This is a genomic window from Mesorhizobium sp. M0701 (assembly GCF_040320365.1).
Lineage (GTDB): Bacteria > Pseudomonadota > Alphaproteobacteria > Rhizobiales > Rhizobiaceae > Mesorhizobium.
In genome coordinates this window covers 1-55585 of the sequence record NZ_JAMYPO010000043.1, presented here as the reverse complement: position 1 = coordinate 55585, position 55585 = coordinate 1, and the positions used below count along the sequence as shown (strand labels likewise).

Sequence of the window (55585 nt, the reverse complement as noted above, 5' to 3'; positions counted from 1 at the left end):
GCTGCCGGGTGATCCGGCTCAACAACATCAACGTCGCTACGTTTAACGACACGGACAAAGCCTATGTGGATGCGCGCCGATTTCCCGAACTGCGTCGGCACGAAGCCCAAGCTGGGGACATACTGACGGCCGCCTTGGGCGACCCACTCGGTCGGTCCTGCCTCGTGCCTGAGGATCTCGGCTCCGCGATCGTGAAGGCCGATTGTTTCCGCTCAAGGCTTCACCCCCGCGTCGACGCCGGCCTCATCATGTTCTGGCTCAACAGCCCGCCGCTCGCGCGATATTTCTCGGAGCACGGCAAGGGCGTGGGGCGGATCCGGATCAACCTCGCTGTCCTGCGCACCGCGCCCCTACCCCTCCCGCCCGAAGATATGCAGGCGGCGCTGGTTGAAAGAATCCGGACGGTCATGGCCCGGTCAGAGAAAGCCAAGTCGGAGGCGCAACTCGCGCTCAGGGCGGCGGGCGCGCTCAAGGTGAGCGGCTTGAAGGCCGGCGTGACCGGTCAGCTGACGGCGCGATGGCGAGAGACAGCCACCGACGTCGAGAGCGTCAACGCCCTTCTGGAGCGGATCCCAGCGCCGACCCAAGCACCGGGTGGGCGCAAGCCGACGGATACGCGGATGGCAGGTCAGGCGGCGATCGCAGTCAACGATCCAGGAACGCCTCTACCGCCACGTTGGCGGTGGACGCCGCTCCTGCGATTGGCACGCCAGGAAACCGGGCACACGCCAAGCCGGCGACATCCGGAATACTGGGATGGGGACGTCCCTTGGCTCGGCATTCGCGACGCCCGCAAACATCACGGTGCGGTCATCGACAGAACCGCCCAGACCATTACCGCCGCCGGTCTGGAGGGCTCATCCGCACGCATACTTCCGGCCCGGACGGTTTGTTTGTCGCGCACAGCGTCCGTCGGCTACGTCACCTTGCTCGGCCGCCCCATGGCGACCAGCCAGGACTTCGTGACCTGGACCTGCTCCCCGGCGCTGATGCCGGAGTATCTGCTGTATGCGCTGATGGCCGAAGGAAAGGGCATCCGCCGCTTCGGCAGAGGTTCGACCCATACAACGATTTATTTCCCCGAGCTGCGCGCCCTTCATATCGCCTTACCGCCGCTCGAGGAGCAGCAGGCCATTACAGGCCGCATCAAGCGGTTGCTCTATCGCGCCGACATGCTGGCGTCCGAGGCCTCGCGCGCCATGGGCGTGGCGGACGACCTCGTCGTGCGTACGATCACTCAAGCCATGTCGGGTGCCCTCGGCGCCGCGAGTTCAGTTTCAGGCGCCTCCGCCCGGTCGCTTCTCGACGACATCGCCGTAGAACGACGCACGCTCGAAGTGGAGCGCAAGCGCCGTAAACCCAACAGGTCGCCGAAGTCGGCCTCTCCTACAACCCCGCCAAACCCGGATCGTTTCATGACACCAGATCAGATCACCGCGGCGGTGCGCGAGGCCGGCGGCTCGATGCGCGCCGACACTCTATGGAAGTTGAGCGGTCTTCCCATCGACATCTTTTACCGGCGCATCCGGGACGAACTGGCGGCGGGCCGCCTGACCGAGTCGAGTGACAAGGAGAGCCTGCTTGCGCATTGACCATCTGGCAGTTCGAAACTTCAAGAACCTTCGCGACGTCCATCTTGACTTCGACGCGTCCCGTCTGGAAACCGTCATTATCGGGCAGAACGGAACCGGCAAGTCTAACGTGCTGGAAGCCTTAGCGACGATCTTCCGGGATCTCGACGATCCGCGCCGGGAAACGGATTTCGCATACGACATTACGTACCAATGCAAGGGCCGCAAGGTCCGGATCGACCATCGGCATTCAGATGCGGCGACGACTACCGCGACGATCGATGGCAAGGCGACACCCATGGGCGTGATCCGCGCACGAGACAGCGATTTCCTGCCGAACCACGTTTTTGGCTATTACTCAGGCGAGTCAGACCGGATGCGCGCCATCTTCGACCCGCCGCAGCGCCGGTTCTACGACGCGGCCATCGAAGTCGGTGCCGATGAGAAGCTGGACCCGAGAACGTCTTCGCTGCGGCGGCTCTTTTACGTCCGGGAACGCTATGGCGCCTTGGCCCTCCTGACTTATTTCGCCTTCGCTGACAACGAGGCGCAGGCGTTCCTCAAGCGACATTTGGGCGTCGGTCGGTTCGATTCCGCTCTGCTCACGCTCCGCCGGACCGAGTGGGGCAAGCGCAAGCCGGTCGGCGAGGCGCTGGCCAAGTCGGACAGCCGGTTCTGGTACGCTCGCGGCATTGTTCGCAAGCTGCTGGATGGTCTCTGGACCCATTCGCTCACGCCCATCCGGCACAAGGAAAGCGTCTCGGAGGACTATCGCCGAACAGGCGCGTCCGAGGAGCAGATCTACATCTATCTCAGGGACGAGCAGGCGCTCAGGTCACTCGCCGCGCCGTTTCGCGACGAACAGACCTTCTTCGCCTATCTGGAAACCCTCGACCTGTCAGACCTCGTGCGAACGATCCGGATCTGGGTCACGCGGGAAGGCGCTTCGGAGGCCATCCCGTTTCACGAGATCAGCGACGGCGAGAAGCAGTTGCTCAGTGTCTTGGGGATGATGCGTTTCGCTGCCCATGACGAGTCGCTGTTCCTGCTCGACGAGCCGGACACCCATCTGAACCCGGCGTGGAAGTGGAACTATCTGAGTTTCATCAAGGAAGTCGCGGGCCGCAACGAGAACTGCCACGTCATAATGACTAGCCACGACCCTCTGACGATCGCCGGCCTAGAGAAGTCCCAGGTGCAGGTGCTCTTTAGGGGCCGGGACACCGAGGTGAAGGCGGCGCAGCCCGCTGTCGATCCGAAAGGGCTCGGTGTATCCGGCGTGCTCCGCCAGATCTTCGGCATGGCGACGACGCTGGATGCTGAAACGCAAAAGCTGGTCGACGACCGCAATGCACTGCTTGTCCTGCCGACACGCACGGAGCTCGAAGACGCCGACCTGTTCGCGCTGAACAACAAGCTGGACTCCCTCGGACTGGCCTACCAGAGCAGCAACCCCGCTTTCGAAGACTTCCTGCGCTCCTTGCATCGGGCTGACCAAGAAGAGCGCGGTCCTTACACGCCTGAAGAGGTCGAAGCGCAGAACCGCTTCATGCAGGAGATCGTTGAGGGTCTTCGGTGAAATACATCAACTATCCAGTGGGCGCGATCGAGGCCGTCTGGCGGGCCAGGGCCGAGACCGCCGCCAGCATCGCGGCTCAGATGTCCGTGGAAGCGGCCAAAGTCTACGTCGCCAGCCGAAGCGAGATCTGGAGCGACCTGAAGCCCGCCCTGGAAGCCCTGTCTTCGGGAAAATGCTGGTACTCGGAAGCCAAGGACCGGGTGTCCTTCTGGCACGTTGACCATTACCGTCCCAAGAGCCTCTATCCTTGGCTCGCCTTCGACTGGAGAAACATGCGCTTGTGCGGCGGCATGCCCAATATCGCCAAGTCCAACGATTTTCCGCTAAACGATGATACCAACCGAGCCACCGGCGCCAGCCCCTCGACAGCTCTGGAGGTTCCCCTACTGCTGGATCCCACGCAGTGGGGCGATCCGGACCTCATGACCTTCAACGGGGCTGGCGAGCCGACTTGCGCCGATCCCCGAGACCAGGTGGCGGCGCTGAGAGTCAAGCTGTCGGTCAAACTCCTCAATCTTGATACGGAGAAACTCTGCGAAGGCCGCCGCGACACATGGCGCAGTTGCGAACGCCGGTTGAAGGATCTGCGCGGCATCGTCGAAGCCCAGCGTCATCAGAACAACACCGACGCGGGCGACCGGCTGAAGGACCTCTGCAGAGATCTGGACGACCTCTACGATGAGGAGTCCGAGTTCACGGCTACGGCCTGGGCCTGCGCTAAGGAACTCAATGCGGAAATGATCGTGCGTCTTGCGAAGGAAGTAGCGCGGTCCTTGGAGTGACGGTTTGTGGCGACTCGCGCTGCAGCTATCACCGAAACCGAACAATCTCTCGGCGATACATCCTCGCCGCTTCGACGCCGTCCAGCGCCGTCGCGCGCACCTTGCCTTTGAAAAATCTTAACGACGCCACTCGCTTTAAGACCGTGCGGACAAGGGTCCGGGCGAGATCAATTGTTCAAGCGAATGTCTGCTGTTGGGCTCCTCGCTGCCAGCTGCGAACGTCTGGAACTGCTGAAGGGTTTCGGGTGCCGTCAGGCGTACGAAAGTCTCTGATGCAGGAACCCGCGGGCCGCAGGCGATTGCCTATGGGGATTTGTGCCTCGGGGTGCGCCAGCGGCTGTCGCGAACTTCTGCATAAGATGCGCCGGGCATGTCGTGGAAGCGGCTTCCGGGCCAGGTCGCAGAGGCTGTTGCGTTGATTCCGACGGGATTGGTGTGCGTGACGACCAGCGCCACGGCAACGTGCACATAAGATCCTGTTGACCGGCGCCGGCGTGGCGCGGTCGTACGAGCAACTTGGTCATGCCGGGTCATGGGGCGTTCTCCCGGTTCGGCGCTCTTGAGGCAGGCGGTGCACGAGGCTGGCCCCACCGTTCGAACCTCTCGATGACGACCATGCGTCCGCCGCAGCAAGGGCAAGGCCGGCGGACGTCAGCCGGTTCTTCCGAAGTGTCGTCTTGGGGCGGCAGATCGACGTTCAGCAGTTCGCGCGCGAGTGCGAGGCTGGCCTTGCGGGCGGAGCTGGCGAGCAGCCCATAGTGACGGATGCGGTGGAACCCACGCGGCAGGACATGGAGCAGGAAGCGGCGGATGAACTCGTCGGCGGCAAGCGTCATGGCGCGCTGGCGCTCGACACCATCGCGGCGATAGTCCTTGTAGCGGAAGGTGACTCCAGCCTCGTCGAAGGCGATCAGGCGGCGGTTCGAGATCGCGACCCGGTGCGTGTAGCGCGACAGGTAGGCGAGCACCGCTTCCGGCCCGGCGAAGGGCGCCTTGGCGTAGACCACCCAGCGCTTGTTCCGGACCGGCGACAGGTGCCGCAGGAAGGCCTGCCGCTCGACGAGACGAGCAAGGGTGCCGAAGAAGGCGAGCCGATCGGCGTCGTGCAGCGCGATCAGCCGGGTGAGGAACAGGCGGCGGAACAACTTGCCCAGTACTCTGACCGGGAGCAGGAAGGCCGGGCGCGACGATATCCAGCGGCTCCCGTCCGGCGCGATGCCGCCGCCCGGCACGATCATGTGGACATGCGGATGGTGGGTCATCGCCGATCCCCATGTGTGGAGCACGGCGGTGATGCCGATGCGCGCGCCGAGATGCCTGGGATCGGCCGCGATCGTCAGCATGGTCTCCGATGCCGCCTTGAACAGCAGGTCATAGACCAGCGCCTTGTTGTGGAACGCGATCTCGGCGACCTCGGCCGGCAGCGTGAACACGACGTGGAAGTATCCGACTGGCAGCAGGTCGGCTTCGCGCTCGGCGAGCCATGTACGCGCGGCCGCGCCCTGGCACCTGGGACAGTGCCGGTTGCGGCAGCTGTTATAGGCGATCCGCCATTGGCCGCAGTCCGCACAGGCTTCGACATGACCACCCAATGCAGCGGTGCGACACTGTTCGATCGCCGACATGACCTTGAGCTGCTGCAGGCTCAGATGCCCGGCGTGGGAGACCCGGTATCCGGGGCCGGCAGCACGGAAGATATCGGCGACCTCCAGGTCGGCGCGCACCAGTTCAGCCGGACGGCGTCTTGCCTTCCATCAGCGCCATCAGCCGGTCCAGCGGCCCTGCGACCGCGTGGATCGTGCGGGTCGAGACCTTGGTGTAGAGCGCGGTGGTATCGAGCTTGCTGTGCCCGAGCAGCACCTGGATGACGCGGATGTCGACATCCTGCTCAAGCAGGTGGGTGGCGAAGCTGTGACGCAGCGTGTGCGGGCTGACGCGCTTGCGGATGCCGGCGACTTCGGCTGCTTCCTGGACCGCGCGATGCAGTTGCCGCGATGAGATCGGCGCGATGCAACTGCGCCCCGGGAACAGCCAGCCATGCGGGAGCATCACCCCGCGCCGCTTGCCTTCGCGCCACCACAGTCGCAGCAGTTCCAGCAGTTGCGGCGAGAGCATGGCGTTGCGGTCCCTGCGTCCCTTGCCCTGTTCGACGCGGATCAGCATGCGTGTCGAGTCGATGTCGTCGACCTTGAGATGCGCGACCTCGGACACGCGCAGACCGGCGCCATAGGCGACACCGAGCGCGGCCTTGTACTTGATGCCTGGCGCCGCTTCGAGCAGCCGCGCCGCTTCCTCGACGCTCAGCACCTCGGGCAGCTTGCGCGGATACCGGGTGACCACCAGCGCGCGCGCCAAATCGCGCCGCTTCAGCGTCACGGTGAACAGGAACCGCAGCGCCGAGACCGCGCCGTTAATCGTCGCAGGACCGACGCCGTTCTCATGCTGATACAGCTGGAAGCGCCGGATGTCCTCGGGCGCTGCGGTGTCGGGCGCGCGGCCAAGGAACGCGGCGAAGCGCCGGACATGAAGAACGTAATCCTGCTGCGTATGCGGTCCCAGGCCCCGCATCAGCATGTCTTGCTGCATGCGCTGGCGAAGTGGCGTGATCGGAGCGTCGGTCGACAAGGTAGCCATGGCAAGTTCCTTTCGTTGAAGGGAACTCCATGGTCGGATCGCAGGCTTTACCTGCTCAAGGCCTATGAATACGCGTCATCTCAGAACCAGGCGACCCTCCCGCGAAGCGGGTTCGTGCATCAGGCGCTAAGCGGTCGCGGCACGAGGAACGAGGAACGAGGGTCGTAAACGGTGGCTGGATAGCGACGAAGGTCCTCTTTGAGAGGAAAATCGGCGCCGGAAAGGCGGCATCGGGTCACGACTTTCCCTTGGCCTCTCTTCAGGGATGGTCTGCAAGGGGTCGGATCTTGCCGGTCATCGCGGGTACCAAGCATCATGTGTGGATGCCCCGTAATGCAAGGGGGTTTTCGAACATCGAGGGCATGTGATCGGTGCGGTCATGTGTCGGGCCTCGCTGTTGCGGCGTATTCGGCGCAACTCTTCGCAAAAATCCGATATCGCGAAATGCTTGCAGAGAGGCTTGTCGACTACGAGCTTTTAGAGGTGCAGACTGGCGAGGCCGGCGACAAGTTAGTTCATGAGGTCCTTTTCCACGGCTCGCTCGGTAGCAATTAGTCCCGATTCAATATTCGGTTCGGCTGAGGATGGCGCGGAAGGCGGCCGCGGAGAGATGGCGGCATAGTCGCTTAACTCGGGAGGTCGCCAGCCAGCTTTTTCTTATTATTTGGTTGCGAAGAGTCAAACGATCTGTGTCGTTGTCCAACCTTCTGTGTCGTCCGACAAGATTTCTCGATCAAGTGCCGATTGCGATCGCAGTGTCGGACTTGCGAAGCGACGAGCGTGTCGTCTATGCTAATCCCGAGTTCGAGAAGCTGTCTGGAGTAACGGCGGCAAAGCTTACTCGGGAGAATTGGGCGGTCCTTTCCGGCGGCGCTATCAGTCAGCCGGCCGACAAGGCGCTGGTCCAGGCCCTCGTGGAGCAGACGGATTTCGTCGGCACGTTCCGCTTGGATCGCGGCGAAGACAAGCCGGCTATTGTCGACGTCTATTCAAATCTCATCCAGGAGGACAACGGTAAGGTCTGCTTTCGCTTGGTTGCGCTGGTCGACGTTTCGGCCCACGGCGAGACTGACAGCCGCAAGATCGAGGAGCGCATCCGCGAAAAAGACGTTCAGTTGCGCGAACTCCAGCACCGGGTCAAGAACAATTTGCAGATGATCACCGCCCTGATCCGAATCGAAACTCGCAATGCGGTAGAGCCGGACCAAAAGCGTTTCGAGCGCCTAGCAGGACGTGTCGATGCCTTGGCGATGCTCTACCAAGAACTTTCCGGTGACGAACCAAAGGACGAGGTTGATCTCGGCGTCTATCTCAGTCAAATCGCATCGGGAGTCATGACCGCGCATGCTACAGAGGGCATCCGGCTTGACATGAGCGTGGACACCTACCCAGTTTCGATCAATGTCGCCATGCCCGCCGGACTGGTAGTGAACGAACTGCTGACCAATGCACTAAAGCATACTTTTCAAGGACGCGAGGGAGGCACGATCACCCTGCACAGCATCGTTGAGGGTGAAGGCTGCCGTGTGGTCGTCGCTGATGACGGTATCGGCCTGCCAGAAGGCGAGACATGGCCCAAGCACGGTAAGCTCGGCGCGTTGATTGCGCGCTCGCTGATCGAAAACGCCAACGCGCAATTCGACGTGAACTCCAGCCCGAATGAGGGCACGAGAGTAACTATCCTGTTCAGGCGGGCCACAGCAGCCGCCGCCTGTTAGCTGCGTGCTTATGGAGGCGGGACGTTATTTTTCGCTCAGTAGGTTGCCAGGAGCTTGCCCCAGGTCTCCCGAGTGAGCTCTTGCCATGGAGGGGAGTCCGTTCGCTGCCTGAAAGGGATCGGCTTCGGTCGGCGGATATCTGGGGCAATGGCAGCCGTTAGTTCCGGCCGATTGAACTGGATGTACGGCTGCTAAGGGGATGATGCCGACCTGGCCGCCTTTTCGAGAACCGGGGAATTCAAGCCCGTGTTGCAGTGACTTTGGGGCGGCTGGACGCCAAAAAAAGAAAGCCAGCTCAGAAGCTCGGCCAAGTTGTGAAGGTCAAAATCGCCATCAGGCATTGAAAAAGGCACCCTCTCATTATATATCTCCGATGCGTCGGAAGATTTATTTAGGAGCGACCATGGCAGCTGTAGCCGAAATGCTGAAGGCAACCGAGGCCGCCGTGGTCTCGCGTGTAAGCCTGCGAGATGTCAATCGCGCAATCGATGAACGCATCCTGCCCGATGCCTTCGTATCGGTTGACAACGGCCGGCACGTCCTGGCTGGAGCCTGCTCCTTCATCAGCTTCTACTTCGAGACCGCAAAGCGTCTAACCTCGGAAGAACGACTGTTTGCGATCAGGACGGTTGAGCCCAAGCTAACACGCTCGCGCTCGCTCGCTTGGGCGGCACTGCTGCGCGAGGACTGGACCGTGCGAGACGACTTTCTAACCATCGATCTGATGCCGTTCCTGAAGAGCACGAGTGAACGTCTGTCCGATCTCGAGGCGGCTCGCGAGATGGTCACGTCGTCGGATGACGTGCTCAGCGGCACGCCCGTTATCCGTAACACTCGCGTCCCCGTGTATGATGTCGCGGCATCCGTCACTGTCGGTCATTCGGTTGAGCGCATTCTTGGGGCCTACCCGAGCCTTGACACGGAGAAGGTACGGCTCGCGGCGATTTATGCAGAGGCGAACCCCCTGCGAGGGCGTCCTCGTACTGGAGACCTTCCAAAAGGCTCCGTCATCACTTCCGATCGCCGTGTTCCGCGTCTTAGGAAGGCGGGATGAAGTTCCTGATCGATGAATGTCTCACCCCCGAGCTTGCAAAAATTGCGCATGGGAAGGGGCATTGCGAGACCAGCCACGTTGTCTGGCTGGGGCTCGCCGGGCTCAAGGACTGGGAGCTCAAGCCGATCATTCTTGAAGGCGACTGGACCTTCGTAACCAAGAACTCGGTGGATTTTAGGGGGCCAAAGGATAATCCGGGCACCAAGGGACAGTATGCAGATGTTGCCATCCACGCAGGGCTTGTTTGCCTAAACGGCCCGCCAGGCATGGATCTCGACATGCAGATCGAACTTTTCGAAATGGCGCTGATCGAGCTGGACGACGATGATCTTGTGAACCAGGTTCTTGAAGTGATCCTCGAAGACGAGGAAACGTTGCGCGTTGTCCGTTATGCGCTACCGAAGGAATGATCGAAGCCAACGAGGCAGCAAGCCCGGGGCGCAGGACCGATTTCATCAATGATCCTGCCGTCGTCGCGAAGCGCGAACAGGCACCTGGCGAGACTGGCCGCGGCAGAGTGAGACTGTCGCGAACAGACGATAAAACAAACATCACTTGGGCACGCCGCAGAAAGGTGGCAAGCAGCCCTCTGGTCGCAACAAATGGAAGGCACGACTGGACGACATCGTCGCTATGCCAAAGGTCTTCGCATCTGGTCCGATCAGAAATCCTATCTCGACGCGACGGTCGCCTATGAAGAGACAAAAATGTAGCGCAATCGGTTCACGATCGATTGAAACCATGACCGTTCCTGTGCGGTGCTCAGACTGCCGCTGAGTGCCTGGCCTTTGCACTTTCAAAATATTTATCGAACTTCACCGCAATGCTCCTCACGAAGGGGCGATTTGCCGCCGGTACGACGAAACTGTCGCCTTGCAGTTCAAGCAGTTGAGCAGGATCCTTAAGGGCGATGGAGCTTGCCTGAAGCAGGAGCCTTTGGCCGGCTTGCCCGAAGCTCTCCACCAGATCGACAGCCGAGAAGGCGAAATCGCACATCAGCCGTTCAATGATCCATCCCCGGACGCGATCGTCGTCGGAGAGCACGATCCCGCGCACAGCCGCCAACCTGCCGTCTGCAACCACGCGGCCGTATTCGCCGGTCGAAGGCATGTTCTGCACGTAGCCCTGGCGAAAACGGCTGATCGACGAAGGGCCAAGTCCGATCAATGTCTCGCAGCGATCGTCCGTGTAGCCCTGAAAATTGCGGTGCAAAGCGCCCGCGCGGGCCGCTACCGCCAACGCGTCGCCCGGCTTTGCGAAATGGTCGAGCCCGATTGATTCATAGCCCTCGTCCACAATCGCTCGCGCGGCAAGTCGCGATTGAGCGAACCGCTCCGTGGGACCGGGGAGCCATGCCTCGTCGATCATCGTCTGATGTTTCTTGAACCAGGGCACGTGAGCGTAGCCGAACAGCGCCATCCTGTCCGGTTCCAGGGTGAGCGCCTGCGCCACGGTGGAACACAGAGTCTCCCTGGTTTGATGCGGCAGGCCGTAGAGCAGATCAAGGTTCACGGAATCCACTCCGCGGGAACGAACTTGGTCGACGACTGCCTTGGTCTGCAAAAAGCTTTGCTCGCGGTTGATCGCCTTTTGCACTTTCGGATCGAAATCCTGCACCCCGAGGCTCGCCCGCGTCATGCCGATTTCGGCAAGCGCATCAAGGCGGGCTTCGTCCGTATTGTTCGGATCGATCTCGACGCTGACCTTCGCATCGCCGAGAAAAACGAAGCTGTCCCGCAGCACCGTGCCCAGTGTCAGCATGTCCTCGGGCCTCAGCATCGTCGGCGAACCGCCCCCGAAATGAACTGCGCGAACTCGGCCCTTGCCGCTGACAAGGCCGCCAACCGTCGCGATCTCCGCATACAGCGAGCGCAGATAAGCGGCTACCGGCTCATAGTGGCGCGTCTGTCTGGTATGGCACGCGCAGAACCAGCAGAGCCTGTCGCAATAGGGAATATGCAGGTAAAGCGATATCTCGTCACCGCCTTCGAGCGCCTCCAACCAGCCTCGGTAGACGACAGCATCGACCCCCGTATGGAAATGCGTGGCGGTCGGATAACTGGTATAGCGCGGGACGTTCTCGCCAAGTCTGGCAGTTAGCTCCGGTCGCATGTCGTGGTCCACCGTCTTTGCGTCGCCGGAACTCTGGACGCCTTGATGAGGCAAAGCCCTGATTTCGGTCAACCTTCAGCACGGACAAACTGCCGCAAGGATTTTTCTACCGTAGATTGCTATCCTGCCGGCACTGGGGACCGGTAGAGCGATCGAATGACATTACGGCAGGACATTCACACTTCCGGCATTCCCGTTCTTTGCCTGTCTTGCGAGGCACGGCACCGCGGCGTCTGCGGTGCGCTCGAACCAGACCGTTTGGCTCGGCTCGCCAAGACGTCGTCGCGGCACAAAATCGAGCCGGGGGTCGAACTGATCGGCGACGCCGAGGCGGTCGACAGCTATTCAAATGTGCTTTCAGGCGTGGTGAAGCTGACGAAGAGCCTTTCGGACGGCCGCCAGCAGATCGTCGGCCTCCAGTTCGCGCCGGATTTTCTGGGACGGCCCTTCAAGATGAAAAGCGCGATCAATGCGGAAGCGGCAACAGCTGTCTCGCTATGCTCGTTTCCGAGAGCGGCCATCGAACGGATGATGAAGGAATCACCGGAATTTATGCATCGCCTGCTCAAGCAGGCGCTGAACGAACTCGACGAGGCACGCGAATGGATGGTGACTCTGGGGCGCAAGACCGCACCGGAGAAGGTGGCGAGCTTTCTCCTCATGATCGCCCGGAACATCGGTTCCAGTGTTGACCCGGCGGCTAGGTCGGCGTGCTTCGAGCTGCCGATGACGCGTGCCGACATCTCTGATTTCCTTGGAATTACAAACGAGACCGTGAGCCGTCAGCTGACCAGCCTGAGAATGGACGGCGTGATTCGGATCGAGAACAACCGCCGTGTCACCGTGGACAGCATGAGCCGGCTGGAACGGCGCTGCGGCGGCCGAGGCGCAACCGCCCTTTGAATGACACCGAAGCTGCATGGCCTACGTCACTTACTTCGTTCGGGGCAGGGCATGCTCGCGTTGGGCTTAGAAGAAGTCGCATAGCGATAGCCCGCTCTCCATCCGATCGCATGAGCCAGGTGCGTTTCGGCCAACTCGTCGGCGAAGCATCCATCTCGAGGTGCTCGACGTGCAACCGGCTGTTCCAGGCAGGATCGCACTCGGCCGAAGTCAATACGCCTCATACGCAGGGGAAAATCGCCGTCTCCCCGAACCATGAATGTCACGAAGGCAGCGCAACGCTGGCGCTGGCTGTCCCAAGGCATTGAAACGATCGACGTTCAAGGCGTCGGCCTACTTTCCAGCGTCACAGAAGGCGCGCTTCCCCACACGCCCCCGATCGCCTCCATACCCGACCCGACCGGGGACGCCGGGCCTGTCCATAAGCGTGGCGGCCGACGCTGCGCGTCCACATTCGATCGCCGCAGTCTGATCGCACCGAACTCGATGCTGCTCGAAGCAAAATCGTGCGGCTCTGACATGGATCAGGGCGAGCAGGCCACGGCTGCGCAATAAGGCACTGCGGTTTGGCGCCCGCCGGAATTGGAAATCGGGGCTTGCGATGAAATTCGGCACAGAGATCGTCCTTCTAAGCCTGTTTGCGTTTGCGGCCCTGCTGGCTGCCGGCTTCGGCGTAGATGAACCTTTTCGGCGGCATATGTGGGTTTTGTTCTTCGCCGTGGCTGGCTTCACTGCGATTCTATTGCGCAACACGGAGTTCAAGCCGGCAGTTCCGATCGACCCCGCCGCTTACATGGATGGGCCGATCCGCTACGGCGCCATCGCCACCGTATTCTGGGGCGTCGTCGGCATGCTGGTCGGCGTGGTCATCGCCCTGCAGCTCGCCTACCCGGATCTCAACATCCAGCCCTGGTTCAATTTCGGCCGACTGCGGCCGCTGCACACATCCGGTGTTGTGTTTGCTTTCGGCGGCAACGCGCTGATCTGCACGTCTCTCTATGTGGTGCAGCGCACCTGCCGCGCGCGTCTGTTCGGCGGCGATCTCGCCTGGTTCGTGTTCTGGGGCTATCAGTTGTTCATCGTCATGGCGGCAACCGGCTACCTGCTCGGTATCACCGAGAGCCGCGAATACGCCGAGCCCGAATGGTATGTGGACCTGTGGCTGACCATTGTCTGGGTCGCCTATCTCATCCTGTTCCTCGGCACGATTCTAAAGCGCAAGGAACCGCACATCTATGTCGCCAACTGGTTCTACCTTGCCTTCATCGTGACCATTGCGATGCTGCATGTGATCAACAACCTGTCGATGCCGGTCTCCTTCCTGGGCTCCAAGAGCTATTCAGCCTTCTCCGGCGTACAGGACGCCCTGACGCAATGGTGGTACGGCCACAATGCCGTCGGCTTCTTCCTCACCGCCGGCTTCCTCGGGATGATGTATTATTTCGTGCCCAAGCAGGCCAACCGACCGGTCTATTCCTACCGGCTGTCGATCATCCACTTCTGGGCTTTGATCTTTCTCTACATCTGGGCCGGTCCGCACCACCTCCACTACACCGCCCTGCCGGACTGGGCCCAGACGCTCGGCATGGTGTTCTCGATCATGCTGTGGATGCCGTCATGGGGCGGCATGATAAACGGCGTGATGACGCTCTCGGGCGCCTGGGACAAGCTGCGCACCGACCCGATCATCCGTATGATGGTCATGGCCATCGCCTTCTACGGAATGTCGACTTTCGAAGGCCCGATGATGTCAATCAAGGCCGTCAACTCGCTCTCGCACTACACCGACTGGACCATCGGTCACGTCCATTCGGGCGCGCTCGGATGGGTTGGCATGATCTCGTTCGGCGCGATTTATTTCATGGTCCCGACGTTATGGAACCGCGACCGGCTTTATTCGCTGCGGCTCGTCAACTGGCACTTCTGGCTGGCGACGCTTGGGATCGTCGTTTACGCCGCGGTGATGTGGGTCTCCGGCGTCATGCAGGGCCTGATGTGGCGCGAATACAACGAGCAGGGCTTCCTGGTCTACTCCTTCGCCGAAACCGTCGCCGCCATGCATCCCTACTACATCATGCGTGCCATCGGCGGCGCGATGTATCTGTCGGGCGCCCTCATCATGGCCTGGAACATCGCCATGACCATCCTCGGCTACCAGCGCGAGGAGGATCCGATGCCGCGCTCCATCCCCGCCCTCCAGCCTGTGCGATCAGGAGCCAGAAAATGGGCCTGATGGACAGACACGCGGTCATCGAGAAGAACGCCACACTTCTTCTCCTCGGGTCCCTGCTGGTCGTAACAATCGGCGGCATCGTCGAGATCGCACCGCTCTTCTATCTCGACAACACGATCGAGAAGGTTGAAGGCATGCGCCCTTACTCGCCACTCGAACTGGTGGGGCGCAACATCTATGTGCGCGAGGGCTGCTACCTCTGCCATAGCCAGATGATCCGGCCGTTCCGTGACGAGGTCGAGCGCTATGGGCATTACAGCCTGGCGGCCGAGTCGATGTACGACCACCCGTTCCAGTGGGGCTCGAAGCGCACCGGGCCGGATCTCGCCCGGGTCGGCGACCGCTACTCGAACGGATGGCACGTCCAGCATCTCACCGAGCCGCGTTCGGTGGTGCCGGAATCGATCATGCCGAGCTACGCGTTCCTGAAGGACATGCCCATCGAGGTGAAGGATTTCTCGACGCATCTGATCGCCAACAGCCGTGTCGGTGTGCCCTATTCAGACGACATGATCGCTCATGCCAATGCCGATCTCATGGCGCAGGCCGATGCGAATGCCGACACATCGGGCCTGGAGAGACGCTATCCGAAAGTCAAGGTTGGGGACTTCGACGGCGATCCGCAGCAGGTCACCGAAATGGATGCGCTGCTCGCCTATCTCCAGATGCTCGGCACGCTGGTCGATTTCAGGACCTATGACGAAGCCGCCGGTTACCGCTGAGGAGAATGGCGATGACCTACAATTTCATGCGGGAGTTTGCCGACAGCTGGGGCCTGCTTGCCATGGCACTTTTCTTCCTCGGATGCGTTGCCTTTGCATTTCGTCCCGGCAGCCGCAGGCAAGCCGAGAGAGCCGCTCACATTCCTCTCAAGGACGACTGATCATGGGCAGCGAGCATATCGACGAGGTTTCGGGCATCTCGACGACCGGCCATGAGTGGGACGGCATCAAGGAACTCAACAACCCGCTTCCGCGCTGGTGGGTCATCACCTTCTACATCACCATTGCCTGGGCGATCGGCTACACCGTCGTCTATCCGGCATGGCCGATGCTGACTTCCGCGACCAGGGGTGTGCTGGGGTATTCGAGCCGCAAAGACGTCAAGAATGAACTGGCGGCGGCCGAAGTGGCCAAGGGCAAATATGTCGCTGCCATTCAGGCGAAGACCGTCTCCGAGATTACTGCCGACGAGACACTACGCGAATTCGCGGTCGCCGCAGGTGGCGCCGCGTTCAAGGTCAATTGCGTGCAGTGCCATGGCTCGGGCGCTCAAGGGTCCAAGGGTTTTCCCAACCTAAACGACGACGATTGGCTGTGGGGTGGCAACGCCGAACAGATCCAGCAGACGATTGCGGACGGCATCCGCTTCGCATCAGACCCGGATACGCGCCTGTCGGAAATGCCTGCTTTTGGCGACATCATCACGACGGATCAGATCAAGCAGGTCGGCGCCTATGTCGCAAGCCTCTCCGATCCTGTTCAGGACACAAGCCTGATCGAACTCGGCGCCAATGTTTTCGCCGAGAATTGTGCGGCCTGTCATGGTGAGAATGCAAAGGGCAACAGGGAGCTCGGCGCACCCGACCTGACCGACGCGATCTGGCTTTACGGGTCTGGCGAAACAGCCATCGCCGCGCAGGTCCGCGCCCCGAGGCATGGCGTCATGCCGGCCTGGATCGGGCGTCTCGGCGAGATCAAGGTCAAGGAACTCGCGGTCTATGTCCATTCGCTTGGCGGCGGAGAATAGGAACGCAAGCCTATTCTCGTCCTCCCCCCAACCGCCAAGCGACGAGGCCCGGCGCGAGCCGGGCCTCGGCATCATCCAGAAACCGATGGGTCGGGCTTCCGGCGAAATCGTCGCTGGTGACTGGAGCTTCTCGTGCTCGATAACACGCAAATAGAACGGCTCGAAGCCGATGCGGTCAACTCCGCCAAGACCCGTCAGCCGCTCTATGCCGCACGCAAGAAGATCTTCCCGAACCGGGCCTCCGGCAGTTTCCGCCGCTTAAAGTGGTCGGTGATGGCAATCACGCTGGGGATCTACTACCTGACGCCCTGGCTGCGGTGGGATCGCGGGCCATTTGCCCCTGACCAGGCCGTGCTGGTCGATCTTGCCAACCGCCGCTTCTATTTCTTCTTCATCGAGATATGGCCGCAGGAATTCTACTACGTCGCCGGCCTGCTGGTCATGGCCGGTATCGGCCTTTTCCTGATCACATCCACCGTCGGTCGGGCCTGGTGCGGCTATACGTGCCCCCAGACCGTGTGGGTCGATCTGTTTCTGGTCGTCGAGCGAGCCATCGAGGGCGACCGCAACGCGCGCATCAAGCTCGACGCCGGTCCCTGGACTGCGCGCAAACTCGTGCTGCGAACATCGAAACACGCCATTTGGCTGGTCATAGGGGTGCTGACCGGCGGCGCCTGGATCTTCTATTTCGCCGATGCGCCGACGCTGCTTTGGGAACTCTTCACCGGCACCGCCGCCCCCGTCGCCTACATCACCGTGCCCGTGCTGACGGCGACGACCTATACGTTCGGCGGGCTGATGCGCGAGCAGGTCTGCACCTACATGTGCCCATGGCCGCGCATCCAGGCGGTCATGCTCGACGAGAATTCCCTCACCGTCACCTATAATGACTGGCGCGGCGAACCGCGCTCGCGTCACGCCAAGAGGGTCCTTGCCGCCGGGCAGCCCGTCGGCGACTGCGTCGACTGCAATGCCTGTGTCGCGGTGTGCCCGATGGGGATAGACATTCGTGATGGCCAGCAGCTTGAATGCATCACCTGCGCGCTCTGCATCGATACCTGTGACGGTATCATGGACAAGCTCGGCAGGGAGCGCGGACTGATTTCCTATGCGACGCTGGCCGACTACAACGCCAACATGATGCTGGCGACCCCGGGCGGCTCCGGTTCAGTCAACCCGTCACTGGTCAGGAGCGCTGACGGCCTGTTCTCCGACAAGGTGGCCCGTTTCCATATCCGCAAGATCTTTCGCCCGCGCACCTTCATCTACATGGGCGCCTGGTCGGCAGTCGGTCTCGCGCTGTTCTATTCGCTGCTGACCCGCGAACGGCTCGAATTGAATGTCCTGCACGATCGCAACCCGCAGTTCGTGACGCTGTCCGACGGTTCGATCCGCAACGGCTACACCGTCAAGCTGCTCAACATGATCCCCGAACCAAGAACGATCATTGTCACGATGCAGGGCCTGCATGGAGCCGAAATGAGCGTTGTCGGCATCGACCTGCCGGCGGATCGCTCCTTCGCCATCCCGGTCGAACCCGACCGGCTGAAGATGCTCAAGGTTTTCGTGCGTCAGCCGGCAGATCAGGTTCGGGGTGCAGCGCAAAGCTTCAAGTTCCGGGTCGAAAACAAGGCAACGTTCGAGTCGGACGAATACACGGCCACTTTCAACGCACCGGAGAGCGCCAGATGAGCGACACCTCGCGACAATCCTGCGAATTCACCGGCAGGCATATGCTGTTCACCATCCTTGGCTTCTTCGGCGTGGTCATAGCGGTCAATTTGACGATGGCGACGCTCGCCAACACGAGCTGGACCGGCCTTGTCGTCGAAAACACCTATGTGGCGAGCCAGCAATTCAACAAAAAGGCCGAGCAAGGGCGAGCTCAGGCAGCCCTCGGCTGGACTGGCAAACTGACCATCGCAGGCGGTGAGGTCCGCTACAGCCTCACCGATGCTGGCGGCAAGCCGGTTGCCGTGCATGGCGTCAAGGTGCTGTTTCGTCATCCCGCCTACGAGGCAGAGGACAAATCCGTCACTCTTGCCGCTGCCTCCGGTCAGATATTCGCCGCGCACCACATGCCCAAGGACGGCGTCTGGATCTTCGAAATCGACGCCGATGCGAGCCTTGCGGAACCCTATCGCGACGTTCGCCGGATCGTGATTTCCCGCGGGGCGCTGCAATGAGCTGCTGCGCGCCAGGCGCCGAAATGGCATTGGACCTGGAAAAGGTCACACTGGTCCTGCCTTCTGGCCAGGAAATCAGCCTGGCGAGCCGCTCGATTGGCGAAAATCTTCGCCAGACCGACCTCTCGGTGCCGGCTGTGCATTGTGCCGCCTGCATCCAGACGATCGAGACGGCGATCGGCAAGCTGGATCGCGTCGAAGGCGCTCGTGTCAATCTTTCGACGAAACGTGTTTCGGTCCGGTGGAGCGGCGAGGAGGTTCCGCCATTCGTCGCCACACTTGGACGGCTGGGCTATGGCGCGCACCTGTTCGATCCCGAGGCTGACGGGAAGGACAAGACGCTCTCGGAACTGATCCGCGCCGTCGCGGTCGCCGGCTTTGCGGCGGGCAACATCATGCTGCTATCAGTCTCCGTCTGGTCCGGCGCGCAAGGCGCGATCCGCGACCTGTTCCATTGGGTCTCGGCCTTGATTGCCATTCCTGTGCTCGCTTTCGCCGGCGGCATCTATTTTCGCTCGGCCTGGAATGCGCTGCGCCACAGCCGCATGAACATGGATGTGCCGATCGCGGTCGGGGTATCGCTCGCTTACGCCATGAGCCTCTACGAAACGATCAACCATGCCGACCATGCTTATTTCGACGCGTCGGTGTCGCTGCTGTTCTTTCTGCTGATCGGCCGCACGCTGGATCACGTGATGCGGGAACGGGCTCGGACGGCCGTAAACGGACTGGCTCGGCTGGCGGCGCGCGGCGCCATGGTGCTGCGCGAGGATGGTTCGCGCGACTACTTGCCGGTTGGCGAGATCGAACCAGGAATGGAGCTCTTGATCGCGGCCGGCGAGAGGATGCCCATCGACGGCAGGATCATTGGCGGGGCGTCGGATCTCGACTGTTCCCTGGTTTCCGGCGAAAGCACGCCCAGAACGGTGGGCCCGGGGGCGCAGGTCCAGGCCGGTACACTCAATCTCACCGGTCCACTGACCATCGAGGCGACGGCCGCCGCGAAGGATTCCTTCCTGGCCGAAATGGTTCGGCTGATGGAAGCGGCAGAGGGCGGCCGCGCCCGCCATCGCAGGATCGCCGATCGCGTTTCCGCGCTCTACGCCCCCGTGGTCCACCTCACCGCCTTTGTGACGTTCCTCGGCTGGATGGCGGCGACCGGCGACTGGCACCGGGCAATAATAATCGCGATCGCCGTTTTGATCATTACATGCCCGTGTGCGCTCGGTCTCGCCGTGCCGATCGTGCAGGTGGTCGCTGCGCGGCGGCTGTTTGAAAGCGGCGTCATGGTCAGGGACGGCTCCGCCATGGAGCGCCTGGCCGGGATCGACACGGCATTGTTCGACAAAACCGGCACGCTTACGCTGGGACTGCCCAGGCTGATCAATGCGCCGTCCATCGATCCGACGATGCTCGCCATGGCGGCCGAGATGGCAGCGCATTCCCGCCATCCCTTTTCGAAGGCAATCGCTTGCAATGCAGCCTTTGCCGGCCAGCCGAAACTCGCGTCCGTCAGCGAGCATCCGGGCTTCGGCATCGAAGCCATCGCCGAGGGCAGTACCTGGCGGCTGGGTCGCCGCGGATGGGGTGAGTTGAAAGGCCGGACCGGCGGCGAAGGCAAACAAGGCTATGGCGGAACCGTTCTGACGAAGGACGGGGTCATTGTCGCGACTTTCGATTTCGAAGATGAGCTGCGTGCCGATGCCAAGGCGGCCATCGAGCAACTGAACGGCGCCGGCGTGTCGGTGGAGATGCTGTCGGGCGACACAGAAGCTGCCTGCGGCGAGGTGGCGGAAGCACTGGGCGTCGAGCGCTTCGTTCCCGCGTTGCTTCCCTCCGGGAAGGTCGAACAGATCGAAGCATTGACCCGAACTGGCCACAAGGTGCTGATGGTCGGCGATGGGCTCAACGACACGCCTGCATTGGGCGCCGCACACGTTTCGATCGCTCCGGCCACGGCGGCGGATATCGGGCGCAACGCCGCGGATTTCGTGTTCCTGCGTAAAAGTCTTCTGGCGGTCCCACTTGCTTTAGACATTTCGCGGAAGGCCGGACGGCTGATCCGGCAGAACATCGCCATCGCGATCGTTTACAATGGGATCGCCGTGCCGGTCGCCATTCTGGGGCACGTTACGCCACTGATCGCGGCGGTCGCGATGTCCGCCTCGTCCCTCCTGGTCATCGGCAATGCGCTACGCCTGCAAGGTTTCGTGTCAAATGCATCGGTGCAAGATGCCCGACATGACAGGCGCTCCGACATTGGCGCACTGGCACAATCCTCATGACGACGCTCGCCTACCTCATACCTGTGGCCCTGTTCCTCGGAGCGCTTGGGCTGGCGGGGTTCCTGTGGGCCTTGAGGAGCGGCCAATATGAAGATCTCGATGGCGCCGCCGAGCGGATCCTGATCGACCGCGACGAGCCACGCAGTTGACCCAGCCTGCCATGCGAGGACTCGCTCGAATATTTTCCGCGGTTGCTTCGCGTCATGCCGATTTTCGGCGCGCGACGGGTGCGAACGGATCAGCCAGAATACGTTGCCGAACTTTCGGCCAGGAAAGGGCCGCACCGAACGGGAAGCCGGCCATTCGATGATGACCTGACCAGACCATGGCGTGGCGATCGACCAGTCGACCGTGAACCCGCCGTTGCCGCGTTTATCGAGCCTGGTTGATCCACATCAGGGTTATCTCTTCATAGGCATGGTTTATTGAGCATTTTTGAACGGAGAACGGATGTCTAACGGACGGTTAGGTCGCGTGGAGACGCTTGGGGAGATGAGCCGCAAACCGTGGATCGATTGCGATGCGTTCCAGTGCCCTTCGTCGCAGATAGCCGACGCAATGGCCGCACGCTGATGGCCGGCTCTGTCGATAGATTCGACGTTATTGTCGTCGGAGCCGGGCCGGTCGGACTTTCCTTCGCCGCATCGCTTGCCCAGAGCCGACTCAAGGTGGCAGTGGTTGAACGGCAGTCGCTCGAAAGCCTGGCGAATCCGGCTTTCGACGGTCGCGAGATCGCGCTGACCCACGCATCGGTTGGAATCCTTCGCGAGCTCGGCGCCTGGGATGCCATCCCCGCTTCGGACAAATCACCGCTACAAGGCGCGCGCGTGCTCAACGGATCGAGCCCTTTCGCCCTGAGCTTCGATTCTCCCAGCGGATCTGGGGAACCACTCGGAATTCTGGTCCCAAATTGTCGGATCCGCGACGCCCTGTTCAAGATTGTCCGCTTCCAGGATCATGCCCGGCTGCTGTGCGGCCACTCGGTCGTCAATGCAACAACCAGCCACAAAGAAGCAGTCATAACGCTCTGTGATGGCAGGCAGTTGGCCGCTCGGCTGCTCGTTGCAGCGGATTCGCGTTTGTCCGCGACGCGCGACCTGCTCGGCATTGGCGCCGACATCAATCGGCTTGGCAACTCCATGCTGATTTGCCGGGTGAGGCACGAGCGCGCCCATCACCAGATCGCGGTCGAATGGTTCGATCACCATCAGACGATAGCGATGTTGCCGCTCATGGAAGGCGTGTCGTCGCTGCTTCTCACTTTGCGCTCAAGCGAGGCCGACAGACTGCTTGCTCTCGACGACGATTTGTTCCTCATGGAATCGACGAGCCGGTGTCGAGGACGCCTCGGAGAGATGACCTTGGCAAGCACCCGCCATGCCTATCCGCTGGTCACGACCTGGGCGCACAAGTTCTGGGCTCCGAGTGCGGCACTGATCGGCGATGCTGCCCTCGGCATGCACCCGGTGACCGCGCATGGCTTCAACATCGGCCTCAGTGGCCAGAAGCAACTCGCCGATAGAATCCTGGCGGCATGTCGCGAGCGCCGCGACATTGCTGATCCCGACATACTCGGCAGATACGAAAGCCGGCTGCGTCTGTCGGCGGCACCGCTCTATCATGCTACGAATGCACTTGTCGCTCTCTACTCAGGCGAGCACCCGGCGGCACGGCTTGCAAGACATGCAGGGCTTCGCTTTGCCCAATATCTTCCCTTTATCCGCCATGGCATTTCGGCCATGCTCAGGCGGTGAATCGCAGGCAGCGCTGCCGCTCTGGAACGCTATCTCGGCCCGGCTTTCTTTTGTCTCGCCGGGCGCGTTGATGCCGTTGGTAGGGCTGCTTCCATGGTGACGTTGCCGATCCTGGGATGATTCGGATCAAGGCACGCGTGCGGGCAAGAGCTCGATGGTCAGACGGCAAGGCCAAGAGCAGACGTGCGCCCCGAAGACATGGTGAGCGCACTGGTTACCCCCGCTGGATAGTTAACCCGTCCTTCAGTGGGCCTGCGTAAGCTTGTCCTCGCGAACAACGATGGGAGCAAGCTGGTCCGTCCATGGCCCCGAAGAAAGTAGACACGCTGGAGGCCAAAATCCGTCAGGATCAGCTTGCTGACCTGAGGACCGGCCTCTTCGTGTCGATGCCGATAAGCGGTATCCTGTCAGGCCTGATTTGGGCGGTGCACGCCCTTTCTGGCAGCGGCTTTGCCGCTGCAATCTGGTTCCTGGTCGTCAATGCGATAAATGCCGCCCGCCTTGCACTCGCGCGTTATCAGCTAAAGGAAACGGGGCGCCATGACGGTTTAGTGGGGGTTTTGCCGCGGCTTCGCTGGTTTGGCATCCTTGCTCTTCTGGCAGGGTTTGCCTGGTCCTTCCTGGCCGTCCTGACTGTTGGGTACACGACACCTCAAGCACCGCTGCATCTGGTCATTCTGGCGGGCATTTCCGCTGGTGCGGTTACATACGGCAGTTCGTATGCCGCGGCGGCGACCAACTTCATCACACCTCCGCTCCTCATCACGGTGGGTTGCCTTTTGGCGAAAGGCAATTTTGAAGACTACATTCTGGCTTTTACCGTTCTGCTCTTCATGGGCGGCTTGGTTCGAGCTTCGTTTGTTGGGCAAGCACGGTTCCGCGAAGCGAGCCGCCTGAGGCATGAGGCCGAGCGGCTTGCGGCGGAGATGAAGGCCAGTTCCAGGCAGGACCACCTGACGGCCCTTCTCAACAGGCGTGGCCTCGAACACGCTATCGGACGGTTCGAGACCGCGGATAGCCCCTTCGTGGCAATGCTGATTGATCTGGACGGGTTCAAATCCGTCAACGATACCTACGGTCACAGGACCGGTGATGAACTGCTTGTCAGGATCGCCCGCCGCATAGAGGAGGAAGCACCGGAAGGCTCAACGCTCGCTCGTATCGGCGGCGATGAATTCGTGCTGTTTTTTCCCTCAACGAGGGTTTCGCTTTCTGCCAGTGATCTCGCCTCCAATATCATAGCCAAAATTGCCCGCCCCTATATCGAGGTCGCGTCCGTCCGGGTCGGGGCATCAATAGGAATATATCTGGCGGAAAGCCCGGGCCTGACCGAAATGTTGTTGCGGGCGGATATCGCCCTTTATACGGCCAAGCGTCGTGGCAGGAACGAATTTTGCCTGTTCGATGCCGAACTCGACAGGGAACTGCAACGCCGCCAGTCCGTCGAACGGGACCTTCATTCGGCGATAAAGACGAGAAGCTTGCAACCTTGGTTCCAGCCGATCGTGAAACTCGACACCGAGGCCGTGGTCGGTTTTGAAGCCTTGCTGAGGTGGTCCCATCCGACTCATGGTGCCATCTCTCCACCCGAAATCATCACAGCTGCACGCGAAACCGGTATGCTTCAGCTGCTGACGCAAACCGTATTCGCCGACTGTTGTGCTTTTATCGACGGCTTGGTGAAAGCTGACTGTCGTGATCTCCGTGTGGCGATGAATGTTTCACCGCGCGAACTGGAAGCCGGCGATATCGACGACATGGTTCTGGATGGTCTGGCGGCAAGAGCTCTGCCTGCAACAATGTTCGAGATCGAGATTACCGAAGAATCCCCGGTGGACCCGGACAGAGTGGATGAAAAGCTCGGACGGCTTTCACATGCCGGCATTTCCATCGCGCTCGATGACTTCGGCACCGGCTTTTCCACGTTGGCATCGCTCAAGGACAGTCGGATACGCAAGGTGAAAATAGACCAGGGCTTCATTCGCGGCTTGGCCAAATCCCGAGAGGACCGACTGCTTGTCAAATCGGTCATCGATCTCGGTAACATGCTCGGGATCGAGGTCATGGCCGAGGGCGTCGAAACACAGGCGGATCGGCAAACCCTGCACAAGCTTGGCTGCAGGACCGCTCAGGGCTTCCTGTTCTCGAAGGCGGTGCCTCTGAGCCAAGCACTAGAAATGGCAGTCAAACAGCACGCGAACCAGTTGTGACCGCTCCAGCCGCGCTGTCTCTCGCGGCCGTGCGCTCATGAATGGCGGGTATCTGAACTTCCTTGTTTGAAGAGCATGACAATCCGTGCTGTGCGTCAGCCGGCGAACAGTTCCTTGTAGCCAGTCGTCACCATCCAGTTCGCCCGGTCGATATGGCTGCGAAGAGCCTTGCGGGCGCGGACCGGTTCAAGGGCCGGGTCGATGCCGAGAATGAGATCAGCCATCTCCTCTTCGCTGGCATTGTCGGCGCAGGCATCCAGGATCCTCAGGTAGATCGTGAAATGCTCCCTGTCGTAGCTCGTGAGGTTCTCCGACCAGGGGACTTCGTCGCACAGAGTTGAGTTTCGAGTCTCATCTGTTCCCATTGATCGATTCATGCCTGCGAACCTCGCCTGTTGAGCGCCCGCAGCATATCCCAAAATGGGATAATCCGAAACCGGGATTAGTCGCTGATCCGGTCTTTACCCGACCGGTTCGCCTACATGCCCAAGTCTCTTCGATCGCCCCGCCACCAGCGGTTTCTGGCCCAGCTGGTTTCCCTGCGGAAGGCCAAAGGCCTGACTCAGGCGCAGGTGGCCGAGAAGCTTGATCGTCCCCAATCCTTCGTGGCCAAGTACGAGGGTGGAGAGCGTCGTCTCGACGTCATCGAGTTTCTCGACTTAACTGCGGCGCTTGACGCTGATCCGTGCGAGATTCTGTCCAGCCTGCGATCCTAACGGGCGCCCGCGCGCCTAACGGCTCGCGCCGGTGCTGTGAACCGAGCGCGCTTTTCTTCGGCAAGCTGCCATTCCGCTGCGGGTGGGTCTTTACCAGGCCATGCCGATATAGGATGATAATCCTAGGTGGGGCGATTCCTCAACGGAGATCGCAATGGCTAGGACCAAACTTTGCAAGCAGCTTTCACAGGCTGAAATCGAGCGCTTTCTGGCGGAGGCGGAACGGCTGCGCAAGAGCATCGTCCAGCCGCTTCTATCACCTAGCAGCAACCATTACCGGGCTCTCCAACGCACCCATGAAGCGCTGTTAAAGACGGTGAAGGATATCACGGGTAAGGATGCGCCGTTCATTCAATGGTTCGGAACAGGACCGGTGAATTAGACCCGACTTGTAGACTCCAGGCCGCAAACGTCGCATTCTCTCTTCGGAGGGAAGGGCGTGGGCAATCATAGCTATCAAAGCAACTCCTGGCTGGCTTTCTTGCCTTCGAATCGACCCTGCCGTTGTCGGCTGCAACATCAAAGCCAATATAAGCCACAAACGGGCGAGCGCGTCTATCATGATCCCGGTCAGGAATATTACTGGGACACGCGCCTCAACCTGTTGAAAGGCGAGCGCTGGTTTTGTTCGGAGGAAGCCGCGCCACGGCGGCGATGTCGTCGAGTTTCTCGACGTAACTGCGGCGCTTGACGATGATCCGTGCGAAAAATCTGTCCGGCCTGCCGTCCTGGCGGGCGCCCGCGCGCCTGACGACGCGCACCAGGTGCTCGTGAACCGAGCCCGCTTTTCTTCGGCAAGCTCAGGCGGTCTCGGCCATTCGGCTTCGCCCCTTGGCGTGGGCAGCCCTTCGGGCTGTGACGGCCGCCGCCCTTGCGGGCGGCGCGGTTTGTCTGTTGGCCTTTCCCGGTGGCGCGGGGTGGGCGGCACTCCCTTCTAGGCCCGCCGCGGCAGCCCGCAACCCTTCGCGTGCCGCTCAGGGTCCTCCTCTTCGTTCCGGTCCTTCGGATGCGGTCCGCCTCCCACGGCGGGCCTTTCCGGTCGCGACTCGCCGCCCACCTCGCTTCCGGGGAAAGGCGCGGCGATTGGCGAGCGGAGGATGAGACGATGCATGCAAACAGCAAGCGTACCGCCAGCGGAGAGGCTGGCGCAGGCAAGGGCGGGCGCCCCGGCGCCAGCCTTTATCAGGAGATCACCGACCGCATCATTGCCGAGCTGGAGCGCGGCACCGTGCCATGGGTCAAGCCATGGGGCAGCGCAAAGGCAGGCCTTGGCCTGCCGAGGAATGCGTCCACGGGGCGCACCTATTCCGGCATCAATATCCTCATCCTGTGGGGCGCGGTCATCGAGCGCAGCTATCCCAGCCAGAACTGGCTCACCTTCCGGCAAGCGCTCGTCCTTGGCGGCAATGTCAGGAAGGGCGAGCGCGGCACGACCATCGTGCATGCCGACCGCTTTGTCCCCAAGGGCGAGAAGGAGCGCGCACGCCACGAGGGCGATGAACCACAGGCCGTGCCTTTTTTGAAGCGCTTCACCGTCTTCAATGTCGCGCAGTGCGATAATCTTCCGGAACACCTCTATGCCGCCGCCGAGCCGCTGCCTCAGTGCGAGATCGTGCCGCAGGCCGAGACGCTCATTCGCGCCAGCGATGCGGATTTCAGGGTCGGCGGCGATCGCGCTTTCTACATGCCGGGCAGCGACCACATTCAGGTGCCGCCGCAGCCGGCGTTCCATCAGCAGATCGACTATTACCGGACCTGCTTTCACGAGCTTGGCCACTGGACCGGCCACCCGACGCGGCTTGCTCGCGACCTCTCCGGCTCGTTCGGCTCCAAGGCCTACGCGCGTGAAGAATTGGTCGCCGAAATCACTGCCGCCTTCGCCTGCAGCAATCTCGGTATCGAGCCGACCGTGCGTCATGCCGATTACATCGGCTCATGGCTGAAGGTGCTGCGCGAGGACAACCGCGCCATCTTCCGTGCCGCCAGTCTTGCCTCCAAGGCCGCCGATTTCCTGTTTGGCCTTCAGGCCGATGCCGAAGGCGAGGCGCAGGAAGGGATTGCGGCATGACGATGCGCGATCCTCAACTGACCGCGACCGAGCCGACGCCAAGGCGAGCAGATGCTCATTCCCGGTGTCCGGCCGATCACCACGCGCGATCGGCTCACCCTCCTGATGGACGCGCCGATGTGTCCGCGCGCGGCGCAAAAGCCGCTCGATATCGGCCTTTTCGATGAAGCCAGCAGAAATCAACTCGACCTGTTCTGACAAGGAGTCTTTCCATGATCCTGATCACCGATCCACTGCGCGCACGACTGCTCGCCAATGGCGCCGCCGACGCCGACATCGACCATTTTCCCGTTGTGAAACTGTTTAATCCGACAGGTGCCGCCACGTGGCTTTTGACCGAACTCGACGCCGATGGCGACACGCTGTTCGGCCTTTGCGATCTCGGCTTCGGCTTCCCCGAACTCGGCAGCGTCAGTCTGGCCGAGCTTGCATCCCTAAAAGGTCCGCTTGGCCTCGGCATAGAGCGCGACCTGCATTTCCAGGCGCGCTTTACGCTCTCCGTCTATGCCGAAGCCGCCCGCATTTGCGGCCACATCACCGAGGCCGAGCGACTTCTGCGGCAGGCAGCAGACGCCCTTTCAAAGCCCCATTCCGAGCTTCCGCCCGACACGGCGGAATAGCAGCGCCGATAGGCGCAAAAACCGTCCCGCCGCGCCGGCCGTCGGCCTCTGCGGCGGGGACAACCTTAACCAAAGCGAAGGAGAGTAACCATGCAGCTTGCCCACATCCCCTTGGATCAGCTCAACATTTCCGCGCTCAACATGCGCCGTGGAAAACGCGCGCCCGACATATCCGACATCCTGCCATCCGTGCGTGCGCGCGGCGTGCTGGTGCCTCTCCTTCTGCGGCCCAATGGCCAGCCGGAAACCTTCGAGATCGTCGCCGGCAGGCGGCGCTATTTCGCCGCCAAATCGCTTGCGACGAGCGCGGCGAAGGCGATCCCTTGCCCTGCGCCATCATGGAGGACGGTGACGACGCCGATGCGCTGGAAGCCTCGCTGATCGAAAACCTCGCCCGCCTCGATCCTGACGAAGTATCGCAATGGGAGACGTTTTCGCGGCTCGTCAGGCAAGGCCGCACCGTTCCGGACATCGCTGCGACCTTCGGCATCACTGACCTGAAGGTCAAACGCATTCTGGCGCTTGGCTACCTCTTGCCCAAAATCCGCGAAGCCTATCGGCGCGAGGAGATCGACGCCGAGACGGTGCGCCATCTCACCATGGCGTCCAAGGCGCAGCAGAAGGACTGGCTGGCACTCTGTGCCGATCCCGATCAATACGCGCCGCGTGGCTTTCAATTGAAGCAATGGCTGTTCGGCGGCCAGTCGATTTCCACCAAGGTGGCGCTGTTTGCCATCGACGAATATCCCGGCCTGATCACCTCGGACCTGTTCGGCGAGGACAGCTATTTCGCCGATGCCGACCTGTTCTGGCAAAAGCAGAACGAAGCGATTGCCGCCAGACGCGACACCTATCTTAACGACGGCTGGAGCGAGGTGGTGCTGCTGGAGCCGGGCCAATATTTCCACGCATCGGACCACGAGAAGACCCCGAAGAAGAAGGGCGGCAAGGTCGTCATCACTGTCTCGCATCGCGGCGAGGTTGAGTGTCACGAGGGCTGGCTGTCACGCAAGGAAGCGCGCCGCGCCCGCGAGGGCGGCGAGCAAGAAGAAACAGCCGCCAAGCCGCCGCGCCCCGAACTCACCGGCCCGATGCAGAACTATGTCGATCTGCATCGCCATGCTGGCGTGCGCGCGGCCATGCTCGACCATCCCGCCGTGGCGCTGCGCCTCGTGGTGGCGCACGCCATCACCGGTTCCGGCCTGTGGCAGGTGCGCCGTGAACCGCAGCGAGGAGCCAACGAGACGGTGACTGCCAGCCTTGCCGGCTGCAAGGCTGAAGCCGCATTCGGCAAAAAGCGGCGCGAAGTGTTGGCCCTGCTCGGATCACCGGATGAGGATGGCGTGGTCGCCGGCGGCAATGGCGACGCCTTTGCTATCGCCGGCGTCTTCGCGCGCCTCTTGGCGCTGTGCGACGACGATGTCATGCGCGTTCTCACCCTTGTCATGGCCGAGAAGCTTGCAGCCGGCAGCGCCGTCATCGAGGGGCTCGGCAACCATCTGAACGTCGATATGGGCACATGGTGGCAACCGGACGATGCCTTCTTCGACCTCTTGCGCGATAAGGAAAATCGCCAATTCGATGCTGGCCGAGGTCGGCGGCAAGCTGGTCGCGGACGGCAATGTCGCCGAGAAGGTCAAGACGCAAAAGAAGATCATCCGCGACTTCCTGGCGGGCGAGAATGGCCGCCAGAAGGTCGAGACATGGCTGCCGCGCTGGATGAAATTCCCCGCCGAAAGCTACACCAGCCGCGGCGGTTTCCGCACCGCCGATCAGTGGGCACAAGTGCAGCCGCTGTTCGCGCGCGAATAGTCGATCAGGGCCCGAGCGGCGGTTCTCTCGAGTGCCGCCGCTCAGGTCGCGCGCGCCGCCCCGGGCCGCGCCGGCTGCCGATTGGTCGTCTTGTCGAGCCAGTGCCGCGCGCGAGAAATCCCGACGCCAACTCGCCCCCATTTGGGCAGCCCTGCACCGCGCCGGGTTGCTTGCCGAGGCGCCCAGGCGCATGGGGCCAATTGTCCGATCGGGTTGCCGACAGAGCCCGCGCAGCCGGCGCCCTGTTATGCCGCCTGCTCGTTGTGCCGCCGATCGCGCCACCTGTCTCCATGTGTCTCAGGGACCATTCCCCTGCGGCTGGCTTGACGACCTATGGGCGGATCCGGCCCGCCCGAAACCCTCGCCAGCAGCTTTTTTCCCCGCCGCCTGCGGCGGCTTCCTCGCGCCGCTTCGCTTCAAAAAAGCTGTCCGCTCGGGTCCTCCGCTATCGCTGCGGCCGTCCCGGTTCCGGCGGTCCGGACGCGCCCATCACGGTCCGCCATCGCAGGGGAATGGTCCCCGGCGAGCACCAAAAGGAGACTAAAAATGACCGCGATCGGATACGTCACCAAACAGGAAAACGGCGGCTACAAGGGCCAGCTCAAGACGCTCAGCGTCCGCGCCGACATCGACATCGTGCCCAATCAGGCAAAGAGCGCCGACACCCATCCCGACTTTCGGGTGCTGACGCAAGGGGTCGAAGTAGGGGCCGGCTGGATCCGCACCGGCGAGACCTCCGGCAAGGACTATGTGAGCCTGTCGATTGCCGCCCCGGAGTTCGGTCCGCGCAAGCTCTACGCCAATCTCGGCCGCGCCGCCGGCCAGGATGACGACGACACATACGCCATCATCTGGAACCCGGTCGACTGAACCGCCAGCCTCGAGCCCCGCCCCGCAACCCGCGCGGGGCTCTTTCGGGAGGGGGCGGCGAAAACTCGCCCCCCACTCTTCGCCCGTCCCCGAAACGATCTCGCTCGCCGATCCTCGCCTTCGCTTGTCCGTAACGAAACGAGGACCATCATGGACGACGAAAACGAACGCGCGGCCCGCGCGAAGAAGGGCAGTCCGTTTCTCAACACCGCGCAGGCCGCCTTCTATATCGGGCTGTCCCAGCGCACGCTGGAGAAGATGCGGCTCAAAGGCGGTGGCCCGCAATTCCGCAAGCACGGCCGCTATGTTCGGTATCACATCGACGAGCTCGACGACTGGTCGAAGGGGCGCGCGCAGGAGACCAGGCCCGAGGATGGCGGGCACGATTCCGGCTCGGCCGGTGAGGGAGGCCGCTCATGAGCCGGCGTCCCACTATCCGTTTGATCGGCAGCCATCTGCAACGCATTCGGGCGCGCAAGACGATCGCCGTGGCCAGTATAGGCCTCAGCCTGATCGGCTTCGCCGCTTTCGACAACCCATCGCCCTGGCTGGTCTGGAACGCCTCGGCCAGTGCGCCGGTCGGCCTTTATCGCGTCGCGTCCGGATCGCCGGCTCGTGGCGATCTCGTGCTCGTCCGCCCGCCAAAACCGGTCGCCGATCTCGCCGCCGAACGCTTCTATCTGCCCAGCAACGTGCCGCTGGTCAAGCGCCTTGCCGCGCTGCCTGGCGAGCATGTCTGCGCCTTCGGCGACGCCATCATCATCGGCGGCGAAATTGTCGCGCGCCGGCTGGCAACCGACACGCAGCACCGTCCGCTGCCTTGGTGGAATGCCTGCCGCAAGCTCGCCGCCGCCGAGGTTTTCCTGCTCGGCAACGATAGAAACCGCTCCTTCGACAGCCGCTATTTCGGGCCGGTGCCGGCCGAAAATATTGCCGGGAGGCTCGTGCCGCTATGGACCGAGTAACCCTCCTGATGCTGGGCATGGTCGCGATAGCGCCATGCGCATGTTCCGCCGCGACCGACGCTCAGCCGGCCGCCATCTCCCGTGGTCCGCAGCTGGCAAGATGGCAGCCCTTGGTAGCCGAAGCAAGCCGGCGTTTCAGCATTCCACAGCCCTGGATTTATGCCGTCATGGATGCCGAAAGCCGGGGGCAGACAATGCTGGACGGACGGCCGATCGCCTCACACGCCGGCGCCATTGGCCTCATGCAGGTGATGCCCGGCACCTACGAGGAGATGCGCGCAGAGCTTGGCCTGGGGGCCGATCCGCACGACCCTCGCGACAACATTCTGGCAGGCACTGCCTATCTGCGCGCCATGTATGACCGCTTCGGCTTTCCCGGCCTGTTTGCCGCCTATAACGCTGGGCCGGACCGCTACGAACAGCATTTGCAGCGTGGGCGACCGCTGCCCAGCGAGACGGTTTCGTATCTGGAAGAGCTCAAGGCTGCGGGGATTTCGGCCGCCGACATGGACGCGTTCACCGGCAAATCCCGTTCCGGAAAAGCGCCGGAAATCCCGTCCGGGCAGTCGCTGTTTTTCCTGCGAAACGGTGTTTCCGCGACCGATCCGAATGGCCAAATTGTGGTGCCGCTCGGATCGGAGCGAGCAAGGTCAGGCCGGCCGGATCGCAGGTGAGGGCAGGGGTACCGTGGGTCGGGCGGGGCAGGGATGCAGGTCCGCGGAAGGCAAGATAAAGGCATCGCCTCCTGGAGGCGGCGAAGTCTTTGTCTGCACATCGTTTTTCACGGAGGCTGCCTTCAGCGTCAGGAGAGCTGCTGCCGACAAACCTCTGATTTTGCTTAAGATTACTAGGAGGCTCAATGCAGGATGAAGAGTTCAAGCCGAGCCTGGGCAAAATCGCATCGCGCGGCTCGAAGGCAGGCAAGCGTTTCGCCGGCCAGATCCGCGCCGCGATCAACCGAGCCGGCGGCGGCAGCGGTCGCCGTGGCCGCTTCATCGGAAGCCGGGCGGGGCGCGGCGGGGCTGCTGCCGCCGTTCTCAGAGCGCGCGACCGCCACGCGGCGTTTCGGCAGCGGCGCGCCGTCGTCAAGGCGCGTATCGTCAAGCTGGCCGGCAAGGGTGTTGACGGGGCACGTGCACACCTTCGCTACCTCCAGCGCGACGGCGTCACCCGGGAAGGGGAGCATGGCGAGCTCTATAGCGCCGACAGCGACCGCGTCGATGGCAAGGCCTTTATCGATCGTGCCGATGGCGACCGGCATCAGTTCCGCTTCATCGTCGCCCCTGAAGACGGCATCGAGTATGATGACCTGAAGCCGCTCACGCGGCGTCTCATGGCGCAGATGGAAGAAGACCTCGGCACCAGGCTCGACTGGGTGGCCGTCGATCATTTCAACACTGGTCATCCGCATACCCATATTATCGTCCGCGGCAGGGACGACCGCGGCGAAAACCTCGTCATCGCGCGGGACTACATCTCGTCTGGAATCCGTGAACGGGCGGCCGAGCTGGTCAGCCTCGACCTTGGCCCGAGAACGGACCGCGAGATCGAGCAACGCCTGCGCCAGGAAATGGAGCGGGAACGCTTCACCAGCATCGATCGGCAGCTGCTCCGCATGCGCGACCATGAGGGGCATGTCTCATCGGCCAGCCGAGACACGTTTCGCCAGACGCTGCACCAGGGCCGCCTGCGCAAGCTCGAGCGGATGGGTCTGGCTGAGGAAGTCGGCTCGGGCCGCTGGCGCCTTGATGGCGAGCTTGAAGCGACGCTGCGCCGCATCGGCGAGCGGGGCGACATCATCAAGACCATGCACCGCGAACTGACCGGCAAGGGGCTCGCCCGCAGTGCCGCCGACTATGTTGTCCATGATCGATCTGCAGAGCAGATGCAGCCTGTCGTCGGCCGCATCGTTGCGCGCGGCCTGGCCGACGAAATCAATGACCGCCATTACCTCGTCGTCGACGGCGTGGACGGCAAAAGCCACTATGTCGATATCGGCAAAGGCGAGGCCACCCAACCGGCGCCAGAGGGCTGCATAGTGCGGGTCACGCCGAGGGACGCCGGGCCAAGGCAAGTCGACCGCACAATTGCCGAGATCGCCACGGCCCATGACGGGCGCTACAGCATCGATATCCATCTCAAGCATGACCCGTCGGCCACCGAACGCTTTGCCGAAACGCACGTGCGGCGACTGGAGGCGATCCGCCGGGCGACCGGTGGTGTCGAGCGCGAGCCGGACGGTACATGGACTATCGCGCCGGACCATCTCGACCGCGTCGCGGGCTACGAGCGTCAGCGAGCGAGGGCCGAGCCGGTTGTCGTCGACAAGCTCTCATCAATGCTGCTGGAGAGCCAAGTCAGCTTCGACGGCGCCACCTGGCTCGATCGAGAGCTGGTTTCCGACACACCGGAGGCCTTGCACAGCTCTGGTTTCGGCCGCGATGTCCGAGAGGCGCAAGGCCGCCGACGGCAGTGGCTGATTGCGCAAGGTCTTGCTCGGGAAGAGCAGGATCGGGTCATCTATCGCGCGAACATGCTTTCGATGCTGCGCCAACGCGAGTTGAACCGCGTGGCCGGCCAGTTGTCGAACGAACTCGGTCTGCCCTATTCTGAAGCCCAGAGTGGAGATCGAATAGAAGGCACGCTCCGCCGCTCCGTCGAGCTCGCCGGCGGAAAATACGCTGTCATCGAGAAATCGCGCGAGTTCACGCTGGTGCCATGGCGGCCGGTGCTTGAGCATCATATCGGCAAGGAGGTTTCCGGCGTCGTGCGTGCAGAGGGGATTTCATGGACGATCGGACGGGAAAGGAGCGGGCCTGGCGTTTCGTGAAGGCCGCAGCGGCACCAAATACGCTGGTCAAACATAACTAAGGCGACCGCCCGCAGACGCACGATCGCCCATCGCGTGTGATACGATCGCGGTCCCTTGTTGAACTCGAGAGGGCCGGGCGCAAGGAAGCCTCGCAGGCGTGCGAATGCCGGACCGGATTTGAATGCCGTGGCAGCATCATTCTCAACGAAATGAGGGTGAAAAAATGTGGCGCTGTTCCTACATAGCAGGTGTCAATGCGGGGTGCTCGTCGGCGGTGGGGGATCTTGATTCCGCCTTCTGCGATCACTCCTTTCACGATAAAAGCGAGGCAGCGGCTCTGATTCTCTTTGAATGCCGAGGCTGCTCTTTCGGGTTCATTTTGCAGAGGGAACAATGGCCAAAGAAGATCATCCGAAATTTTCCATCAATATTGATGGGGTCCATATCGAAGCGACAAGCGAAAGCATGACCGGTGCGGAGCTGAAGCAGCTCGCCGCCAAGGACCAGCAATATCAGTTGTTCCTCGAGGGGCACGGCCATGATGCCGATCGGCAGATTGGGGACAATGAGGCTGTTACGCTCAAGAACGGAATGCACTTCTACACTGTTCCTCCGGCGACGTTTGGCTAATGTCGATCCTCGAACGTCACTTCCAGGATATCAGCAAAAAGCACCCTAACGCGACCCTTGAGCTCCAGTCCGGAGGTACGGCAGTGGTCAGCATGCCGGCTGTGCAACTTCCAAAGGGCTGGAACCGCGCCGAGGTTGGCATAAAGTTCGTGGTGCCTGCGGGCTATCCGCAGGCTGCGCCCGATTGCTTCTGGGCCGAGCCGGCGCTCGCCCTCGAACACGGTGGAACCCCACAAAACACAGGGCAACAGGCCACCCCGGGAGTTCCCTCGGAGTGGCTGTGGTTTTCCTGGCATCCGTCTACCTGGAAGCCCAACAGCGACAATCTGCTTACCTATTTGAATGTGATCCGGCGGCGGCTGGGCGAGGCGCGATGAACCGTCTGATGTTCCGGGGTGGAGAATGGACGGCTCTTCGAGATGACCTTATCGCGCCTGCCCCCCTTGAATCTGCTGCTGCGTTGATCGTTGGCGGTGGTCGTTTCGAAGGCGGGATGAGGTTGATCGTTAGAGAGATCATTCGCCCGGCTCCGGACGACTATATCGCCCGCAGCCCGATAGAAGTCTCATTGACTCCCATGTTCCTGTCGCGCGTGCTCAAACGCGCGCGTCTGGAGCGAGCGGGCGTAATTCTTGCGCATTCGCATCCTGTGCAACGCAGACTGGCGTTCTCATCGGTCGACGACGCAGCGCAGCAACTCTTGGCTCCGGTGCTGCATTTTCGGTGCCCGCAAGGGCCGCATGGATTCCTGATCGCCGGGCCGACGGGATTTCGTGGCCGCCTCTTCGATATCAAAGGCGAGACCACATTCACCATCGATCGGATTCAGGAAATCGGGCGCAGTGTTCGATCTTACCCAACTGAGACTGACGCGGAAGATCCGGCCCCATTGCCGGAAGTGTTCGACCGCAATGTGCGAGCATTCGGCGCCGCAGGGCAGCGAATCCTCAACGATCTCACCGTGGCGGTCGTCGGCGTAGGCGGCACCGGTTCAGTGGTCGTCGAGGAACTCGCCCGGCTGGGCGTTGGTCGGCTGCACTTGATTGATCCTGAACAGGTCGAGCGAACCAACCTCAACCGATTGATGGGGGCCGAGCAGAAGGACGTTGACCGACCAAAGGTCGCAGTGGCCTCCGAAGCGTCGCAACGCGCGAAACGCGACATTGAGGTTATGACCTTACCGGAATCCGTTATTGACGAGCCCGTGGCCAGGACGTTGCTCGACGGCGATTTTGTCATGTGTTGCACGGATTCGCACGGCAGCCGCGCCGTCCTCAATCAGATCGCCTATCAGTATCGTTTGCCAATGATCGACGTTGGAGTGCGCATCGACGCCCGGGAGGGTGTCGTCGCCGCGATGTCGACTAGGGTCCAAATGCTTGCCGAGTCGCTGGCCTGCCTTAACTGCCATTCCCTTCTCGATCCCGCCGCAGTGAGACGCGATCTTCTCGCCGATTCACGCTCCGATCCGTATTTCGTCGGCCATTTCGAGCCGCAGCCGGCCGTGATCTCCCTTAACGCAGCAACCTCTTCCATGGCCGTCTCGATGTTCCTTTCGGCAGTGACCGGGTTCCCTGGGGAGGCGCGGCATCTTATTGGGCGGCCCATTGAAGGATCGGTGCGGCCTGTCAGTTCAAGGTCAGATCCGACCTGCGTTGTATGTGCTCAGGACAATGCCCTGGCCAAAGGAGACAGTTGGCCCATGATTTGGCGCCAACATGAAAGCTGAAGAGCGCACGACCGTTTTGGTTGACGGAGGTACCGTGAACCCGACGCCTTTCTCCGCCCGCCAACTTGCCGTGAAGCCGCTCGTGTCGCTTTCTGATCTTGATGACGGAGGCGCCCGGGCGTTGATCGTGCTGGCCGGTGCCCTTCCGTCGGACGAGGGCCGATTGGATTTGGTCAAGCGTCTTCGACGCCTCGCCGCTTCGTCCGCACAGCGCGGCATACTCGTCATTGTCGTTACGAAACGGGGCGAGGAAGCGATTGGACAGGCGGTGGCGCGTTCAGGCGCAGGCGTGTTGGCGCAGTGGCAAGAGCATACTGGTGTGGTGCTGCGGCAGCTCGCAGTGCTTCCAGACTCTGACTGGGATAACATTGCCGAGACCTGCGCACGATGCCGGTGCGGCCCTTCCCTGAACAGCAGCCTGGCGATCCGCGACAAAAATGGGAATGAGCTGCCGACGCCTCTGCTACCCGAACTGAAGCTTCTGTTCCGTCGCGCGTTTCACGACTACTCGGGCATCCTTATTTCCGAGGAGAATGGTGGCAAATCTTCTTCGTCCGTCTGGAAGGTCGAGACGGAAGGCCTGGAGCAGCACACACCTTTCATCGTCAAGTCAGGCCCCGCGGCGGTGATGGAAGAACACATTAACACGTACAGGGACGTGGTCGCTGACCGCGTGCCATATCGCGGATGCGCCCCTTTGTGCCTGGATCGTTGCGTTGTGGGATCTGAGCACCAGCTTGCGGTCTCCCGCTTCGTCGAGAATGCCGTCCGCCTGGACAAGGTTGTGATCAACCGCGATGTGAAAGAGGTCATCCAGGCGATCTATCGAACTGTGTTGGGTCGTTGGCGAAAAGACCCCGAAAGAAAGAGACTAGACCTTCTGCAGGAGTTTCTACCTGCGGCACGGCATGACGCATATCTAAAAGGCCTTGAGCGCACCTACGACAAATTGACCAAGGACAGCTACGCTGGCGCTTCGCCACGAAGCTTTTTTGTTCGTCTCGCTGGACTGCAGGCTGAGGAGCATCCGGTGTGTCGAGCTCACGACGACCTCAATTTGCGCAACGTGTTCGTCTGCGGCGGCGATGCGGAAGCGGTTCTGATCGACTTCACGCGGGCAGCTCGACGTCCTTTGTCCCACGACGTCGCCCGGTTGGAAATCGGGCTTGCGTTCGACGCGGAGTTGCAGGCTGATCAACCGCTGCCCGAACAAGTGCTCGAAGATTTTTACTCCAGAGATCTCTTCGCTATGTCGCTTAAACATCTCCTGCAAGGCAAAAAGGCCCAGTATCGGCTCAACGCGATCGTGGCGTTGCGTACGACCATCCTCGAGGAAGGTCAGTCCCATTCGTTCGATCTGAGGCGCGAGTATACAATCGCGATCTGCGTCGGGCTGCTCTATTATGCCAAAGGCAAAAGCCCGGATGCGGCCATTGCTTACAAGTGCGCGGTGGACCTTCTGGATCGCGTGACAAATCCTTCGCTTTGGTAGGTCGGGAGTTCGGTTGGGTGCTCAAGAAAACGCACGCGGTACAGTTCAAGGGCAGGGTTGAACGTCAGTCCGAAGCCATCGAGCAGGTGGATAACCCGGGAGACGTTTCACTTGTGGAGCGCGGAGCTCCGCGGTCCCTTGTCATGAGATGCCCCGATGGATGCGGAGACATACTGACGGTTAACCTCGACCGTCGTGCCGGGCCGGCCTGGCGCCTTTATCAACGCGAGGGCGGGTTGACCCTTTTCCCTTCTGTGTGGCGAGACACTGGATGCGGGGCACACTTCATCGTCTGGGACAACGTCATCCATTGGACCAACGATGCCTGGATCCTGCGGCCCAATTCATCACTCGAACGTGCTGTCGAAGGTCGACTCAGTGACGAGCTGGCGAGCTTCGTTGATATTGCGGCAGCGGTGGATGAAGTGCCTTGGTCGGTTCTCGACGCATGCCGGTCATTGGTCAAGTCGGGGATCGCTGTCGAAGGAACCGGCGCCGAGCGGTCCAGCTTCCGCCTGGCGAGTGATAGCGTCCAAACCTCACGGGCCAGGAAAAGGCATTGGTAATCAGCCGCGCGACCGGCGGCCTAGAGCGAGCATCTCAGCAGCGTGGCGAACCCTCGATCGTCAGCTTGCCAAGGCTGAACCTGTGATCGTCTGCAAGTTATCTTCAGGACCGCTGGAGGTAGATCAGCTCGCGGCGGCGCTTGATAGCCACCATGTGCAAGCAAGTCCCGGGCGTTGTGCAGTGAGAGGGTATCCACGAAATGCTTGGTCCGCTTCTCTGCCGGCCGATGGTCCATGAGGATGGTGTCCTGATCGTCGACGAGACGGGATTTGTGAAGAAGGGCGATCGTTCCGCCGGTGTCGCGCGTCAGTACTCGGGAACGGCGGGGCGGATCGAGAACAGCCAGGTCGGCGTGTTCTTGGCTTACGCGAGCCGCTACGGCCAAGCGCTGGTCGATCGTCGCCTTTATCTGCCGGAGAGCTGGACAAGGGATCGGGCGCGATGTGCCAGAGCGTCGATCCCGGAGATGGTCGAGTTTGCGACCAAGCCAAAGATGGCGCGCGCCATGGTCGAGGCGGCGCTCGATGCCGGCGTCCCGTGCGCTTACGTTCTGGGCGACGCTGTCTACGGGGCGGACAGCAGCCTTCGCCGGATGCTGGAAGCTCGCGAGCAGCCCTATGTCTTGGCGGTTCGAGGCGCTCACTTCATGCGCCGGGGAGGGGATCGTCTGTTTGAGGAAACCTCGCCCGAGGAACTGGCCAGCGAGTTCGAGCCCGACGACTGGGCCTGTCATGCGGCAGGTGAAGGCGCCAAAGGCCCTCGGCTCTACGACTGGGCACGCATCCGCCGCCCTTGGACGTCAAAAGGCGGCTTCGAGCATTGGCTTCTCGTCCGCCGCAAGCGATCGACATCCGGAGAAAAAGCCTACTACCTGGTCTTCGCCCCGCCCGGTTCCTCCTTGGCCGAATTGGCGGCAGTGGCCGGCCTGCGCTGGGCGATCGAGGAGTGCTTTGAGCGCGCCAAGGATGATCTCGGACTTGATCATTGCGAGGCTCGGTCCTGGCACGGATGGCATCGCCACATGAGCCTGTGCATGGCCGCCCTGGCATTCCTCTCGAAGCTATCGGCTGATCTTCGCCGCAGCGCATGGAGCAAACCGAACGAAACGAGTCCAAAGGAGCCAATCGCCGCCTGATCCGGATGGCTGCGCTCGTCCCGAGCGTCCCCGAGATCCGCTATCTCCTCGCCCGGATCCTCATCTTCCCACCGACACAAAAGCCCTTCATCATCGCCTGGTCGCTATGGCGACGACGACATCAGGCTGCGGCCACCATCTGTCACTACAAACGGCATCGGCATTCGCAACTGTAGTACTAAGGTCCGGACTCATAACCGTCGGTCGACTGGGGGCTCTGGTTGCCGTTAATCGCGGGGCGCTGAGCGGGGCTCGATAGAATCAACCGAACCTGCGATACTCAAGGCAATCTGTTGGAGTGATGATGCGCATCGTAACCCGTCTCACTGATCGGCTTGAACTGCAGCATCCGATCATCAGCGCGCCGATGGCATTCGCATCGGGCGGGGAACTCGCAGGTGCGGTCAGTTCAGCCGGAGGGCTTGGGCTTATCGGCGGCGGCTATGGCGACGCTGATTGGCTAACGCGAGAGTTCGAGCGATCTGGCAACCGACCTGTCGGCTGCGGCTTCATAACATGGTCACTCGCCAGGAACCCGCGCCTACTCGATAAGGCCCTGGAGCGGCGACCAAGTGCGATTTTCCTATCCTTTGGCGACCCGGCGCCTTTTTCGCCGGCGATACGGGCCGCCGGGGTCCCCTTGATCTGCCAGGTCCAGAGCCTCGACGACGCGCGCCGCGCTCTTGATGTCGGAGCCGACATCGTCGTCGCCCAAGGCGCGGAAGCCGGCGGTCACGGTGAGAAGCGAGCGACATTCACATTTGTTCCGGAGGTCGCGAACTTGGTACGGCGACGGGCGCCGGACACGCTCATCTGCGCGGCCGGTGGCATCGCCGATGGTCGTGGGCTTGCAGCGGCGCTGATGCTTGGCGCTGATGGCGTCGTGATGGGATCACGTTTCTGGGCCTCGTTGGAGGCTCTCGTTCATCCAAATCTGCACCAGGCTGCCCTTGCGGCGACCGGAGACGACACGGTTCGAACCTCGGTGATGGACCTAGCGCGCCGCCTGGATTGGCCATCGCGGTTTTCACTGCGCGTTCGGAAGAATGCTTTTACGGAAGCCTGGCACGGCAATGAGGCCCATCTCCTCGCCGACATTGACGCGCAGTCCGCTGCCTACCGCGAAGCGTGGGCAAGCGGCGATCCCACGATAGCCGCGATCATGATTGGTGAGGCCGCCGGCCTCATCCACGACATCGAGCCGGCGAGTGACATACTCCTTCGCACCGTTTCTGAAGCGATCACCCTGCTTCAGGGCGCAAGTTCGCTTCTGTTTGTCGAGGACAACTGTCACAGCCAGTAACCGACCGTAGCGGCGAGGCAGACGGCAGCGAGGAAGTTAGTGACCGATCGATCGTATCTGGTGGCAATGCGGCGGAAATCCTTGAGCCGTCCAAACATGCGCTCATGGCGTTGCGATCACGGTAGAGGAACGGGGAGAAGCAGTTCTTCCAGCGCCGGTTGGCTTTCGACGGAATGTTCGGCATCGCCCCTTTAGCCTCGACCTTGTGGCGAATGGCATTGGTGTCATAGCCCTTGTCGGCGTGCAGGATCGGGCTCTCGGGCATCTGCTCCAGAAGCAAATCTCCGGCGCTGCAATCGGCGACCTGGCCACCGGTCAAGAGGAAAGCGATCGGGCGGCACAGGCCATCGGTCAGGGCGTGGATCTTCGTGGTTCGCCCACCGCGCGACCGGCCAATCGCCTGATTTTGCTCCCCCCTTTGCCGGCAGAAGCGCAGCGATGCGCCTTCACGGCCGAAGAGTCGATCAGGACCTCAGCCGGAGGACCGCCAGCGCTTGCCGCGCGTGTCGGTTGGCAGCAGCGCCTGCAGCCGCGAAAACTGCTCCTCGGTCAGCCAGAAATAATCGCGATTCATCGGTGGCCTCCCTTTGGAGACCGTGAATCATAAAACCACCGTCAGTGGAACCCTTTATGGGTCCGGACCCTAGCAGGTTGTGACCATTGCTGCGGCAATGCAGCAGTCCTGGATAATAAGTCCAAGATGCCCCGGGTGCGCTTCCACCGCACCACCGGGACCTTCGCTGCAGCTAAATGCAGAAAATCCACTCGCGCGCTGAAGCCCGAAAAGGCCGCGGCGCTGGCGGGTTGAAACTCCAGTCGGGCTACGCCCTCCCTGCGTTCCAACCCGCCAGCATTCTCATCTTGATTGACGCAACGCTCGCAGCTTCATTGTCGCGCCGCCGCTGGCGGATTCCTCCGTCTGCCCGCTTCGCTCCGTGCAGACCGGGGAGACCCCTCCGCCCCCCTTGCTCCCCGCTGCTCGCCGCGATGCAGGGGGACAGGCGACCTGAACCCGTGCCCAAGCCGATCTGATGGCAGAGGCGGTGGGGCTGGACATGGGCCCGTGGTGGACATACGTGCCACACAAATCCTCATGCTCGCCTAACCGGCCGCAAGGTATGGCAATCCGGGCTGACCCGACGAAAGAAGGAGTAGGTCTCGGCCATTCCCGTGTCCGAGCCCAGAAAAGTTACTGGTTTCCTTACGGGCGCGATACAAAGGGCACAGGCTGGACTTGGCTGCCGGGGGCGGGGCTTGTCGACCGCTCGATCGAAAGTGAGAGACGAGGAGGAGAATCACCGACCTGCAGAGCGGCAAGGCGCTCGCCTACCTCCCTGTCAGTCACCGTTAGCCGATGGTTTAGACGAAGATAGTCCGTCCATGTCGGCGTGCGGAATGTCTCGGTCCAAAGAGTCGAGTTCTGAAGATCGCGCTGGAGGGTCCAGTCCCGCGCACCGGCACGGCTCTGAACGCGCCGCCTTTCGCGCATGCAGCTCAGAAATTCCTCGATATTCTCCTCGGGGATCGAGTACTCCACCTTGATCACGATCGGGCCGCTCCTGGGCTTCAAATCGAGGGCCAGTTCTGGTGGCCTGAAGTCGAAGGCCCCTTGATCCGATTCCTCCCATAGCCGTATCGGCAATAGCTTTCCCACAGCTGCAACCAGCAACAGCGCCGCTGCAGCACCTTCCAAAGCCCACGTCAGGGAATAGTACTGCGCGACAGCACCCCAGATCCAGCTGCCCGCTGCCATGCCGCCGTAGGTCAGGGCGTAATAGATCGACAGGGTGCGACCAACGACCCATCTTGGGCTTGCCAACTGCACACACACGTCGGTTCCGGTCCAGGTGACAACCCAGCCTGCGCCAGCGATTGCAAGCGCGATCGCTGCTACAGCCACCGATGATGTGAGAGCCAGTAAAAGGCAACACGTTGCGCAAGCAACGGACGCGAGCGTGATCAATCGATTTTGGGACGTGATGCGTCTCAAGTAGCTATTGCCAATGCCCGCGATGAAGGCGCCTGTGCCGAAGCCGGCCAACAGGACGCCGTAAACAATTGGCCCCCCCGCCAGTTGGTCGCGAACTAGGAGGGGGAGCAGAGCAAGGATCGAGATGCTTGACAGCCCGAACAGGGTTGCACGCACGATCGCCACTCTGATCTCCGAGGAGATTGCCGTGAAGCGCATGCCATCATGAATGGCCGTCGTCATCCGCTCGCGCGGAAGAGGCGAAGAACGAACTTGCCACTTGGAGCGCAGGACAGCGCTCAATGGGACCAGGTCGGTCAGCGCAGCGAAGGCGAAAGCCGTAAGGGGGCCCAGCAAAGCCAAAATTACACCGCCCAGCGCCGGTCCTATGCTCCGAACCACGTTGTACCCCACCGACATCAGCGTCACTGCAGCGGGTATGTCGCGCTTTTCGAGGATGTCGCCGACCGAGGCGTGCCAGGCTGGATCATTCAAGGCAAAGCCGCATCCCGCCAAGAAACTCAGTCCCAAGATCAGCCATGGACTGACAAAGCCCAGTCCAACAGAGAGAGCCAGCGCCGTGGATGCCAGTGCGATCAGGCAATGTCCGGCAAGCATCACGCCGCGGCGGCTGAAGCTGTCTGCAATCGCTCCAGCAAGGATCGACAAGAAGAAGGCGGGCAGTGTCGATGCAGCCTGCACGAGCGCAACCATCAGATCGGAGGCTGAAATCGTTGCCATAAGCCAGCTTATAGCCACGCTCTGCACCAGCCAGCCAAGGCTGGATATCTGCGTGGCTGTCCAGATCGAACGAAAGACCGGATTCTGAAGAGGAATCAGTGTGTTTGCTGCAAAGGGCGGGGAATCTTGACGCCGCATGACTTCTCACCTCCACCACGTAGTTCTTTCGCTCACTCACTTGCTGACAGCGGTGCGCTTACGCACAGCTGCGTCACAACCAAGTTCCGATATCGCGCTCGCAACAAAGTAAACAAAGTAGATGTCGCATCCACGGTGCTGATGCGCGATGAGTGTGCCAGTTGGGCGTCAGCTGGTCTGGGTCGCGCAGCCCGATGGGGTGCGGTCTGCCCTGCGACTCTTGGCCTTGTACGGTGCTACCGCCCCGATGGCCGGGTTGTCAAACTGCCACGGTGCTAGCAGCGCCCATCCCATCCTGACAGGCATGAGCATACGACGCAGCGCATCGCTGGTATCGGAGGCGGGTGCAAGATCAAGGGTGGCATCGTCTTGACAAGTACGAGCTGGTGGACGCCTTTGCCCGACCTACACATCGGCGATTTATGGGGCCGCCGTTCAACTCGTTGGTCTATGCACAAAAAAACATAATACGCTTGAAAAGACGTTTCGGGCCGGTGCCGGGGCCGAGGAGGGGGCTGAAGCCTTCACCATCGTCATCCCGCCGCCGAATGTCACCGGCTCGCTGCATATGGGTCATGCGCTCAACAACACGCTTCAGGACATTCTGGTGCGCTTCGAGCGCATGCGCGGCAAGAACGTGCTGTGGCAGCCGGGCATGGACCATGCCGGCATCGCCACGCAGATGGTGGTCGAGCGCCAGCTGATGGAGAAGCAGATCCACCGCCGCGACCTGACCCGCGATGAGTTCATCGACAAGGTGTGGGAATGGAAGGCGGAGTCCGGCGGCGCCATCCTCAACCAGCTGAAGCGGCTCGGGGCCTCGGCCGACTGGAGCCGGGAGCGCTTCACCATGGACGAGGGCCTGTCCAAGGCCGTGCTCGAAGTGTTCGTGGCGCTCTACAAGGAAGGGCTAATCTACAAGGACAAGCGCCTTGTGAACTGGGACCCGAAGCTGTTGACCGCCATCTCGGATCTCGAGGTCGAGCAGCAGGAAGTCAACGGCAACCTCTGGCAATTCCGCTATCCAGTCGAAGGCGTGACCTTCGATCCGGAAAATCCGAAGACCTTCATCACCGTTGCGACGACCCGCCCGGAGACGATGCTGGGTGATACGGCTGTCGCCGTCCACCCCGACGACGAACGTTTCCGGCATCTCGTCGGCAAGAACCTCATCTTGCCGATCGTCGGCCGCAGGATCCCGGTGGTCGCGGACGAGTATTCCGATCCCGAAAAAGGCAGTGGTGCGGTCAAGATCACGCCGGCGCATGACTTCAACGACTTCGAGGTCGGCAAGCGCCACCGGCTGGCGGCGGTCAACATCCTCACTGTCAATGCGGCGGTCACCCTCACGGACAATGACGACTTTCTCGCCGGGCTGGAGGTGACGCCGGAGCGCTAGGCGGTCTGGGGCGAGCTCGACGGTCTCGACCGTTTAGTCGCGCACAAGAAGATCGCCGAGCTGATGCAGACCGGCGGTTTCCTCGAAAAGGTCGGGCCGCATCGCCAGGCCTGAAGCGGCGGTTGCGGCGATCCTGAACAAGGTGCGGTCTCTCCGCGCCAACGCATCCGACACCGAGATTTTCGATCGAAATCTAAGCATCGTCGAAGATGCTTTGCCTGATCTAGGCGCCCAACCGTAGCAGGCCGCATTGCTGCGCCAGCCGCCACGTAAAGCGCTGCCAGAGTTCTTGCACCCGCGTCATTCGGCTGCCGCTTTGAAGGTTCCGCCTAGGGCCTGCATCAGATCATCGATAATGTCCTGAGGATGCTCAAGTCCCACTGACATTCGCAGTAATCCGCCTGGCGCCTTGGACTTGGCACCCTCGACGGATGCGCGATGCTCAATCAGAGAGTGCGTCCCGCCAAGGCTTGTCGCCCTGGCAATAACCTCGAGGCGGCCGGCCACGGCCATCGCAGCATCGGCTCCGCCTTTGACGATAAAGGATAGCATCGCTCCGTAATGGCTCATTTGCCGCTTAGCGAGATCGTGTCCCGGATCAGTTTGCAGGCCAGGAAAAAGTACTTTTTCGACACGCGGATGAGACGCCAAAGCCTCAGCAACCTTCTGGGCGCCTTCGCAATGCGCGCGCATGCGTACCGACAATGTCTGCAGGCCCCGCAATGCCAGCCAACAGTCGAATGGCGCTGCGACGCTGCCCTTGTGTCTCTGGACCATCCGCAGTGGGCGACCGAGGGGTGACGAGTGCGGGACAATGACGACGCCCGCCATCAAGTCCGAGTGGCCGCCGATGTACTTTGTCGCCGAGTGCATGACCGCGTCCGCCCCAACTTCGAGGGGCCGTTGAAGCACTGGAGTTGCCCACGTGTTGTCCACTACGGCCAAGGCGCCAGCCTCGTGCGCGATTTTGCAGATGGCCGAAATGTCGACAACGCGGATCATCGGGTTTGACGGCGTCTCGACCCAGACGAGGCCAGTCCGCTTCGACGTGACCGCGGCGCGCACGGCATCCAGATCGCGCATGTCGACGGCCGCAAAGTCGAAGCGAGACCCAATGTCGGCTCTCGTCAATCAGCGAACGAATGCCGAAATACATGTGATCCGGCAGAACGATCCGACCCGTCGACGGATGGCTCTCAAAGACTGCAGCGATTGCAGCCATGCCCGACGCGAAGGCAATGCCATCTTCTCCGCCCTCGAGCGCGGCCATGGCCATTTCGAACGCGTTGCGTGTCGGATTTCCATCCCGGGTGTATTCGAATCCGGAAGGAAACGAGCCGTCGACGCTACGTTGGAACGTCGTGCTGGTGTGCAGCGGCAGGGACACCGCTCCCGTGGAAGCGTCGACAGCTCGGCCGCAATGGATCGCCTTCGTTTCAAAACGCATCGGTCATTTCCTCGCTAACGGGGCAGTTGCACAATTTCAGGCCGGTCATTATATTGACCGTAATAAGTGAGCCGAGGCACTAAGTCAATATAATGACCGATGTTACGACAGCGTTGGACCCCGAGCGGGTGCTTGGCCAAGCGATAGCGGTTCGGATCCGACAATTGAGGCGCGACCAAAACCTGACCCTGGATCGACTGGCAAAACTGAGCGGCTTATCCAAGGGAACCGTCGTCACGCTGGAGCAAGGCAAGGCGAACCCCAGCATCGGCATACTTTGCCGACTGGCGGCGGCGTTTTCGCTTTCGGTGGCCGATTTGTTGAATGACCATCCTTCCACAGTTCGCCTTCCTATTGAGCGGACAGAGACGAGGACGCTTTGGACAAGCGCTAAAGGAAGCTTTGCACAACTTCATTCATCGATCTCGGGACGAACGATGTTCGAACTGTGGAGCTGGGCCATTATGCCGGGCGACGTGTTTTCCTCAGATGCTCATAGTCCGGATACGCGCGAGCTGATCTCGGTGACTCAGGGGTCCCTAAGTGTCGTGGTGGGTACCCACGCAGTAATTTTGAGCCAAGGCGAGAGTGTGCGGCTTGTCACTGACCAACCGCACTCATACGCGGCGGCATCTGATCTGCCTGCCCACTTCTCGATGGCAGTTCTTGAGCGTGGTGGACAGCGAGATCCGGGGCCCTCTTCGCCGGCAACAAAGATGCCCGGGCCCGTTCCGCAAGACACCGCCGCTCGCTAACGACCGCCCATTCGCGACAGGAGATCCACCGTTGTACGTTCCGCCCCATTTTGCCGTCCCCGATCAGAACACCCTGTTTGACCTAATCGAGAGACATCCGCTCGGTATCCTGGTCACCCACAGCAAAGGCACACTCGACGCGAACCACATTCCCTTCGAGCTTGACCGCTCGAAGGGAGACAAAGGCCTCCTCAATTGCCATGTTGCACGCAAAAATCGAGTCTGGGAGGAAGTTGCCAATGGCGATGAAGTCCTCGTTATCTTCCGTGCGGCCGACGCTTACATCTCGCCGAACTGGTATCCAAGCAAGCATGAATTCCATAAGCAGGTGCCGACGTGGAACTATCTCGTCGTCCACGCCCACGGACGCATCACTGTCCGGGATGATGAGCGCTATGTGCGCCGTAACGTGGCGAAGCTCACTCACATGCATGAAGCCTCGCAGCCTGCCCCGTGGAAGATGGGCGACGCGCCGAAGGACTTCATTGACACGATGGTTAAGGCGATCGTCGCCCTGGAAATCGAGATCACCGGCCTGGTTGGTAAATCAAAACTCAGCCAGAACAAAGAGGTGCGCGACATTCAGAACGCTGGTGAAATGCTGAATGCCCGAGGCGTCAATGGGATGGGAGAAGCGATGCTCGCGGCTGCGGCGGCCAAATCCCAATAGCATCTATCTTGTCCCGACAAGCCGCTGGTGCTGGATTTCCAAGGGGTGACCTTGAGAGACAAATGCTTCGGCTCGCCGGAAACGCGACCAGCACCTGACCACCCGCTATGCGGCAGATGGACAAGAACTCAGGCCGCCATCGCCAGCCACATCCGCAATGCCGCCGGATCGATGGAAGCTGCTTACCCCGCCAGCCTTTCCGGTCATGTCGCCTGCGTCGTCAATACCTCGAACAGCAGCTTGGCGCTTAAACCGAGTTGCGTGTTCGGTATGGCGGCACAGCGGTTTCGAGATCGGAGCCGACTGGCAGCGAACGCCACCCCCACGGTGGCGATGCCTCGCAGCCAGGTTGAATGACCAAGCAGCCGGGATGTTCGGCAGGCTTGCACCCGCTTCAGATGCGAGACGGGTCAAGACGATCATCCTGCACAACGTCACGCGGCGGTGGGCCGGTTTCGAAAAGGGCCGGCCCCGGCCGTTCATACAAGTGGAGTTGGGGGCGGGGCCGGATCAAGCCTATCGGGTCAAACCCGCCGGGACCGCGCGTACATCATCCCAGCAAAGCCAGGCGCTCGTCCGGCGCCATGCGGGCTTCGCTTGGCCCGCCGAATGTCTGGACCGGCATCGCGGAGCATGGCGCACCAGTCTCCCACATTGTACGTAGTCGCCATGCTGCCCCTGGCCAGATCGCAAATGACGCACGGCTTGTTCGCGATTGGCGAGCTGAAGCACGTTGACGGCCGTGCCGGGCGATGCGCCGTCCCAGACTATCATCCCAAAGTCCGCGCGCCGCGCCATCTCCCGGTCTTTGGCGGCTGGATCCAGTATCCTCTAGCGCCTTTACGAGACGGGACCTGGTAGGCAGCCCAGTCGCCCAGATTATTGCTAGCTTCCTCGCTCTGACCGCCGTCTCCCTCTGGCCCTGCGTGAGGGATCGTCATCCGGCTGCAGGCCGGCGCGCCCGGACGCTGCCGCTACGGAGGCGCTACGCGCGTGGAGCTAGTGGCCTTTGTCGGCCAGCCAGAGGCCCACGTCCTGGATCGAGCGCATGAGCACCGACGGATTGTCCCGCGCGGGAATGAAGCCCCAGCTCTGCCAGTAGCGCTCGGCCTCGGCGTCGATCGCCCGCACCACCACTGCGCGGCCGCCGACGATGTCGGCGCCGGCGACGCAGCGATGCAGCGCGTCCTTGACCAGGCCGCTGCCGATGCCTTGTCCGGCATAGCGATGGTCGACGGCGAGTTGTGCAATCAACAGGCAGGGGATCGGATCGGGCGGCCGTCCGGTGCGGATGGCGCGCGGTGCGCTGTTTGGCTGGATCACGCCCGGCGCGAGGCCGTAATAGCCGACGACTGTTCCCTCATCGTGAACGACCAGGACGCGGGTAAAGCCGCGGACCTGGTTCGTTCGCGCGAAGCCGGCCAGCCAAGCATTGAGCGCCGGCTTGCCGCAATCGAAGCTGTCGAGGCGGTGCGCGTCGTCGAGGAGTTCGATGCCTGAAAGCGCCACCTAACGGTCCCAGGGCGGGGACCGACGCAGCCGCTCGGCCGCCTTCGGCGGGGGCGCAGCGGCGGGGGCTGAGATCGCCTGCATGAAGGCGTCATAAGCTTCCGGGGACACGCGGATGACGGTTTCGTTGAGGATGGCCGCCTGCGCCTCGTGCAGCGCGGCGCGCCGCATGAACTCCGTGCGCGACAGGCCGAGCAGCTCCGCGCCGCGGTCGATGATGGTGAGATCATCGTCGCGAAACCGCATCGAGACGGGTGTTTCCTTCCTGGTGGCTGTGGTGGCCATGGCGCGCTCCTGTGCTGCGGACGTATATACGGTAGTGTAACGCGGAACGCAATACTTCAGGACGCGCATGTGTTCTTATCGGCCGGATGAGCGGCTCCAGAAGCCAAGTCGCTGCCACGACTGTCGCCGGACGAGCCCCGGCTATGCCGAACCCTGATGAACATCTGACGCGATGGCGACTTTCGGGCCGTCACGCCACAAAGGAGGAACGGCTATGAAGGCTGGGCGGCCGGCACTTTCATTCTCAGGCGCCGCTCTATGCCACCTGCCGGCCAAGCGCAGTTGGCACAAATCTTGAACCTCTCTTTGCGCGGCGGCAGGAGCTGCAATCGCACGTTCGGCCTCACGCAATGAAAGACCGGTCACGACCGCGGCACGTGCAGCCTCAGAAACCAGTCTGCATTTTATTCAATGGCTTAGCTGCGAGTGCGGCGGCGCGCGGCCGAACATCACCGTGTCGCGGATGCGACAAACCCGACAACAGCGGTTTCAACGCAAGCGGCGACGAGTAGATGGTGCAAATCCCGCGATTCCCAGTCTGCTGTAGCCGCGCAGGCCAAGCGCGATCTGCTCGGCCGTCCTGACAAGCTGCGCGTGGCCTCTGGGCGAGGTCGGTCGAGGCCCGCCGAAATCCCGTCGGCACCCGTCGCCAGGCCTCTTCGCTCGTCTCGCCGCATCGCGGAAACTTTGTTCGAAATCTGCCAGCCCGGTTTCCACTCCTTTGCCGGCGACCGGAACAAGTCAACGCCTCGAAGAGCATCTGAGTTTTGAATTTATTCGGCTTTTTAACTCTGGCATCGGACTTGCTCCGCCTTCGCATGTCCGCGGCACCAGGAGACGCCGCCGCCTGTGGAGGAAGGCCTAATGCAACAAACATTCTACGAGGTCATGCGCCGACAGGGGATCACCCGCCGAAGTTTCCTGAAATTCTGCAGCCTGACGGCGGCTTCCCTCGGCCTTGGACCGGCCTTTGCGCCGAAAATAGCTTACGCGATGGAGTCCAAGCCGCGCATTCCGGTGCTGTGGCTGCACGGGCTTGAATGCACTTGCTGCTCCGAAAGCTTCATCCGCTCGGCGCACCCGCTCGCCAAGGACGTCGTGCTGTCGATGCTTTCACTCGATTATGACGACACGCTCATGGCGGCCGCCGGCCATCAGGCCGAGGCGATCGTCGACGAGGTCGTCGAACAGTACAAGGGCAACTACATCCTCGCGGTCGAAGGCAATGCGCCGCTCAACGAGGACGGCATGTTCTGCATCATCGGCGGCAAGCCCTTCGTCGACCAGCTCAACCATGCCGCCTCCAACGCCAAGGCGATCATCTCCTGGGGCTCCTGCGCCTCCTGGGGCTGCGTGCAGGCCGCGCGGCCGAACCCGACGCGGGCCACGCCCGTCCATAAGGTTCCGGGCCTGCCGGACAAGCCGATCATCAAGGTTCCCGGCTGCCCGCCGATCCCAGAAGTGATGACGGCCGTCATCACCTACATCCTGACCTTTGAAAAATTCCCAGAGCTCGACCGGCAGGGCCGGCCGAAGATGTTCTACAGCCAGCGCATCCACGACAAATGCTATCGGCGCCCGCATTTCGACGCCGGCCAGTTCGTCGAGTCCTTCGATGACGAGGGCGCGCGCAAGGGCTATTGCCTCTACAAGGTCGGCTGCAAGGGACCGACCACTTACAACGCCTGCTCGACGGTGGGCTGGAACGGCGGCCTCTCCTTCCCGATCCAGGCCGGCCATCCCTGCATCGGCTGCTCCGAGGACGGCTTCTGGGACAAGGGCGATTTCTACAGCCGCCTGACCCGCGTCCACGGCTTCGGCATCGAGGCCGATGCCGACAGGATCGGCACGACGGCCGCGACCGTGATCGGCGCCGCCGCGGCCGCGCATGCGGCGGCGAGCGTGGTCAAGCGGATGCGCGAAAAGGGAGGGAACAAGTGATGGTCATCCAGACGCCGAACGGCTTCAATCTCGACACCTCCGGCCAGCGCGTGGTCGTCGATCCGGTCACGCGGATCGAAGGCCATATGCGCTGCGAGGTGAACATCGACGAGAACAACATCATCCGCAACGCGGTCTCGACCGGCACCATGTGGCGCGGGCTCGAGGTCATCCTCAAGGGCCGCGACCCGCGCGACGCCTGGGCCTTCACCCAGCGCATCTGCGGCGTGTGCACCGGCACGCACGCGCTCACCTCGGTGCGTGCGGTCGAGGACGCACTGGGCATCATAATCCCGGAGAACGCCAATTCGATCCGCAACATCATGCAGCTCTCGTTGCAGGTGCATGATCATCTGGTCCACTTCTACCACCTGCACGCGCTCGACTGGGTCAACCCGGTTAACGCATTGAGAGCCGACCCGAAGGCGACGTCGGAGCTGCAGCAGGCCGTTTCGCCGAGCCACCCGATGTCCTCGCCGGGCTATTTCCGTGACATCCAGAACCGGCTGAAGAAGTTCGTCGAGAGCGGCCAGCTCGGGCCGTTCAAGAACGGCTACTGGACCAACCCGGCCTATCTGCTGCCGCCGGAGGCCAATCTGATGGCGGTGACGCACTATCTGGAAGCGCTTGACTTCCAGAAGGAGATCATGACGACGCGCACGATCTTCGGCGGCAAGGACATCCATCCCAACTGGCTGGTGGGGGGCGTGCCTTGTGCGATCAACATCGACGGTGAGATGGCGGCCGGCGCGCCGATCAACATGGAGCGGCTGAACTACGTCCGCAGCGTCATCGGGCGCGCCATCGCCTTCGTCGACAACGTCTACATCCCCGACATCATCGCGATCGGCAGTCTCTACAAGGGCTGGCTCTATGGCGGCGGGCTGTCGGGCAAGAGCGTTCTTGCCTATGGCGACATCCCCGACAAAGCCAACGACTATTCGGCAGCCAACCTGATGATGCCCCAGGGCGCGATCATCGATGGCAACCTCAAAGAGGTGCTGCCCGTTGACGTGCGCGATCCCGAGCAGATCCAGGAGTTTGTGCCCCACTCTTGGTACAAATACCCGGACGAGGCGAACGGCCTGCATCCATGGGATGGTATCACGGAGCCGAACTATCAGCTCGGGCCGAACGCCAAGGGCACGCGCACCGACATCCGCGAAATCGACGAGAGCGCGAAATATTCCTGGATCAAGGCGCCGCGCTGGCGCGGCCATGCGATGGAGGTAGGGCCGCTCGCCCGCTATGTCGTCGGCTACGTCCAGGGCCACGAGGAGATCAAGGAGCAGGTCGACTCGACGCTGCGGGCACTCGGCGTACCGCTGATGGGGCTGTTCTCGACGCTCGGCCGCACCGCTGCGCGCGCGCTGGAAGCACAGTGGGCGGCCCGCAAGCAGGTCTACTTCATGGACAAGCTGATCGCCACCATCAAGGCTGGAGACAGCTCGACCGCCAATACCCAGAAATGGGATCCGAAGTCCTGGCCCGCCGAAGTCAAGGGGGTCGGCTTCACCGAAGCGCCGCGCGGGGCGTTGGGCCACTGGATACGCATCAAGAACGGCCGGATCGAAAACTACCAATGCGTCGTGCCGACCACCTGGAACGGCTCGCCACGCGACCATGCCGGCAATATCGGCGCCTTCGAAGCGTCGCTGATGGACACCAAGGTGGAGCGGCCGGAGGAGCCGGTCGAGATCCTGCGGACGATCCACAGCTTCGATCCGTGCCTTGCCTGTTCGACCCATGTCATGGGTCCGGACGGACAGGAACTTGCCAATGTCAAAGTGCGCTAGGGGAGGAACGAAATGAGACACGCTATCCTGAAACCTGGTGCCGCAGCTTCGCTCGCGGTCCTTGCCAGCCCGGCGCTCGCCCATGTCGGCGCAGGGCATGCCGACGGGTTCGCCGCCGGCATCGCCCATCCGCTGATGGGACTGAACCACCTTCTCGCCATGGCGGCGGTCGGGGTCTGGTCGGCGGTGGCCATGCCGTCGCGGGTCCTGGTGCCGCCAGCAACCTTCGTGGCGATGATGATGACGGGTGCGGCGTTGGCCTTTGCCGGCATCGGCCTGCCAGCGGTCGAAGGCATGATCGCGCTATCCGTGCTTGCTCTCGGCATCATGATCGTCGCCGGTGCCGGCCTTCCCGGCATGCTCGGCATCGGCCTTGCCGGGTTCTTCGCCCTCTTCCATGGCCATGCCCATGCGAGCGAGACGACCGGCGCGGCACTTGCCTATATTGCCGGCTTCACGCTCTCGACCGCGGCGCTGCATCTGGCCGGCACCGGCATCGGCCTCAGGCTCGCGTCGTCGCCCTGGGCGCGCGCCGGGCTCGGCATGGTCGTTGCCGGCTCGGGCGCTACGCTTGTGTTCGGCGGCTAGGGGGCGGCCATGAGCGCGAGCCAAACTCCGCATAGCGAAGAAGCGGTCTATGTCTACGAGGCGCCGCTGCGCCTCTGGCACTGGGTCAATGCCTTCGCCATCCTCATGCTTGCCGGCACCGGCTACCTGATCGGCTCGCCGCCGCCGGCGGTTGGCGGCGAGGCGAGTTCCAGTTTCCTCTTCGGCTGGATACGCTACCTGCATTTCGTTGCGGGCTATGTCCTGATCGTCGGCTTCGCATTCCGCATCTACTGGGTCTTCGCCGGCAACGAGCATTCCCGGCAGATATTCCTCCCGCCTGTCTGGAAAGGACGTTTCTGGAAGGAGCTCTGGCACGAGGTGCTCTGGTACGCCATGCTGGTGAGCGAGCCGATGAAGTATTCCGGGCACAACCCGCTCGCGACGCTCGCCATGCACTTCCTGTTCGTCTGGTTCACCATCTTCATGATCGTGACTGGACTGGCGCTCTACGGCGAGGGGGCCGGCATGGGGTCCTGGCAGTACGACCTGTTCTCGAGCTGGGTCATCCCACTTCTCGGTCAGAGTCAGGACGTGCATACCTGGCACCATCTCGGCATGTGGGTGATCATCTGCTTCGTGATCATCCATATCTATGCCGCGGTGCGCGAGGACATCATGTCGAAGCAGTCGATCATCTCCTCGATGTTCTCCGGCTGGCGGACCTTTCGCGGCAACGGCGCGCCGCGTGATTCCCACTAGGACTTTCGCGACCTCACCTGCCGGGGGGGGGGGGGGGGGGGGGGGGGGGGGGGGGGATGGGGGGAGTAGGAGGGGTTGTGGGGAGAGACAGAGAAGAGGAGAATGGGCACCCACACACACCGGCTCGGGCGGAGGTGG

55 protein-coding genes and 4 pseudogenes (1 of these 59 cut by a window edge) are annotated in these 55585 nt (G+C 61.9%); 44 read left to right on the top strand and 15 right to left on the bottom strand.

From position 1 onward, the window contains the following. The 3 genes in view from NKI24_RS28985 to NKI24_RS28975 are tightly spaced (each overlapping or abutting the next) and all read left to right on the top strand, a layout consistent with a single transcriptional unit that may run on beyond the window. A protein-coding gene (locus tag NKI24_RS28985; protein WP_352750071.1) for a restriction endonuclease subunit S crosses the window boundary here: on the top strand, positions 1-1592 show its 3' portion. Its footprint begins 121 nt before the window's first position; 1592 of the gene's 1713 nt are visible here — the last part of the coding sequence; the start codon falls outside the window, past its left edge; it ends in the stop codon at positions 1590-1592. Then, complete coding sequence (locus tag NKI24_RS28980; protein WP_352750070.1) at positions 1582-3150, top strand: AAA family ATPase; 1569 nt, start codon at positions 1582-1584, stop codon at positions 3148-3150. Before NKI24_RS28985 ends, NKI24_RS28980 begins: the two co-directional genes overlap by 11 nt. Beyond that, positions 3147-3932: an HNH endonuclease family protein gene (locus NKI24_RS28975; RefSeq protein ID WP_352750069.1), complete on the top strand. Its 786-nt coding sequence runs from the start codon at positions 3147-3149 to the stop codon at positions 3930-3932. The genes NKI24_RS28980 and NKI24_RS28975 overlap by 4 nt, the downstream gene beginning before the upstream one ends. A gap of 530 nt (positions 3933-4462) precedes the next feature. Here NKI24_RS28975 and NKI24_RS28970 read toward each other — a convergent pair. Further along, positions 4463-5656 (bottom strand): IS91 family transposase, encoded by a 1194-nt coding sequence (locus tag NKI24_RS28970; protein ID WP_502897066.1) that lies wholly within the window; start codon positions 5654-5656, stop codon positions 4463-4465. Between the two features lie 4 nt (positions 5657-5660). Then, positions 5661-6566, bottom strand: coding sequence for a tyrosine-type recombinase/integrase (locus NKI24_RS28965; protein WP_352750068.1), 906 nt, complete (start codon positions 6564-6566; stop codon positions 5661-5663). Between the two features lie 695 nt (positions 6567-7261). Between NKI24_RS28965 and NKI24_RS28960 the strand changes: the two genes are divergently transcribed. The 3 genes from NKI24_RS28960 to NKI24_RS28950 all read left to right on the top strand — a co-directional run bounded on the left by NKI24_RS28960 (position 7262) and on the right by NKI24_RS28950 (position 9748). Continuing rightward, a complete protein-coding gene (locus NKI24_RS28960) occupies positions 7262-8284 on the top strand; it encodes a sensor histidine kinase (RefSeq protein ID WP_352750067.1) in 1023 nt (340 codons plus the stop codon). A gap of 403 nt (positions 8285-8687) precedes the next feature. Further along, positions 8688-9338 (top strand): DUF433 domain-containing protein, encoded by a 651-nt coding sequence (locus NKI24_RS28955; protein WP_352549603.1) that lies wholly within the window; start codon positions 8688-8690, stop codon positions 9336-9338. Continuing rightward, positions 9335-9748, top strand: a complete 414-nt coding sequence (locus NKI24_RS28950; RefSeq protein WP_352502746.1) for a DUF5615 family PIN-like protein — start codon at positions 9335-9337, stop codon at positions 9746-9748. The genes NKI24_RS28955 and NKI24_RS28950 overlap by 4 nt, the downstream gene beginning before the upstream one ends. Before the next feature lie 352 nt (positions 9749-10100). Here NKI24_RS28950 and hemN read toward each other — a convergent pair whose 3' ends face one another. Further along, entirely contained in the window at positions 10101-11450 is a 1350-nt protein-coding gene (gene hemN / locus NKI24_RS28945; protein ID WP_352750066.1) for an oxygen-independent coproporphyrinogen III oxidase, read from the bottom strand. A 156-nt stretch (positions 11451-11606) separates the two neighbouring features. On the opposite strand from hemN, the gene NKI24_RS28940 reads away from it, so the two are divergent. The 12 genes from NKI24_RS28940 (at position 11607) to NKI24_RS28885 (ending at position 24770) form a co-directional block, all read left to right on the top strand. Beyond that, a complete protein-coding gene (locus tag NKI24_RS28940) occupies positions 11607-12353 on the top strand; it encodes a Crp/Fnr family transcriptional regulator (protein WP_352750065.1) in 747 nt (248 codons plus the stop codon). A gap of 255 nt (positions 12354-12608) precedes the next feature. Beyond that, entirely contained in the window at positions 12609-12908 is a 300-nt protein-coding gene (locus NKI24_RS28935; protein ID WP_352750064.1) for a hypothetical protein, read from the top strand. Positions 12909-12954: 46 nt separating this feature from the next. Next, positions 12955-14586, top strand: coding sequence for a cytochrome-c oxidase, cbb3-type subunit I (gene ccoN / locus NKI24_RS28930; RefSeq protein WP_352750063.1), 1632 nt, complete (start codon positions 12955-12957; stop codon positions 14584-14586). Then, entirely contained in the window at positions 14577-15308 is a 732-nt protein-coding gene (gene ccoO, locus NKI24_RS28925) for a cytochrome-c oxidase, cbb3-type subunit II (RefSeq protein ID WP_352750062.1), read from the top strand. The genes ccoN and ccoO overlap by 10 nt, the downstream gene beginning before the upstream one ends. An 11-nt stretch (positions 15309-15319) precedes the next feature. Then, positions 15320-15469: a cbb3-type cytochrome c oxidase subunit 3 gene (locus NKI24_RS28920; protein ID WP_352457387.1), complete on the top strand. Its 150-nt coding sequence runs from the start codon at positions 15320-15322 to the stop codon at positions 15467-15469. A gap of 2 nt (positions 15470-15471) precedes the next feature. Next, entirely contained in the window at positions 15472-16335 is an 864-nt protein-coding gene (ccoP, locus tag NKI24_RS28915; protein WP_352750061.1) for a cytochrome-c oxidase, cbb3-type subunit III, read from the top strand. A gap of 132 nt (positions 16336-16467) precedes the next feature. Then, positions 16468-18027 (top strand): cytochrome c oxidase accessory protein CcoG, encoded by a 1560-nt coding sequence (ccoG, locus tag NKI24_RS28910; RefSeq protein WP_352750060.1) that lies wholly within the window; start codon positions 16468-16470, stop codon positions 18025-18027. Then, positions 18024-18521 (top strand): FixH family protein, encoded by a 498-nt coding sequence (locus tag NKI24_RS28905; protein WP_352750059.1) that lies wholly within the window; start codon positions 18024-18026, stop codon positions 18519-18521. The genes ccoG and NKI24_RS28905 overlap by 4 nt, the downstream gene beginning before the upstream one ends. Further along, positions 18518-20806: a heavy metal translocating P-type ATPase gene (locus NKI24_RS28900; protein WP_352750058.1), complete on the top strand. Its 2289-nt coding sequence runs from the start codon at positions 18518-18520 to the stop codon at positions 20804-20806. Before NKI24_RS28905 ends, NKI24_RS28900 begins: the two co-directional genes overlap by 4 nt. Beyond that, on the top strand, positions 20803-20955 hold the full coding sequence (gene ccoS, locus NKI24_RS28895) for a cbb3-type cytochrome oxidase assembly protein CcoS (protein ID WP_023679633.1): 153 nt from the start codon (positions 20803-20805) through the stop codon (positions 20953-20955). Before NKI24_RS28900 ends, ccoS begins: the two co-directional genes overlap by 4 nt. Before the next feature lie 423 nt (positions 20956-21378). Continuing rightward, on the top strand, positions 21379-22560 hold the full coding sequence (ubiM, locus tag NKI24_RS28890; RefSeq protein ID WP_352610907.1) for a 5-demethoxyubiquinol-8 5-hydroxylase UbiM: 1182 nt from the start codon (positions 21379-21381) through the stop codon (positions 22558-22560). Positions 22561-22862: 302 nt separating this feature from the next. Then, on the top strand, positions 22863-24770 hold the full coding sequence (locus NKI24_RS28885) for a putative bifunctional diguanylate cyclase/phosphodiesterase (protein ID WP_352750057.1): 1908 nt from the start codon (positions 22863-22865) through the stop codon (positions 24768-24770). A 95-nt stretch (positions 24771-24865) separates the two neighbouring features. Here the strand turns inward: NKI24_RS28885 and NKI24_RS28880 are convergent, their stop codons facing one another. After that, positions 24866-25135 (bottom strand): DNA -binding domain-containing protein, encoded by a 270-nt coding sequence (locus tag NKI24_RS28880; protein WP_023722036.1) that lies wholly within the window; start codon positions 25133-25135, stop codon positions 24866-24868. A gap of 117 nt (positions 25136-25252) precedes the next feature. On the opposite strand from NKI24_RS28880, the gene NKI24_RS28875 reads away from it, so the two are divergent. Further along, positions 25253-25486, top strand: coding sequence for a helix-turn-helix domain-containing protein (locus NKI24_RS28875; protein WP_023679646.1), 234 nt, complete (start codon positions 25253-25255; stop codon positions 25484-25486). Between the two features lie 154 nt (positions 25487-25640). Continuing rightward, positions 25641-25868, top strand: coding sequence for a hypothetical protein (locus NKI24_RS28870; RefSeq protein ID WP_352750056.1), 228 nt, complete (start codon positions 25641-25643; stop codon positions 25866-25868). Positions 25869-26082: 214 nt separating this feature from the next. On the opposite strand, the gene NKI24_RS28865 is transcribed toward NKI24_RS28870, so the two are convergent. Next, complete coding sequence (locus tag NKI24_RS28865) at positions 26083-26247, bottom strand: hypothetical protein (protein WP_352624422.1); 165 nt, start codon at positions 26245-26247, stop codon at positions 26083-26085. Positions 26248-26591: 344 nt separating this feature from the next. Between NKI24_RS28865 and NKI24_RS28860 the strand changes: the two genes are divergently transcribed. The 4 genes from NKI24_RS28860 to NKI24_RS28845 all read left to right on the top strand — a co-directional run bounded on the left by NKI24_RS28860 (position 26592) and on the right by NKI24_RS28845 (position 28555). Beyond that, positions 26592-27554 carry an ArdC family protein gene (locus NKI24_RS28860; protein WP_352750055.1) on the top strand — a complete coding sequence of 321 codons (963 nt, stop codon included), beginning with the start codon at positions 26592-26594 and terminating at the stop codon, positions 27552-27554. Between the two features lie 51 nt (positions 27555-27605). Then, complete coding sequence (locus NKI24_RS28855) at positions 27606-27752, top strand: hypothetical protein (RefSeq protein WP_352517888.1); 147 nt, start codon at positions 27606-27608, stop codon at positions 27750-27752. A gap of 14 nt (positions 27753-27766) precedes the next feature. Continuing rightward, entirely contained in the window at positions 27767-28174 is a 408-nt protein-coding gene (locus NKI24_RS28850) for a DUF2958 domain-containing protein (RefSeq protein WP_352750054.1), read from the top strand. A 90-nt stretch (positions 28175-28264) separates the two neighbouring features. Continuing rightward, positions 28265-28555: a ParB/RepB/Spo0J family partition protein gene (locus tag NKI24_RS28845; protein WP_352750053.1), complete on the top strand. Its 291-nt coding sequence runs from the start codon at positions 28265-28267 to the stop codon at positions 28553-28555. On the opposite strand, the gene NKI24_RS28840 is transcribed toward NKI24_RS28845, so the two are convergent. The 3 genes from NKI24_RS28840 to NKI24_RS28830 all read right to left on the bottom strand — a co-directional run bounded on the left by NKI24_RS28840 (position 28450) and on the right by NKI24_RS28830 (position 29751). Beyond that, positions 28450-29166: a hypothetical protein gene (locus NKI24_RS28840; RefSeq protein ID WP_352750052.1), complete on the bottom strand. Its 717-nt coding sequence runs from the start codon at positions 29164-29166 to the stop codon at positions 28450-28452. The genes NKI24_RS28845 and NKI24_RS28840 overlap by 106 nt on opposite strands. A 12-nt stretch (positions 29167-29178) precedes the next feature. Beyond that, complete coding sequence (locus NKI24_RS28835) at positions 29179-29358, bottom strand: hypothetical protein (protein WP_352642236.1); 180 nt, start codon at positions 29356-29358, stop codon at positions 29179-29181. Positions 29359-29499: 141 nt separating this feature from the next. Continuing rightward, the gene (locus NKI24_RS28830) at positions 29500-29751 is read right to left on the bottom strand and encodes a hypothetical protein (RefSeq protein WP_352750051.1); all 252 of its coding nucleotides are present in this window, start codon (positions 29749-29751) and stop codon (positions 29500-29502) included. Positions 29752-29755: 4 nt separating this feature from the next. Between NKI24_RS28830 and NKI24_RS28825 the strand changes: the two genes are divergently transcribed. The 13 genes and pseudogenes from NKI24_RS28825 to NKI24_RS28765 all read left to right on the top strand — a co-directional run bounded on the left by NKI24_RS28825 (position 29756) and on the right by NKI24_RS28765 (position 41489). Continuing rightward, on the top strand, positions 29756-29986 hold the full coding sequence (locus NKI24_RS28825) for a hypothetical protein (RefSeq protein ID WP_352750050.1): 231 nt from the start codon (positions 29756-29758) through the stop codon (positions 29984-29986). A gap of 546 nt (positions 29987-30532) precedes the next feature. Continuing rightward, a complete protein-coding gene (locus NKI24_RS28820) occupies positions 30533-30856 on the top strand; it encodes a DUF736 domain-containing protein (protein WP_023672372.1) in 324 nt (107 codons plus the stop codon). 150 nt (positions 30857-31006) lie between these two features. Continuing rightward, positions 31007-31276: a helix-turn-helix transcriptional regulator gene (locus NKI24_RS28815; RefSeq protein ID WP_023800971.1), complete on the top strand. Its 270-nt coding sequence runs from the start codon at positions 31007-31009 to the stop codon at positions 31274-31276. Continuing rightward, the gene (gene lepB, locus NKI24_RS28810; RefSeq protein WP_352750049.1) at positions 31273-31821 is read left to right on the top strand and encodes a signal peptidase I; all 549 of its coding nucleotides are present in this window, start codon (positions 31273-31275) and stop codon (positions 31819-31821) included. Before NKI24_RS28815 ends, lepB begins: the two co-directional genes overlap by 4 nt. Beyond that, a complete protein-coding gene (locus NKI24_RS28805; RefSeq protein WP_352624434.1) occupies positions 31809-32495 on the top strand; it encodes a lytic transglycosylase domain-containing protein in 687 nt (228 codons plus the stop codon). Before lepB ends, NKI24_RS28805 begins: the two co-directional genes overlap by 13 nt. Positions 32496-32680: 185 nt before the next feature. After that, positions 32681-34651 (top strand): relaxase/mobilization nuclease RlxS, encoded by a 1971-nt coding sequence (gene rlxS, locus NKI24_RS28800; protein ID WP_352750048.1) that lies wholly within the window; start codon positions 32681-32683, stop codon positions 34649-34651. 375 nt (positions 34652-35026) lie between these two features. After that, positions 35027-35263: a multiubiquitin domain-containing protein gene (locus NKI24_RS28795; protein ID WP_023800975.1), complete on the top strand. Its 237-nt coding sequence runs from the start codon at positions 35027-35029 to the stop codon at positions 35261-35263. Next, positions 35263-35640, top strand: a complete 378-nt coding sequence (locus tag NKI24_RS28790) for an E2/UBC family protein (RefSeq protein ID WP_023800976.1) — start codon at positions 35263-35265, stop codon at positions 35638-35640. The genes NKI24_RS28795 and NKI24_RS28790 overlap by 1 nt, the downstream gene beginning before the upstream one ends. Further along, complete coding sequence (locus NKI24_RS28785) at positions 35637-36992, top strand: HesA/MoeB/ThiF family protein (protein ID WP_352725324.1); 1356 nt, start codon at positions 35637-35639, stop codon at positions 36990-36992. Before NKI24_RS28790 ends, NKI24_RS28785 begins: the two co-directional genes overlap by 4 nt. Further along, positions 36982-38484 (top strand): phosphotransferase, encoded by a 1503-nt coding sequence (locus tag NKI24_RS28780; protein ID WP_352750047.1) that lies wholly within the window; start codon positions 36982-36984, stop codon positions 38482-38484. The genes NKI24_RS28785 and NKI24_RS28780 overlap by 11 nt, the downstream gene beginning before the upstream one ends. A gap of 17 nt (positions 38485-38501) precedes the next feature. Next, positions 38502-39050 carry a ubiquitination-like system serine protease family protein gene (locus tag NKI24_RS28775; RefSeq protein WP_352725328.1) on the top strand — a complete coding sequence of 183 codons (549 nt, stop codon included), beginning with the start codon at positions 38502-38504 and terminating at the stop codon, positions 39048-39050. 236 nt (positions 39051-39286) lie between these two features. Beyond that, a pseudogene (locus tag NKI24_RS28770) lies at positions 39287-40186 on the top strand (IS701 family transposase); the annotation flags it as partial. A gap of 304 nt (positions 40187-40490) precedes the next feature. Continuing rightward, complete coding sequence (locus tag NKI24_RS28765) at positions 40491-41489, top strand: NAD(P)H-dependent flavin oxidoreductase (RefSeq protein WP_352643492.1); 999 nt, start codon at positions 40491-40493, stop codon at positions 41487-41489. On the opposite strand, the pseudogene NKI24_RS28760 reads toward NKI24_RS28765, so the two are convergent. Together NKI24_RS28760 and NKI24_RS28755 are read right to left on the bottom strand one after the other, a co-directional pair. Further along, a pseudogene (locus tag NKI24_RS28760) lies at positions 41477-41987 on the bottom strand (IS5 family transposase); the annotation flags it as partial. The gene NKI24_RS28765 and the pseudogene NKI24_RS28760 overlap by 13 nt on opposite strands. Positions 41988-42690: 703 nt before the next feature. Beyond that, on the bottom strand, positions 42691-44337 hold the full coding sequence (locus tag NKI24_RS28755) for an MFS transporter (RefSeq protein ID WP_352750046.1): 1647 nt from the start codon (positions 44335-44337) through the stop codon (positions 42691-42693). Positions 44338-44821: 484 nt separating this feature from the next. On the opposite strand from NKI24_RS28755, the pseudogene NKI24_RS28750 reads away from it, so the two are divergent. Beyond that, positions 44822-45847: pseudogene (locus tag NKI24_RS28750) on the top strand (class I tRNA ligase family protein); the annotation flags it as partial. Here NKI24_RS28750 and NKI24_RS28745 read toward each other — a convergent pair. The 3 genes and pseudogenes from NKI24_RS28745 to NKI24_RS28735 form a co-directional block, all read right to left on the bottom strand. Beyond that, positions 45770-45937 carry a hypothetical protein gene (locus tag NKI24_RS28745; protein ID WP_352692606.1) on the bottom strand — a complete coding sequence of 56 codons (168 nt, stop codon included), beginning with the start codon at positions 45935-45937 and terminating at the stop codon, positions 45770-45772. The pseudogene NKI24_RS28750 and the gene NKI24_RS28745 sit on opposite strands and share 78 nt — an antisense overlap. A gap of 99 nt (positions 45938-46036) precedes the next feature. Beyond that, positions 46037-46819 (bottom strand): trans-sulfuration enzyme family protein, encoded by a 783-nt coding sequence (locus tag NKI24_RS28740; protein ID WP_352750045.1) that lies wholly within the window; start codon positions 46817-46819, stop codon positions 46037-46039. A 97-nt stretch (positions 46820-46916) separates the two neighbouring features. Continuing rightward, positions 46917-47183: pseudogene (locus NKI24_RS28735) on the bottom strand (PLP-dependent transferase); the annotation flags it as partial. A gap of 92 nt (positions 47184-47275) precedes the next feature. On the opposite strand from NKI24_RS28735, the gene NKI24_RS28730 reads away from it, so the two are divergent. After that, positions 47276-47938 carry a helix-turn-helix domain-containing protein gene (locus NKI24_RS28730; protein ID WP_352625521.1) on the top strand — a complete coding sequence of 221 codons (663 nt, stop codon included), beginning with the start codon at positions 47276-47278 and terminating at the stop codon, positions 47936-47938. A 31-nt stretch (positions 47939-47969) separates the two neighbouring features. Further along, entirely contained in the window at positions 47970-48608 is a 639-nt protein-coding gene (locus NKI24_RS28725; protein WP_352643346.1) for an FMN-binding negative transcriptional regulator, read from the top strand. A 999-nt stretch (positions 48609-49607) separates the two neighbouring features. Here the strand turns inward: NKI24_RS28725 and NKI24_RS28720 are convergent. Beyond that, positions 49608-50117, bottom strand: coding sequence for a GNAT family N-acetyltransferase (locus tag NKI24_RS28720; RefSeq protein ID WP_352643348.1), 510 nt, complete (start codon positions 50115-50117; stop codon positions 49608-49610). Beyond that, positions 50118-50402, bottom strand: a complete 285-nt coding sequence (locus tag NKI24_RS28715; protein ID WP_031255614.1) for a type II toxin-antitoxin system TacA family antitoxin — start codon at positions 50400-50402, stop codon at positions 50118-50120. Between the two features lie 864 nt (positions 50403-51266). On the opposite strand from NKI24_RS28715, the gene NKI24_RS28710 reads away from it, so the two are divergent. From NKI24_RS28710 to cybH, 4 genes are read left to right on the top strand one after another with little or no spacing between them, the layout of a single operon-like run. Further along, complete coding sequence (locus tag NKI24_RS28710; RefSeq protein WP_352721579.1) at positions 51267-52343, top strand: hydrogenase small subunit; 1077 nt, start codon at positions 51267-51269, stop codon at positions 52341-52343. Continuing rightward, positions 52343-54139: a nickel-dependent hydrogenase large subunit gene (locus tag NKI24_RS28705; RefSeq protein WP_352725339.1), complete on the top strand. Its 1797-nt coding sequence runs from the start codon at positions 52343-52345 to the stop codon at positions 54137-54139. The genes NKI24_RS28710 and NKI24_RS28705 overlap by 1 nt, the downstream gene beginning before the upstream one ends. Before the next feature lie 12 nt (positions 54140-54151). Next, a complete protein-coding gene (locus tag NKI24_RS28700; RefSeq protein ID WP_352750044.1) occupies positions 54152-54727 on the top strand; it encodes a HupE/UreJ family protein in 576 nt (191 codons plus the stop codon). Positions 54728-54736: 9 nt separating this feature from the next. Continuing rightward, positions 54737-55447 carry a Ni/Fe-hydrogenase, b-type cytochrome subunit gene (cybH, locus tag NKI24_RS28695; RefSeq protein WP_023800991.1) on the top strand — a complete coding sequence of 237 codons (711 nt, stop codon included), beginning with the start codon at positions 54737-54739 and terminating at the stop codon, positions 55445-55447. The last annotated feature ends 138 nt before the right edge of the window (positions 55448-55585 follow it).

What these genes read in the sequence shown, in the direction of transcription:
- NKI24_RS28965 (WP_352750068.1), bottom strand. Translation starts at nt 6,566, where the DNA reads ATGGCTACCTTGTCGACCGACGCTCCGATCACGCCACTTCGCCAGCGC.
- NKI24_RS28955 (WP_352549603.1), top strand. Translation starts at nt 8,688, where the DNA reads ATGGCAGCTGTAGCCGAAATGCTGAAGGCAACCGAGGCCGCCGTGGTC.
- NKI24_RS28950 (WP_352502746.1), top strand. Translation starts at nt 9,335, where the DNA reads ATGAAGTTCCTGATCGATGAATGTCTCACCCCCGAGCTTGCAAAAATT.
- hemN (WP_352750066.1), bottom strand. Translation starts at nt 11,450, where the DNA reads ATGCGACCGGAGCTAACTGCCAGACTTGGCGAGAACGTCCCGCGCTAT.
- NKI24_RS28940 (WP_352750065.1), top strand. Translation starts at nt 11,607, where the DNA reads ATGACATTACGGCAGGACATTCACACTTCCGGCATTCCCGTTCTTTGC.
- NKI24_RS28935 (WP_352750064.1), top strand. Translation starts at nt 12,609, where the DNA reads ATGAATGTCACGAAGGCAGCGCAACGCTGGCGCTGGCTGTCCCAAGGC.
- ccoN (WP_352750063.1), top strand. Translation starts at nt 12,955, where the DNA reads ATGAAATTCGGCACAGAGATCGTCCTTCTAAGCCTGTTTGCGTTTGCG.
- ccoO (WP_352750062.1), top strand. Translation starts at nt 14,577, where the DNA reads ATGGGCCTGATGGACAGACACGCGGTCATCGAGAAGAACGCCACACTT.
- NKI24_RS28920 (WP_352457387.1), top strand. Translation starts at nt 15,320, where the DNA reads ATGACCTACAATTTCATGCGGGAGTTTGCCGACAGCTGGGGCCTGCTT.
- ccoP (WP_352750061.1), top strand. Translation starts at nt 15,472, where the DNA reads ATGGGCAGCGAGCATATCGACGAGGTTTCGGGCATCTCGACGACCGGC.
- NKI24_RS28905 (WP_352750059.1), top strand. Translation starts at nt 18,024, where the DNA reads ATGAGCGACACCTCGCGACAATCCTGCGAATTCACCGGCAGGCATATG.
- NKI24_RS28900 (WP_352750058.1), top strand. Translation starts at nt 18,518, where the DNA reads ATGAGCTGCTGCGCGCCAGGCGCCGAAATGGCATTGGACCTGGAAAAG.
- ccoS (WP_023679633.1), top strand. Translation starts at nt 20,803, where the DNA reads ATGACGACGCTCGCCTACCTCATACCTGTGGCCCTGTTCCTCGGAGCG.
- ubiM (WP_352610907.1), top strand. Translation starts at nt 21,379, where the DNA reads ATGGCCGGCTCTGTCGATAGATTCGACGTTATTGTCGTCGGAGCCGGG.
- NKI24_RS28885 (WP_352750057.1), top strand. Translation starts at nt 22,863, where the DNA reads ATGGCCCCGAAGAAAGTAGACACGCTGGAGGCCAAAATCCGTCAGGAT.
- NKI24_RS28880 (WP_023722036.1), bottom strand. Translation starts at nt 25,135, where the DNA reads ATGGGAACAGATGAGACTCGAAACTCAACTCTGTGCGACGAAGTCCCC.
- NKI24_RS28875 (WP_023679646.1), top strand. Translation starts at nt 25,253, where the DNA reads ATGCCCAAGTCTCTTCGATCGCCCCGCCACCAGCGGTTTCTGGCCCAG.
- NKI24_RS28870 (WP_352750056.1), top strand. Translation starts at nt 25,641, where the DNA reads ATGGCTAGGACCAAACTTTGCAAGCAGCTTTCACAGGCTGAAATCGAG.
- NKI24_RS28860 (WP_352750055.1), top strand. Translation starts at nt 26,592, where the DNA reads ATGCATGCAAACAGCAAGCGTACCGCCAGCGGAGAGGCTGGCGCAGGC.
- NKI24_RS28855 (WP_352517888.1), top strand. Translation starts at nt 27,606, where the DNA reads ATGCTCATTCCCGGTGTCCGGCCGATCACCACGCGCGATCGGCTCACC.
- NKI24_RS28850 (WP_352750054.1), top strand. Translation starts at nt 27,767, where the DNA reads ATGATCCTGATCACCGATCCACTGCGCGCACGACTGCTCGCCAATGGC.
- NKI24_RS28845 (WP_352750053.1), top strand. Translation starts at nt 28,265, where the DNA reads ATGCAGCTTGCCCACATCCCCTTGGATCAGCTCAACATTTCCGCGCTC.
- NKI24_RS28825 (WP_352750050.1), top strand. Translation starts at nt 29,756, where the DNA reads ATGCTGGCCGAGGTCGGCGGCAAGCTGGTCGCGGACGGCAATGTCGCC.
- NKI24_RS28820 (WP_023672372.1), top strand. Translation starts at nt 30,533, where the DNA reads ATGACCGCGATCGGATACGTCACCAAACAGGAAAACGGCGGCTACAAG.
- NKI24_RS28815 (WP_023800971.1), top strand. Translation starts at nt 31,007, where the DNA reads ATGGACGACGAAAACGAACGCGCGGCCCGCGCGAAGAAGGGCAGTCCG.
- lepB (WP_352750049.1), top strand. Translation starts at nt 31,273, where the DNA reads ATGAGCCGGCGTCCCACTATCCGTTTGATCGGCAGCCATCTGCAACGC.
- NKI24_RS28805 (WP_352624434.1), top strand. Translation starts at nt 31,809, where the DNA reads ATGGACCGAGTAACCCTCCTGATGCTGGGCATGGTCGCGATAGCGCCA.
- rlxS (WP_352750048.1), top strand. Translation starts at nt 32,681, where the DNA reads ATGCAGGATGAAGAGTTCAAGCCGAGCCTGGGCAAAATCGCATCGCGC.
- NKI24_RS28795 (WP_023800975.1), top strand. Translation starts at nt 35,027, where the DNA reads ATGGCCAAAGAAGATCATCCGAAATTTTCCATCAATATTGATGGGGTC.
- NKI24_RS28790 (WP_023800976.1), top strand. Translation starts at nt 35,263, where the DNA reads ATGTCGATCCTCGAACGTCACTTCCAGGATATCAGCAAAAAGCACCCT.
- NKI24_RS28785 (WP_352725324.1), top strand. Translation starts at nt 35,637, where the DNA reads ATGAACCGTCTGATGTTCCGGGGTGGAGAATGGACGGCTCTTCGAGAT.
- NKI24_RS28780 (WP_352750047.1), top strand. Translation starts at nt 36,982, where the DNA reads ATGAAAGCTGAAGAGCGCACGACCGTTTTGGTTGACGGAGGTACCGTG.
- NKI24_RS28765 (WP_352643492.1), top strand. Translation starts at nt 40,491, where the DNA reads ATGCGCATCGTAACCCGTCTCACTGATCGGCTTGAACTGCAGCATCCG.
- NKI24_RS28755 (WP_352750046.1), bottom strand. Translation starts at nt 44,337, where the DNA reads ATGCGGCGTCAAGATTCCCCGCCCTTTGCAGCAAACACACTGATTCCT.
- NKI24_RS28745 (WP_352692606.1), bottom strand. Translation starts at nt 45,937, where the DNA reads ATGCTTAGATTTCGATCGAAAATCTCGGTGTCGGATGCGTTGGCGCGG.
- NKI24_RS28740 (WP_352750045.1), bottom strand. Translation starts at nt 46,819, where the DNA reads ATGCGCGATCTGGATGCCGTGCGCGCCGCGGTCACGTCGAAGCGGACT.
- NKI24_RS28730 (WP_352625521.1), top strand. Translation starts at nt 47,276, where the DNA reads ATGACCGATGTTACGACAGCGTTGGACCCCGAGCGGGTGCTTGGCCAA.
- NKI24_RS28715 (WP_031255614.1), bottom strand. Translation starts at nt 50,402, where the DNA reads ATGGCCACCACAGCCACCAGGAAGGAAACACCCGTCTCGATGCGGTTT.
- NKI24_RS28710 (WP_352721579.1), top strand. Translation starts at nt 51,267, where the DNA reads ATGCAACAAACATTCTACGAGGTCATGCGCCGACAGGGGATCACCCGC.
- NKI24_RS28705 (WP_352725339.1), top strand. Translation starts at nt 52,343, where the DNA reads ATGGTCATCCAGACGCCGAACGGCTTCAATCTCGACACCTCCGGCCAG.
- NKI24_RS28700 (WP_352750044.1), top strand. Translation starts at nt 54,152, where the DNA reads ATGAGACACGCTATCCTGAAACCTGGTGCCGCAGCTTCGCTCGCGGTC.
- cybH (WP_023800991.1), top strand. Translation starts at nt 54,737, where the DNA reads ATGAGCGCGAGCCAAACTCCGCATAGCGAAGAAGCGGTCTATGTCTAC.